The following is a 55,486-nucleotide window of genomic DNA, read 5'->3' as shown; positions in this document are numbered from 1 at the left end:
GGTGAGCGGGCGGGTGATTCGCGCCTGAGGTCAGGGCATCGCCTCGCGGGCGATCGTCGCGGCGAGGCGGGCGATGCGGGGGCGGGCGCCCGGCTCGAGATGGCGGGCGTGGACGAGATCGCCCGAGCGCGGGCGGCGCGCTTCCATGCCCAGGCGCGCGAGGAGGCTCGCCACGAGCCCCGCATCCGCCCGCCGCAGGCGCCCAAGCGCCTCGGGCGCGGCCGGCGCCGAGCCGGCGAAGCGCTCCAGCGGCCGGGCGAAGCCTTCGAGCGGCACGTCCCCCGACTCCAGAAGCAGCAGCCAGTCCCGACGCGCACGCGCGGCGCCGGCGCGCCACGGGTCCTCGCCCGGCGCTAGGGAGACGAGGTCGGCGCCGGCGGCGTCGGCCAGCGCCTCGTGGGCGGCGTCGGGCGTGCCGCGCACGAGCACGATCGCGTCCGCGATCGCGCCGTCCGCGACGCCCGGGACGAGGGACGCGATCGTCGCCGCGAGCGCGCCGGGCGCGCCGTTCGCCAGGATGAGGGCCGTGATCATGGCCGCTTCTATAGCGAAGCCGTGGGCCCGCGTCTCCCCGCGCGGTGGCGCGACATCGGAACATCGAGGGGCTTGCGGCGTTCCGCTTTCGTTCGTATAAGGAGTGACAGAACAGATCCGGAACGATCGTCGCAGGAGGCCCAGGATGAGCCCCATCGCCAACGCAGAACGCGCGGCGCGTCACGTCGTGATCCCAGGACCGCGGGAGAGCGCGCCGCGCGAGCTTTCCGCACGCGATCTCCAGCGCCGGGCGCTCCTGCGGGACGCGGGCCGGCCGGACGCCGTGGCCGAGCGCCTGCGCCGCGGGCGCGGGGCGCAGACGAACGAGACCGGGCGCTTCGAGCGCATCACCCGCGAGGCCTTCGAGGAGGACCGCCTCCACGACGAGGAGGAGCGCGCCCTCGCGCTCGCCACCGAGGTGATCGAGGAGCGCCCGCGCACGATCATCGCGAAGAACCAGTCGCCCGACATCGGCTTCGACTACTCGATCAACCCGTATCGCGGCTGCGAGCACGGCTGCTTCTATTGCTACGCGCGCCCGAGCCACGCCTATCACGGCCTCTCGGCTGGGCTCGACTTCGAGACCAAGCTCTTCGCCAAGCCCGACGCCGCGGCGCTGCTCGAGCGCGAGCTCGCCGCGCGGAGCTACGAGGCGAAGCCCATCGCGCTCGGCGCCAACACCGATCCCTACCAGCCGGTGGAGCGGCGCTACCGCATCACCCGCTCGGTGCTCGAGGTGCTGGCCAAGCGCGCGCATCCGGTGGGCATCGTCACGAAGTCGCATCTCGTGACGCGGGACGTGGACATCCTCGGGCCCATGGCCGAGCGCGGCCTCGCCAAGGTCGCGATCTCGCTCACCACGCTCGATCCGGTGCTGGCGCGACGCATGGAGCCGCGGGCGGCGACGCCGGCGCGGCGTCTCGACGCCATCAAGCGGCTGACCGACGAGGGCATTCCCGTGACGGTGCTCGTCGCGCCCATCGTACCGGCGATCAACGACCACGAGATCGAGCGCATCCTGGAGGCCGCCCACGCCGCGGGCGCGCGGGAGGCGGGCTACGTGCTGCTGCGCCTGCCGAACGAGCTCAAGGACCTCGCCCGGGACTGGCTCGTCGAGCATTACCCGGACCGGCTGGAGCGCGTGCTCTCCCTCGTGCGCCAGACGCGCGGCGGCAAGGAATACGACGCGACCTGGGGCGTGCGCCAGACGGGCACCGGGCCCTATGCCTGGATGATCGGCCGGCGCTTCGAGAACGCGGCGCGGCGGCTGGGCCTCAACCAGCGCCGCACGCGCCTGCGCACCGACCTGTTCGAGCCGCCGGCGATCGCGCGTAAGCGGGCCGCCGAGAACCAGCTCTCGCTGTTCGGGTGATCCCGGGCACGGCCCGGCGGAGGCTTCGCCGTGCGCCCGTCCCGAGCCGGCTTGCGCCGCCGCGCCGCACGACGTCGGCACGCTCCCTGCTAAGCTCGCCAGGAGCGAGCGACGTCACGCGAGAGAGGAGGGCCGAAGGATGCGGATCGGATGCATCGGGCTCGGGGCCATGGGACGGCCGATGGGAGGGCGGCTCGCCGCCGCCGGGCACGCGGTCACGGGCTTCGACCGAGACCCGGGCAGGCGCGCCGAGGGCGTCGCGCCTGCGGGAGGTCTCGCCGAGGCCATCGCCGGGCGCGAGGCGCTCCTCCTCTCGCTGCCGGATTCGCCCGCCGTCGAGGCCGTGATGGAGGCCGTGTACGAACAGGGCGCACCCGGCCTCCTCGTGGTGGACACATCCACAGCCGACCCGCTCTCGACCCGCGCGATCCAGGAGCGGGCGGCCGCGCGCGGCATCGGCTTCGTCGATGCACCCGTCTCGGGCGGAGCTTCGGGCGCGGCGCAGGGGCGGCTCCTCGCCATGATCGGCGGCGCCGAGCCCGATCTCGATCGCACCGAGGCGCTCCTCGCGCCGCTCACCCGCGCGGTCGTGCGATGCGGCGGGCCGGGCGCCGGCAACGTCGCCAAGCTCGTCAACAACCTGATGTGCGCCGCCCACCTGGTGCTCGCCGGCGAAGCCTTGCGGCTCGGCGAAGCGGCCGGGATCGCGCCCGAGACCCTCGCCGCCGTTCTCGCGGCGGGATCGGGCCGTTCGGCCGCCATCGAGGTGAACCTGCCGCAATGGGTCTTCAGCGGCACCTACGACAGCGGCTTCACCATGGGTTTGATGGCCAAGGACGTGCGCCTCGCTCGCGCGCTGGGGGAGGCCGTCGAGGCGCTCGGCCCGCTCGCGGAGGCGGCGGCGGAGCGCGTCGCCGAGGGCGAGGCGCGCTTCGGCGCGGCGGCCGACTTCAACCGGCTGGTCGATCTCGGACGGGGAGGGGCATGATGCGGGCGGACATCCTGGCGCGACATTGGGGCGAGCCCATCGGCAGCCTCGTCGACGGCGCCGTCGTTCCAGGTGCGGGCGAGGCCATCACCCTCGTCTGTCCCGCCACCGAGGAGCCGCTCGCGACCTATGCGGATGCCGGCGCCGAGATCGCCGACCGCGCGCACGCCGCGGCCGAGCGCGGCGGCGCCGCCTGGCGGGCGCTCACGCCCTCCAAGCGCGGCGAGATCCTGATGCGCGCGGCCGACCTCGTCGCCCGCGACGTCGACGCCATCGCCGCTGTCGAGGGGCTGGTCGCCGGCAAGCCGATCCGCGACGCACGCGCCGAGGTCGGGCGGGTGGCCGAGATGTTCCGCTACTACGCGGGCTTCGCCGACAAGATCGAGGGGCGCGTCGTCCCCGTCGCATCCGGGCACCTGACGCTGGTCACGCCCGAGCCGCTCGGCACCATCGTGCAGATCACGCCCTGGAACGCGCCGATCTTCACCGCCGGCTGGCAGCTCGCCCCGGCGCTCGCGGCGGGCAACGCGGCGATCCTCAAGCCGTCGGAATGGACGCCCGTCACCTCGCTCATGCTCGGGCGGCTCCTGATCGAGGCGGGCGTGCCGGCGGGCGCGGTCACGGTGATCACGGGCTTCGGCCGCACGGCGGGCGCGGCGCTCGTGTCCGATCCGCGCTGCGGAAAGGCGGTGTTCGTCGGCTCGGTCCCGAGCGGGCGAAAGGTCGCGTCGCTGGCCGCCGCGGCGGGGCGGCCGTCGCTGCTGGAGCTCGGCGGCAAGTCGGCCATGATCGTCTTCGCCGACGCCGATCTCGCGGCGGCCGCCACCTGCGCCCAGGGCGCGATCTTCGCGGCGGCGGGCCAAAGCTGCACGGCGGGCTCGCGCCTCCTCGTCGAGCGCCCGGTCTACGAGCGCGTGCTCGCCTGGCTCGCCGAGGGCGCGGCGCGGCTGCGCGTGGGCGATCCGCTCGATCCCGCGACCGAGGTCGGCCCGCTGCAGAACGCGCGCCAATACGCGAGCGTCGCGGCGATGATGGAGGCGGCCCGCGCGGCGGGCGCGCGGCTCGTCCTGGGCGGCGGGCGCCCGGAGGCGCTTGCCGAAACGGCGGGCTTCTACGTCGCGCCCACCATCTTCGCGGACGTGACGCCCGAGATGTCGATCGCGCGCGAGGAGATCTTCGGCCCCGTTCTCGCCGTGATCCCCTTCGAGGGGGAGGAGGAGGCGCTCGCCCTCGCGAACGGCACCGAGTTCGACCTCGCCGGCGCGGTCTGGTCCCGCGACGGCGCCAAGGCCCTTCGCGTCGCCCGCCGCCTGCGGGCGGGCTCGGTCTGGGTGAACGGCTACCGCACGCTCTCCGTCCAGGCCCCCTTCGGCGGCATGCGCGGTTCGGGCTTCGGCCGCTCGTCGGGTGCCGAGGTCATGGCGGAATACACCCAGGCGAAGAGCCTCTGGATCGAGACGGCGGAGACGCCGATCTTCCCGTTCGGCTACGCGCCCGGCGCGCCGGGCTGAGGGCACCCTTTGCTAGCGCATTCGGTCGATCGTTGACGCAATTGCATACGTGCAGTACTGCTCGCCATGAAAGAGCAGGTGGCCGTGCGTAGGACGAGACCGTGGAGCCCGAGTTTCCGTTCGAGTTCGTGGTGCTCGGCACCCCGGTGTCGTTCCAGCGCGCCAATCCCGCGGCTCGGCAGGCGTGGCGGGAGCAGGTACGTGCCGCGAGCGCCAGGAGGCTGCCGGAGGGGCACTTCGCCACGGACAAGCCCCTGTCGGTCACGATGTACTACTATCCGACGGACCGAATGACGGGGGACATCGACAACATCATCAAGCTTACGCTCGATGCTCTCGCACGGCACGTCTATCTGGACGACGATCAGGTCGAGCGGATCGTCATCCAGAAGTTCGAGCGAGACCGCGAGTTCGCGTTCACCGATCCGAGCGATGCGCTCCTGTCTTGCATGACCGGGCCGAAGCCTGCACTCTACATTCGGATCTCGACCGATCCGCACGAGGAGCTGAACCGGTGACGATCGGCACGCGCACCCGCGCCGAGCTTCTGGCCGCCGCCGGCCGCCGGCTCTCGGCGGAAGGCTACGACATCATCGTCGCGCCCGACACGAGCTTGCTCCCCGAGGCGTTGCGCGCCAGGCGACCCGACGCCATCGCCATCGGCCGCGATCCCAAGCTCGTCGTGGAGATCGCGAGCGAGGACCCGCAGAGCGCGTCACGCATGGCGGCGCTGCGCGAAGCCTTGCGCGCCGAGCCCGGCTGGAAGCTGCACGTGGTGCTCGATCGGGCATCCCCGACGTCGACAATGCCGGTCGTCGACGACGATGATATCGGCAGCGCGCTCCAGCGTGTCGCAGAGATCGCGCCTGTGGCGCCGTCCGCGGCGCTGATGCTCGCCTGGTCCAGTCTCGAAGCGCTCGTCCGCGTGCGCAGGCCCGAGACCTTCGCTCGATCGCAAGTCGCAGCACGGATCGTCGAGCATCTCGCGGCGGAAGGCATCGTGCTTCCCGAAGACGCCGACTTCCTGCGCACGATGGCGCAGTTGCGCAACGCCGTCGCCCACGGCGACCTGACGGCGGCCGTCGAACCCTCGGCCGTCGATCGGCTGGTGGCTCTCGCGCGAGACCTGGCGTCGTCACCGGATCTGGCCGATCAGCGCAACCGCGGCATCGACGCCGCGAGGCCGCACGCACCGTCACCGAGCTTCGCAGGACGCTGAACTCCCGGGCGCGCCGGGCTGAGCGTCCTCTACTCCGCCGCCACCGCATGCCCCAGATGCCGCCCCGGTGCGGCGGCGAGCAGGGTGCGCGTGTACTCGTGGCGCGGGTTCAGGAACAGCTCTCGCGTCGGGCCCTCTTCCACCACCTCGCCGCGGCGCATCACGGCGATGCGGTCGCAGATCTGCGCGGCGACGCGCAAATCGTGGGTGATGAAGAGCAGCGCGAGATCGAACTCGCGCTTCACCTGGTCGAGGAGCTCGAGCACCTGCTTCTGCACGGAGACGTCGAGGGCGGAGACCGCCTCGTCGGCGATCAGCACGTCCGGCTCCATGGCGAGCGCGCGGGCGATGGCGATGCGCTGGCGCTGGCCGCCGGAGAACTGGTGAGGGTAGCGGTCGAGCGCGTCGGGCGAGAGGCCGACGAGCCCCATCAGGCGCTGCGCGCGCGCGAGCGCATCCTCGTGGGAGAGGCCGAAATTCATCGCGCCCTCCATCACGGACGCGCCGACGGTGCGGCGCGGGTTGAGCGAGCGGTAGGGGTCCTGGAAGACCATCTGCACGCGCCGGCGATAGGGGCGCAGCGCACGCGTCGAGAGCCCGGCGATGTCCGTGCCGGCGATCTCGATCGCCCCGCTCGTGGGGTCGACGAGGCGCACGATGCAGCGCGCCACCGTGGACTTGCCCGAGCCGCTTTCGCCGACGATGCCGAGCGTCTCGCCCCGGCGCACGACGAGGTTCACGTCCTTGGCCGCGAGGAAGGCCGGCTGCGTGGCGCGCCCGAGCCAGCTCTTGCCGCCGTAGCCCTTGACGAGGTCGTGCGTCTCGACCGCGACCGGGCCCATGGCGGGCTCGCGGGACGGCGGCTCGAGGCTCGGCACCGAGGCGATCAGCATGCGCGTGTAGTCGACCTTCGGGTTCGCGAAGATCTCGGCGGCCGGCCCCTGCTCCACGATCGCGCCGTGGCGCATCACGACGACCTTGTCGGCGATCTCGGCGACGACGCCGAAATCGTGGGTGATGAAGAGCACGCCCGTGCGCCGGCGCTCCTGCATCTCCTTGATCAGCTGGAGGATCTGGGCCTGCGTCGTCACGTCGAGCGCGGTCGTCGGCTCGTCGGCGATGAGGATGACGGGGTCGAGCACCATGGCGGCGGCGATCATCACGCGCTGGCGCTGGCCGCCGGAGAGCTGGTGCGGGTAGCGGTCGTAGAGCGCCTGCGGATCGGGCAGGTGCATCGCCTCCATGATCGCGATCACCTTCTCGCGCCGCTCGGCGGGCGAGAGCGTGGTGTGGATCTGGAGCACCTCGTCGATCTGGTCGCCGATGGTCATCACCGGGTTGAGCGCGGTCGCGGGCTCCTGGAAGATCATCGCCATGCGCGTGCCGCGCAGGTCGCGCAGCCGCTCGGGGCTCGCCTTCAGAACGTCCTCGCCTTCGAGCAGGATCTCGCCGCGCTCGGCGGCGAGCTCGCCCTTGGCGAGAAGGCCCATCACGGAGAAGGCGGTGACGGACTTGCCCGAGCCCGATTCGCCGACGACGCAGACGATCTCGCCCGGCCCCACGTCGAAGCTCACGCCCTCCACCGCGTAGCGCCGGTCCGCGCCGGCGGGGAGCGCCACCGCGAGGTCGCGGATGGAGAGGACGGGGCCGTTGCCTTCGCTCGTCGTCATGACGTCTCCCTCACCTCTGGCCCACGCGCTTGGCGAGCTTCGGGTCGAGCCGGTCGCGCAGCGCGTCGCCGAGGATGTTCACGGCGAGGATGGTGATCGCGAGCGCGATGCCGGGATAGAGCAGGTTCATCGGCGCGATCTGGAAGAGCAGGCGCCCCTCCGCCACCATGTTGCCCCAGGAGGGCACGATCGGCGGCGTGCCGGCGCCCAGGAAGGACAGGATCGCCTCCGTCAGCATGGCGGAGGCCGCGACGTAGGTCGCCTGGACGATGAGCGGCGGCACGCAATTGGGCAGCACGTGGCGCCACAGGAGCTTGGGCAGCGGCGTGCCCACGGAGACCGCGGCCTCGACATAGGGCTCCTCGCGCACCGAGAGCACGACGGAGCGCACGAGGCGCACGACGCGCGGCACTTCCGGCACGACGATCGCGGCGATGACCGTGACGAGGCTCGCGCCCGACACCGAGACCAGCGCGATGGCGAGCAGGATGCCGGGGATCGCCATCAGCCCGTCCATGACGCGCATGACGATGGGGTCGAGCCAGCGGATGAAGCCGGTGAACAGGCCGATGACGAGCCCGACCACCACGGCGAGCGCCGCCACCGCCAGGCCGACGACGACGGAGACCCGCGCCCCGTAGACGAGGCGGCTCCAGACGTCGCGCCCGAGATGGTCGGTGCCCAGCCAATGGGCCGCCGAGGCGCCCTGGAGGCGCGCCGCCGGGTTCAGCGCCGTCGGATCCGTGGTACCCACCAGCGGCGCGAAGATCGCCGACAGCCCGATGATCGCGAGGACGAGGGCGGCGATCGCCGCGAGCGGATAGCGCTTGAGCGTTCCGGCGAAGCCCGCAGGGGGCGCGGCCGGGGCGGCGGGGGCCGGCTCGGGTGCGTCGCCTCGCGCGACGGCCGTCTCGGCTCTCTTCTCGACGATGGCGGTCAATAGCGGATCCTCGGGTCGAGCATCGTGTAGGCGAGATCGATCATGAGGTTCAGCACCACGTAGATGAGCGCGAAGAACAGGATCAGCCCCTGGATGATCGGGTAGTCGCGCCGCGTGATGGCGTCGACGACGAGCCGGCCGAGGCCGGGAATGTTGAACACGCTCTCCGTCACCACGACCCCGCCGATGAGGAGCGCGACGCCGAGCCCGATGACGGTCACGATCGGCACGGCGGCGTTGCGCAGCGCGTGGCGGAAGAGGACGGTGCGCTCCACCTGGCCCTTGGCCCGGGCGGTGCGGATGTAGTCCTCGTTCAAGGTCTCGAGCACGCTCGCGCGGGTGATGCGCGCGATGAGCGCGACGTAGATGCACGAGAGCGTCAGCGTCGGCAGGATTATGCCCTGCGCGAAGGCGCCGAAATCCTCGAAGGGGCTGGTGTAGCCCTGCACCGGCAGGAGCCTCAGCTCGATCGAGAAGACGTACATGAAGCCGTAGCCGAGCACGAAGACCGGCACCGAGAAGCCGAGCACCGCGAAGACCATGACGGCGCGGTCGATCCAGGTGCCCGAGCGCCAGGCGGCGAGGACGCCCAGCGGCACGGCGACGAGGACCGAGAAGACGATCGTCGTCAGCGCCAGCATCAGCGTCGGCTCGATGCGCTGGGCGATCAGCGTCGTCACGGGCAGCCCCGTGAACAGGCTCTCGCCGAGGTCGCCCTGGAGCACCTGGCCGATCCAGGCGAGGAACTGCTCCCAGATCGGGCGGTCGAAGCCGAAGGCCTGGCGCACGGCCTCGATCTGCGCGCTCGTCGCGGTGTCGCCCGCGATGATCGCGGCAGGATCGCCGGAGACGCGCAGCATCAGGAACACGACCACCGCCACGACGAGCAGGACGGGGATCGTGGAGACGAGGCGCTGCAGGACGAGCAGGGGCATGGGGGTCCTCATCGGCTGGAGCCGGCCGCGACGCGCCCGTCACCTCCCAGCCAGGGAGGTCGGCGGCCGCGGGCAGACGGGTGGGGGCGAGACGGTCCGAAAGCCCGCCCCCACCGATCCTCGCTGCGCGCGGCCCGTCTCCCTGCGGGGAGGTGTCAGGCCGCGCGCATCGTCGCGGCCTCAGCTCTTCTGGATGTTCCAGAAGAAGGGCGGCGCCTCCAGGATGCCGGAGACGTTGTCGCGGTAGCCGGTGGGCGTGAAGAACTGGCCCAGCACCGCATGGAAGTTCTGCTCGAAGAAGCGCGACTGGATCTGGCGCGCGATCTCCTTCTGGTCGTCGAGGGAGCCGGCTTCCGCGAACTCGGTGCGCAGGCCCTCGATCACCTGGTCCTCGGCCCAGCCGACCCAGGCGGTCTCGCCCGCGGCCGACATGGCGAACTGCACCACGGGGTCGAGCAGGTCCGCGCCCTCCCACCAGGTGACGAACATGTTCCAGCCGCCGTCCTCGATGGGGTTCTTGCTCGCGCGGCGCTGGAGCACGGTAGCCCAGTCCATGGCCTGGGCGTCGACGTTGATGCCCATGCGGCGCATCGTGTCGACGATGACCTGGATGTAGTTGGTCTGGACCGGGATGTCGGTCGTCGCCAGCACGACGAAAGGCTCGCCGTCGTACCCGCTCTCGGCGAGCAGGCGCTTGGCCTCCTCGAGATCGGGCTCCTGGATGAAGGAGGCGTCCGCGTCGTTGGCGAAGGTCGTGTCGCAGGGGAAGACCGAGTAGCACTCCTTGTAATAGTCCGGCGAGCCGACGGCGGCCTGGAGGAGCGCGGTCTGGTCGAGCGCCCGCACGATCGCCTTGCGCACGCCGGGATTGGCGCTGGCACCGACGAGGCTGTTGAAGCGCGCCATGCCCATGTTGCCGAGCGGGTTGAAGTTGGCGATCTGAACGCCCGGCATGCCGGCGACGATGGGCGCGAGGTCGGCGGGGACCTGCTCCCAGTAATCCACCTCGCCCGTCATCAGCGCGTTGAGCTGCGTGTTCGGGTCGGGGAAGTTGATCCACTCGACGCCTTCGAGATGCACCACCTTGCCGCCGGCGGCGTTGGAGGCGGGCTCGTCGCGCGGGACGTAGTCCGGATTGCGCTCGTAGACCACGCGGGCGCCGGGGCGGAACTCGCTCGCGACGAAGCGGAACGGGCCCGAGCCCATCTGCTCCTCCGCCGTCAGGCGCTCGGAGGTCGGCTTCTCGGCCATGCGCTTGGGCATCATGAAGGGCACGTTCGTCGAGAGCTTGCCGATCGACTGCAGCACGAGGCCGTAGGGGTTCTTGAGCTTGAGCACGATCGTGTCCGTGCCGTCGTGGGTGCAGCTCTCCATGTAGGAGAACAGCCGCCGGCCCATGCCGTCCACCTGGCCCCAGCGGATCAGCGAGAGTGCGCAATCCTCGGCGGTGACGGGGCTGCCGTCGTGCCAGGCGAGCCCGTCGCGCAGCGAGATGCGGTAGGTGAGGTTGTCGTCGGAGATCTCGACGCCGCTCGCCATCTGCGGCTTCACCTCGAGGTTCGCGTCCTGCGCGAACAGCGTGTCGTAGATCAGGTAGCCGTGATTGCGCACGATGTAGCCCGTCGTCGCCACGGGATCGAGGATCGTCAGCGAGGCGTGCGGGATGACCCGCAGGATGCCGCTCGGAGCGGCACGTGCGCGCCCCATGCCGAAGGGTAAGGCACTCATGCCCGCAGTCGCGGCGGCGCCGGCGAGAAGATCACGCCTGGTCAGCTTGAAGGTCATCTACGGTTCCCCTCTCGATTTTTCGTGTGCGGCGTCGCCGCAGACGGATCGGAGACCTGCGCGATGTCCTCCCCCCGCGCTGGGCCGCCTATCCGATGACGATGGTCATGCAAGCCGCACGCCATCAGCGCTCCCCCGCGGCGCATCGAGCGCGGGGAAACCGATCGCGGCCTCGATGGCCGCGGCGGCCGCGAGGACGAGGGCGTCCTCGCCGCGGCGCGCGACGATCTGCAGGCCGATGGGCAGGCCCTCGCGCGTGAGCCCCACGGGCACCGTCGCGGCGGGCTGGCCGGAAAGGTTGAACGGGTAGGTGAAGGGCGACCAATCGGTCCAAGGCCCGTCGAAGCCGTCCGCGAAGGCGGGGCCGGTGGGCCGCCCGTCCACGGTGGGCGCGCCCACGGGCATGGTGGGCGTTATCAGGAGATCCACGCCCTCGTGGAAGCGGCGCATGCGCTCGGCGAAGGCCGCACGGGTCGCGAGCGCGTCGACGTAGGCCGAGGCCGGGAGCCGCTCGCCGGCCTCGGCCGAGCGGGCGAAGCCGGGATCGCAGAGGTGGCGGCGGTCTTCCGGCATCTTCGCCCAGATGCTGGCCGATCCCGCGAGCCAGAAGACGTTGCAGACGTCGAGCACGTCCTCGATGCCGGGATCGCCCTCGGAAACGGCGACGCCCGCCCGCTCGAGCGGCGCCAACGCCGCGCGGCAGGTCTCCGCGACGTCCGGGTCGAGCCCCTTGGCGTAGCCGAGATCGGGGCTGAACATCGCCTTCAGCCCCGCGAGCGAGCGCCCGAGCAGCGCGCGCGCCGCCGGCGGTGCCTCGGCGGTGGCGAGCGTGTCGCGGGCGTCCGGGATCGCCATCAGCTCGAAGAGCAGCGCGACGTCGGCCACCGTACGCGCCATCGGACCGAGGATCGCGAGGACGCCCATGGGCGAGGCCGGGAAGGCCGGGATGCGCCCGGAGGTGGGCTTGAGCCCGGCGAGCCCGCAGAAGGCGCAAGGAATGCGCACCGAGCCGAGCCCGTCGGTCCCCACGTGCAGGACGCCGATGCCGAGCGCGCCCGCCGCCGCCGCGCCGGCGGAGGAGCCGCCCGACGTGCGCGAGAGGTCCCACGGATTGCGGGTGATGCCGTGGGCAGGGCTGTCGCCCAGGCCCTTCCAGCCGAGCTCGGGCAGCGTCGTGTAGCCCACGAGGACGGCGCCCGCCTCCTTCAGGCGCCGCGTCGCGGGCGCGTCGAAATCGGGCGTCATCGGCGGGAGCGCCTTCGAGCCGCGATGCATCTCCCAGCCGGCGACGGCGACATTGCCCTTCATCGTGGCGGGAACGCCGTCGGCGGAGCCGAGCGGCATGCCGGCGCGCCAGCGCGCCTCGGAGGCGCGGGCCGCTTCCATGGCGGCCTCGTCGTCGGTGTGGACGAAGGCGTTGATCGCGCCCTCGAACCGGTCGCGCCGGGCGATCACCGCCTCGGCGACCTCCACCGGCGAGCAGCGCCCGGCGGCATAGGCCGCCGTCAGCTCGGCTGCGGTCATCTCGTGGATGTCGGCCATCGCGGCGCCCTCCGCTCGGTCGTTCGAGAAGAGCGTAAGCTAGACCGAGCGTCGCGCGCGGCGAAATACGCGCATGGCCGAATGCGTATTGGCGCACGCGCAGACCCCGCGGCGTCGACGCACCCGTGCGGCGACGCTACGATTCCCCCGCGAAGCACTGCGCCGAGCACGAATGGAGAGCCGCGCCGATGGACGAGACCACGCCCGGACCGAGAGCGAAGCGGGTGGCGATCGGCGGCTTCATGCACGAGACGAACACGTTCGCCGCGACCAAGGCCGGCCTCGACGCCTTCCGCCACGGGGGCGGCTGGCCGCCCCTGACGGAAGGAGCGGAGGCGCTCGCCGCCGTGCGCGGGGTGAATGTCGGCATGGCCGGCGCCCTCGCATACGCCGAGGATGCGGGCTGGGAGCTCGTGCCCACGATCTGGGCGGCCGCGAGCCCCTCCGCCCACGTCACCCGCGAGGCCTTCGAGACCGTGGCGGAGCGCATGCTCGCCCGGATCGCGCAGGCGGGGCCGCTCGACGGGATCGTGCTCGACCTCCACGGCGCCATGGTCACGGAGCATCTCGACGACGGCGAGGTGGAGATCGTGGCGCGGGTGCGCGCCCTCGTCGGGCCCGACGTGCCCATCGTCGCGAGCCTCGACCTCCACGGCAATATCGGCGAGCGGCTCGTGGCGGACGCGGACGCGCTCGTGGCCTACCGCACCTATCCCCACGTCGACATGGCCGATACGGGAACGCGAGCGGCGGCGCTGCTCGGGCGGCTGATGGCGGGGGAGCGCTTCGCCAAGGCGTTTCGCCAGCTCCCCTTCCTGATCCCGGTGCCCTGGCAATGCACGGACCTCGAGCCTGCGCGCACGCTCTATGCGGGCCTCGCCGCGCTGGAGTCGGACGATCGCATCGCCGCGCTCTCGCTGCTCATGGGCTTTCCCGCCGCCGACATCCCCGAATGCGGTCCCTCGATCCTCGCCTATGCGGCGGGCGAGGCGGCGGCGGACGCTGCGGCGCAGGCGCTGGAGACCGCCTTCCTCGCCGCCGAGCCGCTCTTCGCGGGCGAAGCGCTCGCGCCCGACGCGGCGGTGGCGCGCGCACGCGCCATCCTCGCCGAGCGCGGCGGGACCGTGGTCGTTGCGGACACGCAGGACAATCCGGGCGCCGGCGGCGACGCGAACACGACGGGGCTTCTGCGGGCTCTCGTCGAGGCGAACGTCGAGAACGCCGCCATCGGCGTCCTGGTCGATCGCGCCGCGGCGCAGGCGGCGCACGCGGCCGGGGAGGGCGCGCGGATCACGCTCACGCTCCCGGGCTCCGGCCTGCCGGGAGACCCGCCCTTCACCGGCGCGTTCCTGGTCGAGCGCCTCTCCGACGGAATCTTCACCGCGGACGGTCCGTATTACGGCGGCACACGTATGCGGCTCGGCCCGAGCGCGGCTCTGCGCATCGGCGGCGTGCGCCTCGTCCTCGCCAGCGAAAAGGCGCAGGCCGCCGATCGTGCCATGTTCGGCTTCGTCGGCATCGTGCCCGAGGAGACGGGCATCGTGTGCGTGAAGAGCTCCGTGCATTTCCGCGCCGACTTCGCGCCGATCGCCACCGAGATCCTGGTCTGCGCCGCGCCGGGCCCCATGCCCGTCGATCCGCGCGACCTTCCCTTCACCCGCCTGCGCCCGGGCCTGCGGCTCGCGCCGCGCACGGCCGAGACCTGAGAGACGGAGACGCCGCGTGACCTCATCCCCCGCTCTCCTGCCCGACATCGCGGCGCAAGCCGAGACGCTCACCGCCTGGCGGCGCGATTTCCACGCCAATCCCGAGATCGGGTTCGAGGAGACCCGCACCGCGGGCCGAGTCGCCGCGCTGCTGCGCGAATGGGGCGTCGAGGTGCACGAGGGCATCGGCGGCACCGGCGTGGTGGGTGTCGTGCGCGGTGATCGCGAGGGCGTCCGCACCATCGGGCTTCGCGCCGACATGGATGCGCTGCCCATGGAGGAGGCCACGAACCTGCCCTACCGCTCGACGAAGCCGGGCCTCTTCCACGGCTGCGGGCACGACGGGCACACGACGATGCTGCTGGGCGCCGCGCGGCATCTGGCGCAGACGCGCGATTTCGCGGGCAGCGTCGTCCTGATCTTCCAGCCGGCGGAGGAGGGGCTCGGCGGCGCGCGCGCCATGATCGCCGACGGCCTGTTCGAGCGCTTTCCTTGCGACGAGGTCTACGCGCTCCACAACGCGCCCGATCTGCCGATGGGCGCGGTCGGCATCACGCCGGGCGCCGGCATGGCGGGGGCGAGCTTCTTCGACGTCGTCGTGCGCGGGCGCGGCGGCCACGGCGCGCTGCCGCATCTCGCCCGCGATCCCGTCCTCGTCGCCACCGCCTATGCCCAGGCGGCGCAGAGCGTGGTCGCCCGCGACGTCGACCCTCTCGAACCCGCCGTGCTCTCGATCACCAAGATCGTCTCGGGCGCCGCCTACAACGTCATCCCCGACGAGGCGCGGCTCGCCGGCACGCTGCGCTACTTCTCGGACAAGGCGCGCACGACCCTGCGCGAGCGCATGGAGAGCCTCGCGGAGGGGCTCGCCAAGGCCTACGGCGTCGAAATCGAGCTCTCGATCCGCGACGTCTTCCGCGTGCTGGAGAACGACGAGGCGGCGGTCGCCGCCGCGGCCGCGGCCGCCCGCGAGGTGGTGGGCGATGCGCTCGTGAACGCCGCGCATCCGCCGAGCCTCGCCAGCGAGGACTTCGCCGACATGCTGAAGGCGGCGCCGGGCGCCTATCTCTGGCTCGGCCACGGCAGCGGCGTGCCGCTGCACAATCCGGGCTTCCTGCTCGACGACCGCGTTCTGCCCATCGGCGCGAGCATCCTCGCGCGGATCGTGGAGACGCGGCTCGCATGACCGCGCGGCTGGCGGCTCAATAGGGCGTGCCCGCCTCGCTCTTCCTCGCCCGCGCCGCCTCGGCCCAGAAGGCGAGGTCGGCCAGGAACTTGTCCATCGCCTTGGCGAGGAAGGGCGTGCGGTCCTCGCCCTCGGGCGTCACCGCGTCCTGCACCTGGGGCACGGGGAGCAGCGTCGAGATCGTCGGCATGCCGAGCTCGGCGAGCGTCATGCGCAATTGCATGGCCGCGCGCACGCCGCCGTAGCGCCCCGCCGAGTAGCAGGCGATGCCGGCGGGCTTGAAGAACCATTCCTCGAGATAATGGTCGAGCATGTTCTTGAGCGCCGGCGGGATGCCGTGATTGTACTCGCCGGAGACGACGACCACCGCGTCGGCGCTCCGGATCATGCCCGCGAGGCGCTCCATCGGCTCGGGCGCCTCGCCGGGCGCGTATTCCTTGTACATGCGGTCGAGGAGCGGCAGCGGGATCTCCGCCGCGTCCGCCAGCCGCGCGCCGTGGCCCCGCGCCTCGATGGCGCGCACCAGGAGCCGCGCGAGGCCGATGCCCCGGCGCTGGGTGCGCACCGAGCCGTAGAGGACGAGGATCTGGAGGGGATCGGCGGCCATCGCGTGCGGCTCCTGCGAGTTGGCGGGGGAAGCTCGGCCGCGATCCTGCCCCGGCGGGCGAAGGGAGGGAACACACCATCGCGTGAGCCGGCATCGCCCAAGCCGCCGCATCGCTGTGCAAGAGCGCAACCCTTGCGCAGCCGCTTTCCGCGGTCCTGCTCGTTTCGTCGGCGAACCTCGTGAAAACCCGGACCCGAATCCGCTGGCCTCCCTCTTGCACCGCAATTCTCCCGGGGCGTGCCGCGGGGGCGGCGCGCGACCGCAACGAACAAGGGGACGGCTCATATGACGATCACGCGCAGACAGGCTCTCCAGATGGGCGCGGCCTTCGCCGGCGCCTTCGCTCTCGGCTCCCGCTCCGCCTTCGCCCAGGGCGAGCCGATCAAGGTCGGCGTCCTCCATTCGCTGTCGGGCACGATGGCGATCTCGGAGACGACGCTCAAGGACGTGATGCTCATGCTCATCGAGCAGCAGAACGCCAAGGGCGGCCTGCTCGGGCGCCAGCTCGAAGCGGTGGTCGTGGATCCCGCATCCGACTGGCCGCTCTTCGCCGAGAAGGCGCGCGAGCTGATCACCGGCGGCTGCGCCGCGACCTTCGGCTGCTGGACGTCCGTCTCGCGCAAGTCCGTGCTCCCGGTCTTCGAGGAGCTGAACTCGATCCTGTTCTACCCCGTCCAGTACGAGGGCGAGGAGAGCTCGCGCAACGTCTTCTACACGGGTGCGGCGCCCAACCAGCAGGCCATCCCGGCCGTCGACTACCTGATGGAGGTCGAGGGCGTCGAGCGCTGGGTGCTCGAGGGCACCGACTACGTCTACCCGCGCACCACCAACCGCATCCTGGAGGCCTACCTCCTCTCCAAGGGCGTGGCGCCCGAGGACATCCGCGTCAACTACACGCCCTTCAGCCATTCCGACTGGCAGACCATCGTCTCGGACATCAAGCGCTTCGGCTCGGAGGGCAAGCGCACGGCGGTGGTCTCCACCATCAACGGCGACGCCAACGTGCCCTTCTATCGCGAGCTCGCCAACCAGGGCGTGGCCGCGACCGACATCCCCGTCGTCGCCTTCTCGGTGGGCGAGGAGGAGCTCGCCGGCATCGACACCGGCCCGCTCGTCGGCCACCTCGCGGCGTGGAACTACTTCATGTCCGTCGACACGCCGGAGAACCAGGCCTTCATCGACGCCTGGCACGCGTTCACCGGCGACACGAACCGCGTCACCAACGACCCGATGGAGGCGCACTACATCGGCTTCAACATGTGGGTGAAGGCGGTCGAGGCCGCGGGCACCACCGATCCGGACGCCGTCATCGACGCCATGGTGGGCGTCGCCGTGCCCAACCTCACGGGCGGCCTCTCTGCGATGATGCCCAACCACCACATCACGAAGCCCGTCCTCGTCGGCGAGATCCAGGACGACGGCCAGTTCGCCGTCGTGTGGGAGACCGCGGGCCTCGTTCCGGGCGACGCGTGGTCCGACCACCTCGAGGGCTCGAAGGACCTGATGTCGGATTGGCAGGCGCCGATGAATTGCGGCAACTTCAACGTCGCCACCGGCCAGTGCGGCGGCGCCTGATCGGCGCGCGCATCGTCGCGGCGGCGCCCGGCGCCGCCGCGACCTCTCGCTCCCCCGTCTCGCTCTCCGGAAGGGCCGGTTCCATGGCGCATCTCGCCCGGACGTCGATCCGCCTCACGCGGTCCGTCCTCGTCGCGCTCACCCTCGCGCTCGTCCTTCTCGCCGCGCCGCTCGTGTCGACGCCGGTTTCGGCACAGCAAGCCTCGACCCAAGACGTAGAGACCATCCTCGCGGGCTTCACGCGCGGGCAGTTCCCCGCCACCCTGGCGGCCGTGGATGCTCTGGCGGCATCCGGCCATCCCCATGCGGCGCCGATCCTTCAGGCGCTCTCGGATCGCCGGCTCGTCTTCGAGACCGCCTCGCGCCGGGTGCTCTGGCAGGAAGGCGGGCAGACCTTCGACGCGCTCACCGGCGAGCCGGTCGCCGCGCCGGGCCCGACGACGGACGTGCGCGTCTCCAACGCCGTGCGCCGTGCCGTGCAGACGGCGATGGCGAGCCTCACCCTGCGCGCACCGAATCCGGCGACGCGCATCGAGGCGGCGGTCTCCATCCTGCGCGCCCGCGACCTCTCGCAACGCGCGGCGCTCGCCGAGGCCCGCGCCGAGGAGACGGACCCGAACGTCCAGCGCGCCTTCGACGACACGCTCGCCGGCCTCGCCCTCGTCGATCCCGACGCGCCGGAGGCAGAACGCCTCGCCGCTGTCGAGCGGCTGACGGCGCGCGCCGACGCCGGTGCCCGCGCGCTCCTCCTCTCCGTCCCGGCGGACGCCACGGACGCGGTGAAGGCGGCGGCCGCCGAGGGCATCGCCGCCATCGACCGGCGCCTCGAGATCCAGGGGCACGTGCAGAACCTGTTCTTCGGCCTCTCGCTCGGCTCCGTCCTGCTGCTCGCGGCCATCGGGCTCGCCATCACCTTCGGCGTCATGGGGGTGATCAACATGGCGCATGGCGAGATGGTGATGATCGGCGCCTACGCGACCTTCGTCGTCCAGGAACTGATGCGTGCCTTCGCGCCCGGCCTGCTCGACCTCTCGCTCCTCGTCGCGCTGCCGCTCGCCTTCGCCACGGCCGGGCTCGTCGGCATCGCGCTGGAGCGCCTCGTGATCCGCCATCTCTACGGGCGTCCGCTCGAGACGCTGCTCGCCACCTGGGGCGTGTCGCTCATCCTGCAGCAGGCGGTGCGCACCCTCTTCGGCCCGACGAACCGGGAGGTGATGAACCCCTCCTTCATGTCGGGCTCGCTCGAGCTCTTCGGCATCGCGCTGACCTGGAGCCGGGTGTGGATCATCGTCTTCGCGCTCGCGGTCTTCCTCGCGCTCCTCGTGGCCATGAAGGCGACGTCCTTCGGGCTGCGCATGCGCGCCGTCGTGCAGAACCGGCGCATGGCGGCCTCCATGGGCATCCGCACGCCCTGGGTCGACGCGCTCACCTTCGGGCTCGGATCCGGCATCGCCGGCGTCGCGGGCGTGGCGCTCTCGCAGATCGACAACGTCTCGCCCAATCTCGGCCAGAGCTACATCATCGACTCGTTCCTCGTCGTCGTCTTCGGCGGGGTGGGGAGCCTGTGGGGCGCGCTCGTCGCGGCGCTCTCGCTCGGCGTCGCGAACAAGCTCGTCGAGCCGCTCGCCGGCGCCGTCCTCGCCAAGATCGTGATCCTCGTCGCCGTCATCCTCTTCATCCAGAAACGCCCGCGCGGCCTGTTCGCCCTGAAGGGGCGGGCGGTCGAGAGCTGAGGGGAAGGCCGCCGTGACGTCCCGAAAGCCCATCCTCTTTCGCCTGATGGCGCCGCACATCGCGCCGGCGATCCTCGCGCTCGTCGCCGCGGCGGCGCTCGTGCCGATCGCCAATCTCGCCTTCCCCCCCGACCACGCGCTGCACGTGCCGACGGGAACGGTCGTGCTCGTGGGCAAGTGGCTGACCTATGCGCTCCTCGCGGTCGCGCTCGATCTCGTCTGGGGCTATTGCGGCATTCTCTCGCTCGGCCACGGCGCCTTCTTCGCGCTGGGCGGCTACGCCATGGGCATGCACCTCATGCGCGAGATCGGCCCGCGCGGCGTCTACGGCCACCCGGTCCTGCCGGACTTCATGGTCTTCCTCGACTGGGAGGCGCTGCCCGTCGCCTGGTGGGGTTTCGACGTCTTCGCCTATGCCGCCTTCATGGCGCTGTTCGTGCCGGGCGCGCTCGCCTTCGTCTTCGGCTGGCTCGCCTTCCGCTCACGGGTGACGGGGGTCTACCTCTCCATCATCACGCAGGCGGGCACCTACGCGCTGATGCTCGCCTTCTTCCGCAACGAGCTGGGCTTCGGCGGCAACAACGGGCTCACGGACTTCAAGGACGTGCTCGGCTTCTCGCTCCAGGCGGACACGACGCGTGCGGCGCTCTTCGCCCTCTCGGCGCTGGCGCTCGCGGGCGGGCTGCTGCTGGCGCAGGCGATCGTCACCTCGAAATTCGGCCTCGTCCTCGTCGCCATCCGCGACGCGGAGGCACGCACGCGCTTCCTCGGGTGGCGGGTGGAGCGCTTCAAGCTCTTCGTCTTCGTCGTCTCGGCGATGATGGCGGGGCTCGCGGGCGCGCTCTACGTCCCGCAGGTGGGCATCATCAACCCGAGCGAATTCTCGCCGGCGAACTCCATCGAGGCGGTGATCTGGGTCGCCGTCGGCGGACGCGGCACGCTCTCGGGCGCGGCGCTGGGGGCGATCCTGGTGAACTGGCTCGAGAGCTTCCTCACGGGCGCCTATCCGGAGGCGTGGCTCTTCGTGCTCGGCTTCCTGTTCGTCGTCGTCACGCTCTTCCTGCCCAAGGGCATCCTCGGCGCGCTGAGGAGCCTCAGGGGGCGCCGGCGCGCAGCCGATCCCGGCAAAGCTCCGGAAAAGTCGCCCGCGGGCGCCACGCAGGCCGCGGAATGAGGGTGCCGACCATGACATCCGCCGCAACCGCGCCCGCCCCGGTCGCACCCGCCGCGCGCACCACGGACGCGCTCCTCTATCTCGACGCGGTGAGCGTCTCCTTCGACGGCTTCAAGGCGTTGAATTCCCTCTCGCTCGTGCTCGAGCCCGGCGAGATGCGCGCCATCATCGGCCCCAACGGCGCCGGCAAGACGACGATGATGGACGTCATCACCGGCAAGACGCGCCCCGACACGGGCACCGTGCTGCTCGACGGCGTGCACGACCTCACCCGCCTCGACGAGGCGGCGATCGCGGAGCTCGGCATCGGGCGCAAGTTCCAGAAGCCCACCGTGTTCGAGATGGTGAGCGTCGAGGAGAACATCGTGCTCGCGCTGGCGGGCCCCCGCGGCGTGCGCGCGAGCCTCTTCCATCGGCGTACGCCGCAGGAGGCGCGGCGCATCGAGGAGGTGCTCGAGATCGTGCGCCTCGGCGACCGCCGCGACGCGCTCGCCGGCGCGCTTTCGCACGGCCAGAAGCAATGGCTCGAGATCGGCATGCTGCTCGCCCAGGACCCGACGCTGCTGCTCGTCGACGAGCCCGTCGCCGGCATGACGGACGCGGAGACCGAGCTGACGGCCGATCTCCTGCGGCGCATCAACGTCGATCACACCGTCGTCGTCGTGGAGCACGACATGAGCTTCGTGCGCGCGCTCGGCGTGAAGGTCTCGGTCCTGCACGAGGGCTCTGTCCTCGCGGAGGGCTCCCTCGACCAGGTCTCCGCCGAGAAGCGGGTGATCGAAGTCTATCTCGGGCGGTAGGGCATGCTGGACGCGCGCGACATCGATCTGCATTACGGCGCCGCACAGATCCTGCGGGGCGTCGCGCTCGAGGCCGCTCCCGGGCGCGTCACCTGCGTCATGGGCCGCAACGGCGTGGGCAAGACCTCGCTGATGCGCGCCCTCGTGGGCCAGGTGAAGCCGTCGGGCGGCACCATCACCTGGCGCGGCGAGGACGTCACGCGCCTCGAGCCCTTCGCGCGGGCGCGCCGCGGCATCGCCTACGTGCCGCAAGGGCGCGAGATCTTCCCGCTGCTGACCGTGGAGGAGAACCTGCGCACGGGCTTCGCCGCGCTCGACGGGCGCGCCGAGAAGAGCGTGCCCGAGGAGGTGTTCACGCTCTTCCCCGTGCTGAAATCCATGCTGCGCCGGCGCGGCGGCGATCTCTCCGGCGGCCAGCAGCAGCAGCTCGCCATCGGCCGCGCGCTGGTCACGCGGCCCTCGCTGCTCATCCTCGACGAGCCCACCGAGGGTATCCAGCCCTCGATCATCCAGGACATCGGCCGCGCTATCGAGACGCTGCGCGCGCGCGGCGACATGGCGATCGTGCTCGTCGAGCAATATTTCGACTTCGCCTCGGCGCTCGCGGACCGGATCGTCGTCCTCGACCGCGGCGAGGTCGTGCTCGCGGGCGAGGCGGGTAGCCTCGATCGCGAAGCGGTGCGACGCTCCGTCATGGTCTGAGCGCCCCGGCGCGTCCGGCTTGCGCGATCCCGTCAAGGTTGCGGCAAGCTTTCCGCGCTAGCGTCGCCTCGAGAGTCCCTGGATCCGTCGGGGGCTCGCGAGGTGGACGATGACAGAGGCCGACCCGCGCGGCGACCATGCGACCTACGTCGTCGCGGTGCGCTACGAGACGCCGCCCGTCGAGGGCCTGGCGCCCGGCACGTGGTCGCTGATCGAGGCGAACGCCGACGAGCGCCGCGCCCGCGACGGCGCGCGGCTGATCGCGAGCTTCGTCGAGGCCGGCGGCGGCGCCGTCGCAGTCGTTCACGAGAGCGAGGGCGCGCCCCCGCGCCTCGTCGAGATCTACGGGTCGCGCGCGCTCGGGGAGGGCATCGCCTCGGTGGAGCGCACCTCCGCCGAGACCCGCGCCGCCTTCGCCGCCGTCATGAGCGAGTACTGGACGCAGGTGCTCACCACGCGCTCGGCCGAGCGCCGCCAGCCGGCGAAGAGCCGCGAGGCGCGCCGGCCGGTCCCGCACGGGCGCCTCGTCGCCGCGGCGGCCGCCGCCGCCTGCCTCCTCGTCGTCGTCGCCGTCGTGCTCGGCTCCGGTGGTCCCGAGGAGCCGCCCGTTACCGCCGCCATCCCCGACGAGGACCTCGCCTTCCAGCGCGCCGGCGGCTTCGTGATGATGCGCCCGAGCCCCGGCGAGGAGACGAGCTGGGACGGCCAGCTCCTCTACCGCACCTATCGCGTCCATCCCGACGGCACCCGCCAATACGTGGGCCTTCGCCTCGCCGACGGCTCCGAGCCGGGCGCACCGCCCCCTCCGCAAGGCGCGGGCGGCGGCGGAGGAGGAGGCTGGGGCGGCTCCGGCTTCGGCGCCTCCGGCGGCGGCATGAACCACCTGCGCGCGATCTCGGAGAGCTTTCGGTAGAGTTGGGCGATCTTCGGCACGTCTCGATCGTGGAACTAGCGCACCGAGCTTGTTGTTGCTAGATTGAGGGCCTGAGGAGTGAACGGCCGATGATCGCAGCGCGCCACCGTTTCGAGGATGCCGTCTTCGTCGAGGCCTATGAGGCAGGCATCGACGTGCCTCTCGTCAAGCGCGGCAGCGGGCCATGGGAGCCCGAGGCGGTGCCCGCCGCCGACCTTTGGGAAAACTGGGCCGACCTGTCGGGAGACGCCGAGCGGCAGTTTGCCGTGCGAGACGCCTCTCGCGCCTGGCTCGATTACCGCGCGGCGCTCGGCAACCTGGCACTGGACGATCTCACGGTCGCGGACATCCGCACGCTCCTCGTGCGCGCCGGTGCGCTTCCCCGGCCGGGCGAGCGCGTCTATGCGGTCAGCTGACCGAGATCAGCTCTTCGAGGCCTTGGACCACGCTTCGGGCGAAGGCGGACGTCGAGACGGCCACGGCTTGGCGGGCCTCGTCCAGGTTCGCGTGTTCGGATCTGGCCGCCTCAGCGAAGATGGCCTCATTCGTCAGCCGGGAGAGACCGATCTGCTGGGCTTGCCGACGCCGCTCGCCGATCGTGAGCTCATCACCGCGATTGCGCCAGCGCTCGTACACCGCGTGCAGCATGAGATCATTCACGGCAAGGCAGTCTGCGTATGTCATGTAGTGTTCCACCAGCATGCCGCTCTGTGCTAACCGAAAATCGATGGCAATCATCCTCCAGCCATACGGATTCGGCATCATGAATTTTCTCGTATCGATTTTCACGAGCGATAACGCGCCCTGATCAGCTTGGTGAGCGAAAAACATGATCGTCTTTGCGGCGTCATGGATCGTCCGAAGCGGTGTCCTGAAACGCAGGAAATCGCGAAGGTGTGCAGCGGTGTACCATGGCTTGCCCATCAGGATCGAAGGACGGGTTGCCTTTCCTTTTGCCGACTCTACAGATTTCTCGTTGATCTCAGAGTGTCGGCTGTAGATCGCCAGCTCCCGGCACAGCTCGTCCAATTCGGGACGGGCGCGCCGACGAAGATCGACCAACTCCGCTAGGAGCTGGTCCGGGCTCGCTGAGAGATCGGCTACGGGATTGTGGATCGCGTGAGCCGGACGTGTGTGTTCTTCGATGGACGGCATGCAACTTCTCACTGAAGCAGTTCGAAGTTGAAGCTGCCTGCGCGCGCTCGGTCAAGTCGATTTTGCGATCTGCACATTGGATCTCCTCCTCGATCTGCACATAAAGATATCTTTATATCTACCTTTCCGCCGCAAGGCGTGCTATCGTGCTCCGCACGTGCCCGTCGCGCCAGCCGGAGAGGTTCGATGCCCGAGACGACGCTGACCCTGCCGAACGCTCTCGCCGCCTTGCGCGCGGCGGGAGAGGAGACGCGTCTGCGCGTGCTCTCGCTGCTGGCGCAGGGGGAGCTGTCGGTCTCGGATCTCACCGACATTCTCGGCCAGTCGCAGCCGCGGATCTCGCGCCATCTCAAGCTCCTCGTCGAGGCGGGGCTGGTGGAACGCCATCGCGAGGGGGCATGGGCCTTCTTCCGCCTGGCCGAGCGCGATCCGGCGGCGGCGCTGCTGCGGCCCATGCTCGACGCGCTCGATGCGGAGGACGCCACCGCCGCCGGCGATCGTGAGCGGCTCGCCGCCGTGCGCGCCGCGCGGGCGGAGGCGGCGCAATCCTATTTCGCCCGCCTCGCGCCGGACTGGGACCGCCTGCGCTCCCTGCACGCGCCGGCGGACGAGGTCGAGGCCGCGATCGAGGCGGCGCTCGGCGATCGCCCGATCCGCGCGCTCGTCGATCTCGGCACCGGCACGGGCCGGATGCTCTCGCTGCTCGCGGGCCGGGCCGAACGGGTGGTGGGCCTCGACGCCTCCCACGCCATGCTGTCGGTGGCGCGCGCCAACCTCGAGAAGGCGGGGGTACGCGGGGTCGAGCTGCGCCAGGGCGACATCCACGCGCCGCCGGTGGAGGCGAATTCCTTCGACCTCGTGATCATCCACCAGGTCCTGCACTATCTCGACGACCCGGCCCGCGCGCTGCGCGAGGCCGCGCGCCTCGTCGCGCCGGGCGGGCGGCTCCTCGTCGTCGACTTCGCGCCCCACGAGCTCGAGTTCCTGCGCACCGCCCAGGCGCATCGGCGCCTGGGCTTCTCGCGCGAGCAGGTCGAGAGCTGGCTCGCCGAGGCCGGGCTCGACTGCACCCTTCATCGCGATCTCGCCCCGCCGCGTGCGGGCGAGGACGCGCTCACCGTCTCGCTCTGGCTCGGCCGAGACCGCCGCCGGATCAACGACATGCCGTTTCGCACGCAGGACAGAGAGGTCGCCTGATGTCGCCCGCTTCCGCCATCGACGTCTCCTTCGAGTTCTTCCCGCCCAAGACCGAGGAGATGGACCGGACGCTCTGGTCCTCCATCGAGCGGCTCGCCCCGCTCGCGCCGCGCTTCGTCTCCGTGACCTACGGCGCCGGCGGCTCGACGCGCGAGCGCACCCACGCGACCGTGGCGCGCATCGTGCGCGAGACGAGCCTCGAGCCCGCCGCCCACCTCACCTGCGTCGCCGCGACCCGCGAGGAGGTGGACGAGGTCGTGCGCGGCTATTGGGAGGCGGGCGTGCGCCACATCGTGGCGCTGCGCGGCGATCCCATCGGCGGGCCGGGCACCGCCTACGAGGCGCATCCGGGCGGCTACGCCCAGGCCTGCGACCTCGTCGCCGGGATCAGGCGCATCGCCGATTTCGAGGTCTCCGTCTCGGCCTATCCCGAGAAGCACCCGGAGGCGACCTCGTTCGACGCCGACGTCGAGGCGCTCAAGAAGAAGGTCGATGCCGGCGCCACCCGGGCGATCACGCAGTTCTTCTTCGACAACGAGATCTACTATCGCTACGTCGACCGCGTCCGCGCGGCCGGCATCGACATTCCCATCGTGCCGGGCATCGTGCCGGTGCAGAACTTCAAGCAGACGGCGAACTTCGCGCGCCGCACCGGCGCCTCGGTGCCGAATTGGCTCGCCAAGCGTTTCGAGGGGCTCGACGACGACGTGGAGACGAGGAAGCTCGTCGCCGCCGCCGTCGCCTGCGAGCAGGTGACGGACCTGCGCGAGCACGGGGTGAGCGAGTTCCACATCTATACGATGAACCGCGCCGAGCTCGCCTACGCCATCTGCCACATGCTGGGCCTGCGCCCCGCCGAGACCCCCGCCGCCGCGGCCTGACGCCGCGACGCGCACCCGTTCCAGAGACTTCCCGCGATCCGACGAGAGAGCGACAAAACCATGTCCGATATCCGCCCCGCCGACGGCGCCGAGGTCCTCGCCGCCCTGAAGCAAGCCGCGAGCGAGCGCATCCTCGTGCTCGACGGCGCCATGGGTACCGAGATCCAGAGCCGCAAGTTCTCGGAGGCGGATTTCCGCGGGGAGCGCTTCGGCGATCACGCGCACGATCAGAAGGGCAACAACGACCTCCTGATCCTCACCCAGCCCGACGCCATGCGCGACATCCACCTGGACTATTTCCGGGCGGGGTCGGACATCGTCGAGACGAACACCTTCTCGGGCACCCGCATCGCCCAGGCCGATTACGGCATGGAGGACATCGTCTACGAGCTCAATGTCGAGGGCGCGCGCCTCGCCCGCGAGGCGGCGGCGATCGCGGCCGCCGAGGACGGGCGCCGGCGCTTCGTCGCGGGCGCGGTGGGGCCCACGAACCGCACGCTCTCGATCTCGCCGGACGTCAACAATCCCGGTTACCGCGCCGTGACCTTCGACGAGGTGCGCGACGCCTATGCCGAGCAGATCCGCGGCCTCGTGGACGGCGGGGCGGAGCTGATCCTGATCGAGACGATCTTCGACACGCTCAACGCCAAGGCCGCCATCGCGGCGGCGCGCGCGGTCTTCGCCGAGCGCGGGGCGGAGCTGCCGGTGATGATCTCCGGCACGATCACGGACCTCTCCGGGCGCACGCTGTCGGGCCAGACGCCCGAGGCGTTCTGGCACTCCGTGCGGCACGCCGAGCCCTTCACCATCGGCCTCAATTGCGCGCTCGGGGCGCGTGAGATGCGCGCCCATATCGCCGAGATCGCGCGCGTCGCCGACACCTTCGTGTGCGCCTACCCGAATGCGGGGCTGCCCAACGAGTTCGGCCTCTACGACGAGAGCCCGGAGGCGACCGCCGCCATGGTGGGCGAGTTCGCCCAGGCCGGCCTCGTCAACATGGTCGGCGGCTGCTGCGGCACGACGCCCGCCCACATTCGCGCGATCGCCGAGGCCGTGAAGGGCAAGGCGCCGCGCAAGGTCGAGGCGAAGGCGCCGCTGATGCGGCTCTCGGGCCTCGAGCCCTTCACGCTGACGAAGGACATCCCCTTCGTGAACGTGGGCGAGCGCACCAACGTGACCGGCTCGGCCAAGTTCAGGAAGCTGATCACCAACGGCGACTACGCCGCCGCCCTCGACGTCGCCCGCGACCAGGTCGCGGCGGGCGCGCAGGTCATCGACGTCAACATGGACGAGGGCCTGCTCGATTCGAAGAAGGCGATGGTCGAGTTCCTCAACCTCGTCGCCGCCGAGCCGGACATCGCCCGCGTGCCGGTGATGATCGACTCGTCCAAGTTCGAGGTGATCGAGGCCGGGCTCAAGTGCGTCCAGGGCAAGGCCATCGTCAACTCGATCTCGATGAAGGAGGGCGAGGACGCCTTCCGCGAGCAGGCGCGCATCTGCCGCGACTACGGCGCCGCCGTCGTCGTCATGGCCTTCGACGAGGAGGGCCAGGCGGACACCGCCGCGCGCAAGATCGAGATCACCGAGCGCGCCTACCGCATCCTCGTGGACGAGGTCGGCTTCCCGCCCGAGGACATCGTCTTCGATCCCAACGTCTTCGCGGTGGCGACGGGCATCGAGGAGCACGACAATTACGGCGTCGACTTCATCGACGCGACGCGCGCCATCCGCACGAACCTGCCGCACGCCCACGTCTCGGGCGGCGTGTCGAACCTGTCGTTCTCGTTTCGCGGCAACGAGCCGGTGCGCGAGGCGATGCACACGGTCTTCCTCTACCACGCCATCCAGGCGGGGATGGACATGGGCATCGTCAATGCCGGCCAACTCGGCGTCTACGACAAGCTCGATCCCGAGCTCAAGGAGCTGTGCGAGGACGTCGTCCTCAACCGTCGCAAGGACGCCACCGAGCGCCTGCTGGACGCCGCCCCGCGCTTCAAGGGCGACGGCTCCGGGGCGGTGCGCGTCCAGGACCTCGAATGGCGCTCCTGGGAGGTCGAGAAGCGCCTCGAGCATGCGCTCGTCAACGGCATCACGGAGTACATCACCCAGGACGTCGAGGAGGCCCGCGCCCGCGCCGAGCGCCCGCTCCACGTCATCGAGGGCCCGCTCATGGCGGGCATGAACGTGGTGGGCGACCTCTTCGGCGCGGGCAAGATGTTCCTGCCGCAGGTCGTCAAGTCCGCGCGCGTGATGAAGCAAGCGGTCGCCTATCTCACCCCCTTCATGGACAAGGAGAAGGAGGAGATGGGCCTCGTCGACAAGCCGGCGGCGGGCAAGATCCTCATGGCTACCGTCAAGGGCGACGTGCACGACATCGGCAAGAACATCGTCGGCGTCGTCCTGGCCTGCAACAATTACGAGGTCATCGACCTCGGCGTGATGGTGCCCGCCGCCAGGATCCTCGACGAGGCGAGGAAGCACGGCGTCGACATCATCGGGCTCTCGGGGCTGATCACGCCCTCGCTCGACGAGATGGTCCACGTCGCCGCCGAGATGGAGCGCGAGGGCTTCGACATTCCGCTCCTCATCGGCGGGGCGACGACGAGCCGCGTGCACACGGCGGTGAAGATCCACCCCTCCTACGCCCGGGGCCAGGCGGTCTACGTCACGGATGCGAGCCGCGCGGTGGGCGTGGTGTCGAGCCTGCTCTCGAACGAGCAGAAGGGGCCCTATGTCGAGACGCTGCGCAAGGAATACGCCCGCGTCGCCGACGCGCATGCGCGCTCGGAGGCCGACAAGCAGCGCCTGCCCATCGCCAAGGCGCGGGAGAACGCGACGCGGATCGACTGGACGGCGTATCGGCCGACGAAGCCCAGCTTCACGGGTGCGCGCGTCTTCCGCACCTACGACCTCGCCGACCTCGCCGCCTGCATCGACTGGACGCCCTTCTTCCAGACCTGGGAGCTCAAGGGACGCTACCCGGCGATCCTGGAGGACGAGAACCAGGGGCCGGCGGCGCGCCAGCTCTTCGAGGACGCGCAGGCGATGCTGCGCGACGTCGTCGAGAACAGGTGGTTCACGCCCAAGGCCGTGATCGGCTTCTGGCCGGCGAACAGCGTGGGCGACGACATCCGCCTCTATACCGGCGAGAGCCGGCAGGAGACGCTCGCCACCTTCCACGGCCTGCGCCAGCAACTGACGAAGCGCGACGGACGGCCCAACCAGTGCATCTCCGACTTCGTGGCGCCCGCCGACACGGGAATACCGGACTATGTCGGCGCCTTCGTCGTGACGGCGGGCCTCGAGGAGGTGCGCATCGCCGAGCGCTTCGAGCGCGCCAACGACGATTACCGCTCGATCATGGTCAAGGCGCTGGCCGATCGCATCGCGGAGGCGCTGGCCGAGCGCATGCACCAGCGCGTGCGCACCGAATTCTGGGGCTACGCGCCGGACGAGGCGCTCTCCGACGAGGAGCTGATTCGGGAGACCTACCAGGGCATCCGCCCGGCGCCGGGCTATCCCGCCCAGCCCGACCACACCGAGAAGGAGACGCTGTTCTCGCTCCTCGGTGCGGAGCGCTCGATCGGCGTCTCCCTGACGGAGAGCTACGCCATGTGGCCCGGCTCGTCGGTCTCGGGCCTCTACCTCGCCCATCCGGACGCGCATTATTTCGGCGTCGCGAAGGTCGAGCGCGATCAGGTGGAGGACTACGCCCGGCGAAAGGGCATGGACGTGCGCGAGGTCGAGCGCTGGCTCGCGCCGGTGCTCAATTACGACCCGACACGGTACATGGCCGCCGCCGCGGAATGATCCGCGGCGGGCGGCGATCCCGAGGAAGCGCTCACGCCTTCCCGGTCTTCTCGCGCAGCTCGTCGATGCGCTTCGACGCTTCCGCCTTGTCGAGCTTGGGGTCGTAGAGCTCGGGCGCGTGCGCCTGCTCGGAGAGGGTCTTGAGGTAGGAGGCCTGCGCGCCCGTCATCGGCTCGTGGCCGGTGACCCAATCCTCCGGGTCCTTCTCCTGATTGCCGGCGGGCGGGGTCTGCTTGGGGTTCTCCACCTCCGGCGGGTCCTGGTGCGCGCCGCGCGCGCGGGTATCCTCGTGGTGACGATCGTCGGCGGACATGTCGGGGCCTCCATTGGGCTCGATATCGGGGCTCGTTCTCGTTTCGTACGAGCGAGAACGGCGCGCGGCCGATCGCGGTTCCGGGCCTGCGCGGCTTTGCGCCGGGCGCCCGGGCTGCTAGAGGGGAGACGCGCAACCGAAGGCCGCCCGCCATGACGAGCTCCGCCAGCCCGCGATCCGACACGCCCCGGCTTCTCGTGATCGACAATTACGACAGCTTCACCTGGAACCTCGTCCATCTCGTGAGCCGCTTCACCCGCGAGATCGAGGTCGTGCGCAACGATTCCGTGAGCGCGGACGAGGCGCTCGACGGCGGCTTCGACGCGATCGTGCTTTCGCCCGGGCCCTGCACGCCGACGGAAGCGGGTATCTGCCTCGAGACCGTGGAGAAGGGTGCGGGGCGCGTACCGATCTTCGGCGTCTGCTTGGGCCTGCAGACGATCGGGCAGGCCTTCGGCGGCGACATCGTGCGCGCGCCCTTGCCGATGCACGGCAAGACGAGCCGGGTCCACCACACGGGCGAGGGGCTCTTCGCCGGCTGCGCGCAGGACTTCACGGCGACGCGCTACCACTCCCTCGTGATCGACGACGCCACCTGCCCGGACGTGCTCGCGGTGACGGCGCGCACGCAGGACGGCCAGATCATGGCCGCCTCGCACAGGACGCTGCCCGTCCATGGTGTCCAGTTCCACCCGGAGAGCATCCTCTCCGAGCACGGCGAGACGATCCTGCGCAACTTCATCGATCTCGCGAAGGCCTGGCGCAACGCCTGAGGCGCGGGAGGGCGCCGCTCGAACAGCGGCGCGGGAACCCGGATCGGCCTCGAAGCTTGTCATGCCAAGTTCATGTCAAGCGAGGTCCCTCGATGATCACGCGCCGCTCGTTCCTGAGCGCTGCCGCGGCCACGGCCGCCGTCGCATCGTCCGCTCCCGCGCTCGCCCAAGGCGCCCGGGGAGGCGCCTATCCGCAAGCGTCCGGCTGGTATTCCGGCTTCATCCCGGACGAGCCCTACGACATCCCCTTCGTCGACCCGCGGGTCATGCCCGCGCATCTGCGCCTCACCGAGGTGGTGTACGAGGGGGGCGAGCGCCCGGGCACCATCATCGTCGACACCGCCGACAAGCACCTCTATCTCGTGCGGCCCGGCGGGCGTGCCTACCGCTACGGGATCGGGGTGGGTCGCGACGGCTTCTCCTGGTCCGGAACGGCGCGGATCGGCCGCAAGGCCCGCTGGCCGGGCTGGACGCCGCCCGCCGCCATGCGCCGGCGCCAGCCCGAGCTTCCGCGCCACATGGAGGGCGGCCTCGACAACCCGCTCGGCGCCCGCGCGCTCTACCTCTACGAAGGCGGTCGCGACACGCTCTATCGCATCCACGGCACGAACGAGCCCTGGTCCATCGGCCAGGCGGTGTCCTCGGGCTGCATCCGCATGCTGAACCAGGACGTGCTGCACCTCTACGAGCGCGCCGAGGTCGGCGCCACGGTGAAGGTGAAGCAGAACGCCGGCGGCTTCTACGCCGCGGCCCCGGCGGAGACGGCGGCTCTCGAGCCGACCCGCCGCGGCCTGTTCTCTGGACTGTTCTGAGGCACCGCTCACCCGAGGCGCATCAGAACCCGTATTGCACGGTGACCCCGCTGCGCCCCACGCCGTGCTGGCGCACCGCGGCGCGGGCGCCGCGGCCGAACTGGAAGAGGCCGTAGCTGTTGGCGGCCCCGCTCTGCTCGAGCGTGCCCACGTGCCCGCTCCCGTCCTGGTGGACGATGCCGAGGTGGCCGCGCCCGTCCTGCAGGAGCCCGGCGGCGTTGTCGCGGCCCCTTTGCGTGATACGCCCGTTGGCGTCGATGTCCTTGGCGATCCCGTAGATGGCGAGGCCGGCGGCGAGCAGCCGTCCGGCGTCGCCGCTCGGGTTCGCGGTGACGCTGACCGTGCCGCCGGCCTGAGCCGGCGCTGTGGCCAGAGCACCGGCGAGGAGGCCGGCGGCGGCGAGAAGAATGGCTTTGCGGGTCATCGTCGTCTCTCCCGAAACGTAAGGCGTCAGCGCCGCGCGGGTGCGCGGCAGGTGGCGGTGCGATCGCCCGCCTCGATCTCGAGAACCGCGTCGTAGCGCGTGCCGGCCGCGAGGCCGACGCTGCCCAGCCGCGTCTCCTCGCCGGCGGCGAGGCTGAACCCGCCGCCCTGCTCCACGTCGCTCCTGCTGCCGCCGCTGCCGCGGCTCTCGACGCTCAGCGTGTAGCTGCCCGACGCGGCGCGGCTCGCGCGCACGATCGGCTCCAGCATCACGAGCCCGCCGCGCTCGATCGCGCGGATCTCGCACGCGAGCCTCTCGGTCGCTCCGCCGCCGCCTGCGGCGGAGGCGCCGAGCGAGGCGGCGAGGGGGCCGAGCGCGCTCATCGCGACGGCGGCGGCGGCGGCGATCTTGCCCAATCCGGTCATGGCTCTTCCTCCTCCCCTCGCGCGGATCAATTGCAGGTCTGGACGAAGGCGGAGACGTTGCCGCGGCCGTTCTGGACGACCTCCCCCGTGCAGCCGCGTCCCACCTGAACGCCCGCGGCGATGTTGCCGTTGCCGTCCTGGGTCACGACCACGGAATGGTCGTCGCCGAACTGGCCGATGCCGACCGCGTTGTCGCGCCCGCGCTGCCACGTGTCGGCGTGGTTGCGAAAGCCGCTCTGGCCGATGGCGCCGATGTTGCGCCGGCCGTGCTGGCGCACGATCGCGTCGTTGGCGCGGCCCTCCTGGAAGGTGCCGACGCGATTGCGCCAGCCGGTCTGCTCGCCGCCGACCGTGTGGTCGGTGCCGTACTGGCGGATCGAGATCTCGTTGGCGGCGGCGGGGAGGGCGGTGGCGGTGGCGAGCGCCACGAGGGCCGTGGCGAGCGTCCTGCGGGGGGTGATGAGCATCGAGAGCATGGGTCCGGTCTCCTCCGTTTCGGCGACGCCGTCCGTTCGGCGTGTCTCCGGTGTAGGGGAGCCCGGCGGAACCCAGCTTGAACCGCGCGTTCAGAAAATATTCACCGACCCGAAACGCGAGAGGGGCGCGCGGGGATCTCCCGCGCGCCCCTCGGCACGATGTCGGTGATGCGTGGCGGCGCGTGCCTCAGGCGGCGCGCACCTTGTTCACGAAGGCGTCCATGGCGGCGCGCAGGGCGGAGGAGCGCTCCTGCAGCGTGCCCGAGGCGCTCTTGACGAGGTCGGAGAGCTCGCCGGTGCGGGTCGCCTGGCCCGAGACCTCGCCGATGGTGCGGCTGACGTCCTGCGTACCCGAGGCGGCCTCGGCGACGTTGCGGGCGATCTCGCCCGTCGTCGCGTTCTGCTGCTCGGCGGCGGCGGCGACGGTGTTCATCCGCTCGGTGATGGCGCGGACCTTCTCGGCCACGGCGGCTGCGGCCTGCATGGAGGCGTGGGCGGCGCCGCGCATCTCCGCGATCTGGCTCGCGATCTCCTCGGTGGCCTTGCCGGTCTGGTCGGCGAGGGACTTCACCTCGGCCGCGACGACCGCGAAGCCCTTGCCCGCCTCGCCCGCGCGGGCCGCCTCGATGGTGGCGTTGAGCGCGAGCAGGTTCGTCTGCGCGGCGATCTCCGAGATCAGCTTCGTCACGTCGCCGATGCGCTCGACGACGCCGTTGAGGTTCGCCACCGCCTTGTTCGAGCGCTCGACGTCGCCGGCGGCTTCCACTGCCATCTGCGAGGAGGCGTGCACCTGGCTCGTGATCTCGTTGATGGAGGCGGACATCTCCTCGGCCGCCGACGCGACGCCGCGGACGTTGGCCGCGGTCTCCTCGGACGCGCTCGACGCGCCGACCGCCTGCTCCGTGGTGACCGACGCGATACCCGTGAGCGTGCCCGCTGCCTCCGAGAGGCGCGCGGTCTCCGCCTGCATCTCGTCGGAGAGCTGGAGCACGGAGGCCTCGAACTCGCGGGCGAGGCGCGCCATCTCCTCGCGGCGGCGCCGCTCGCCGCTCTCGCGGGCCTCGGCGGTCTCCGCCTCGAGGGCGCGGGTGCGGATCAGGTTCTCGCGGAAGACGCCGAGCGCGGCACCCATCCGACCGATCTCGTCGCCGCGGGCGGAGGTCCCGACCTCGGCGTCGATATCGCCCTCGGCGAGGCGCTGGGTCGCGTCGGCGAGCCGCGAGAGCGGGCCCGAGATGGTGGCGAAGTTGAGATAGGCGAAAGCGAGCGCCACCGCGGCGATGACGAAGGACGCGCCGAGACCCACGGCCTTCACCGTCGCGAGGGCGGCCTGCTGGCCGGCGACGAGCGTCTCCTGGAGACCGCCGAGCCCCTGCTCGACCTGGTTCATGGCGCCGATGACCGCCTCGAAGGTACGGTCGGCCTCCTCGGTGCTGGCGACGGCGCGGGCGAGATCGATCGACATCGGGTCACGCATGCGCTCGATCTGCGGATCGACGTAGGAGGAGCGCCACGTGCTCCAGCTCGTCTGGGCCGCGGTGAGGTTGTCGGCGACGACGGGATCGAAGCCGCGCGCCTCGCGGGTCACCTCGTCGAACAGCGCCTGGGTGGATTCGATCGTGGCTTCGTACTCGGCGAGGTGCCCGCGCTCGCCCGACAGGATGAAGCTCTGGATCGCGAACGCCTGGGCGAAGATCTTCGCGTCGAGCTCGCGGGCGTCGCCGATGAGCTCCTGCGCCTGGTTCGCGCTGTCGATCGCGGTGTCGGTCGCCGTGGCGCGATCGAAGGAGACGAGCCCGGCCGCGACGCCGACGAGCGCGAGCCCGACGAAGGCGGCGAGGCCCTTCTTGGTGACGGAGAGATTGTTCAGCATGGGTCTGTCCGGATCCTGGGCGTGGGCCTGCGCGGGTTCAGCCGCCGACGAAGCCGTCGCGGCGCATCAGCTCGGTGAGGTTGATCTCGACGGTGGCGGCACCGATGGGCGTGCGACCGCTCTCGTCGGCGATGGTGAGGTTGAGCTGGGCGCGCCAGACGCGCATCTCGTCGTCCCATTCGGGCTCGTCGATGAAGACGGCGTCCGGGCCCTTGGGGAAGGTCTCCTGGAACTTGGCTTCGTCGCCCTGCCAGAAGTCGGAGGTGATGGAGCTCTGGCCGACGTTGAGGCCGTGCGCGTCCGTCACGAACAGCTCGGCGTAGAGCCCGAGCGAGCGCGCCTGGATGCGCGTGAGATAGACGGAGAGCGGCGAGGAGAGGGTCGCGGCGATGAGCGGCTTGTCCGCCGCCTCGCGCTCGGCGACCCATTGCGCGTCGAGCGCGGAGATGCCGTTGGCGTCGAGGTCCGCGTAGCGCTCGTTCTGGTTCGTGACGGAGAGGCGCACGATCTCGGTCGAGAGCCAGGACCGCACCTCCGCGACGACGGCATCGTCGATGAGCGCCTCCGCGCGCGGCGGGACGCCCTGCGCGGACGCGGGAGCGATCGCCGCCGTCGCGGCGAGGAAGAGTAGGCCGAAACCGGTGGCTCGCATGGGTAGATCTCCGCTGGCGTTTGTAGAAATCCTACGGAGATCTTCTGAATAGGGATTTAATGCGAATGTATTTTGGAATGCGTATCTTCGGAGACTGTGCTACTTTGGATGCTTCCGATGGGTTGTCGAGCCATTAAGTTTTATTTTGCTGGTGATTGTCGTGGGATGATCGATCCCACGTCTCGGATGGTCCCGATCCGGCACGACCGAGCGGAGGTTCTTACCGTTTCGGAGTGGTGTTCTTCCATACGTCGACGAAACGAGCACGAAAAAACCCGCACCGGCGGCCGGTGCGGGTTTCTCGTATCGGCGTCTCGCCCGATCGTCGTGGGCTCGACGCGAGCGTGCGCGCTCACGCGGCGTCGGCGTGCTCCTGCTTGATGAAGGCGATACGCACCATGTTGGTCGCGCCCGGCGTGCCGAAGGGGACGCCGGCGACCACGATCACCCGCTCGCCCACCTTGGCGAGGCCCGTGCGGACCGCGAACTTGCAGGCGCGGAAGGTCATGTCGTCCACGTCGTGCGCGTCGCGGGTCATCACCGGGTGGACGCCCCAGCCGAGCTGGGCGCGCCGCGCCGCGTCGCGGCTGGGCGTGAGCGCGATGATCGTCGAGTTGGGCCGCTCACGGGCGATGCGCATCGCGGTGGCCCCCGACGAGGTCCAGGCGCAGATCACGTTGATGCCCAGCGTGTCCGCGATCCGGTGCGCGGCGGCGGCGATGGCGTCCGACCCTGTCGCCTCGGGCTCGGCCTGCTGGGAGGCGATGATCGTCCAGTAGAGCTCTTCCTGCTCCACCTGCTGGGCGATGCGGTCCATGGTGGAGACCGCCTCGATGGGGAACTGGCCCGCCGCGCTCTCGGCGGACAGCATGACCGCGTCCGCGCCCTCGTAGACGGCGGTGGCGACGTCCGACACCTCCGCGCGGGTGGGGACGGGCGCCGTGATCATGCTCTCGAGCATCTGCGTCGCGACGATCACCGGCTTGCCCAGGCGCCGTGCGCCGCGGGTGATGCGCTTCTGGATGCCGGGCACGCGCTCGAGCGGCAGCTCGACGCCCAGATCGCCGCGCGCGACCATGAGCGCGTCCGAGATCTCCATGATCTCGTCGAGGCGCGTCAGCGCCTGCGGCTTCTCGATCTTGGCCAGAACGAGAGCGCGCCCGCGGGTGACCTTCTTGACCTCGGCGATGTCCTCGGGGCGCTGCACGAAGGACAGCGCCACCCAGTCGACGCCCACGTCCATCGCCGCCTCCAGATCCGAGCGATCCTTGGGCGTCATGGCCGAGACGGGGATCTGCGTGTCGGGCAGGGAGACGCCCTTGCGGTTGGAGATCGTCCCGCCGACGACGACGCGGGTCGTCGCCTTCTTGCCGGGCACCACGTCCTCGACGACGAGGCGCAGCTTGCCGTCGTCGATGATGACGACGTGCTCGGGCTCGAGCGCCGAGAGGATCTCGGGATGGGGCAGGTGCACGCGCTTGGCGTCGCCCGGCGACGGATCGTCGTCGAGGACGAAGGTGTCGCCGACGTTGATCTCGGCCTTGTCCCCGGAGAACGTCCCCACACGCAGCTTCGGCCCCTGCAGGTCGACGAGGACCGGCACGGGCGTGCGCACGCGCTCCTCCACGGCCCGCACCATGGCCACGCGCTCGCGCAGATCGTCGCGCGAGAGATGGCTCATGTTGATTCGGAACATGTCCGCACCGGCCTCGTGCAGCCGGCAGGCCATCTCGACGGTGCTGGAGGCGGGTCCCAGGGTGGCGACGATCTTCGTCCGTCTCGATCGCGTCATCTCAGAGCGGCTCCGGGTCTGTCTGGATCTGTGAGCTGGATGGTCCAGCTGCGCTGCTGGCCCGTGTCGACTTCGAAGAAGCCGTTTCGGTCGAAGCCGCGGGCGAGGCAATCCTCGACGCCGCGGATCGTGAACTCGCGTTCGCGGGTGCACATCTCGGTGCGCCCGCCCCATTCCCCGCCGCGATCGTAGTCGATGGCGTGGACGTAGTAGAAGCGCGAGCCGAGCGCGCCTTCCAGCAGCGTCTCGCACGCGCGGGGATCGAGGTTCCACCAGCCCTCGGTGAGCCAGCCCTCCGCGTCGCGATGGCCGATGGCGACGCCGACGCGGCTGTCCGTCATGTTGCACAGGCGCAGGTCCGCCGCCGCCGGGCTCGCCGCCGCGGCGAGGCCGAGGCAGGCGAGCGCGGCCGCGGCGAGCCCGCGGCGTCGCGCGCGAGCCGAGCCGCGCCGCTCAGTCGACCAGGATGATGCGGCAATCATTGACGTTCGTGCGGGTGGGACCGGGGGAGTGCAGATCGGAGAGGGCCTCGAAGAAGCCCGTTGAATCGTTTTGCTCCAAATAGAGCGCGGCGTCGAGTCCTATCGTGGCCGCACGCGCCGGTGTCGTTTCGTCCACGAACGCGCCCGCCGGATCGGTAGCCGCGCCACGACCGCCGTCGGTGCCGTCGGTGTCGGCGGAGAGCGCGGCGATGCCGGGCGTGCCCTCGAGCGCCAGCGCGAGGGCGAGCGCGTATTCCTGGTTCGGCCCGCCGCGGCCCTGGCCGCGGATCGTCACCGTGAGCTCGCCGCCCGAGAGGATGGCGACCCGCCGGCCGGCGCGCTTCGCCTCGAGCGCGAGGCGGGCGTGCGCACGCGCGACGTCGCGGGCCTCGCCCTCGACGTCGGCGCCGAGCACCATGGGCTCGTAGCCCTCGGCGCGGGCCGCCTCGGCCGCGGCCGCGATGGCCTCCGCCGGACGGGCGATCACGGTGAACCGCGTGCGCGCGAAGCACGGATCGCCGGGCTTCGGCGTCTCGTTCGCGGGATCGTCGAGGAGGCGGCGCGCCGCGTCGGGCAGCGTGAGGGCGTACTTGGCGATAACGGCGCGGGCGTCCGCGCTCGTCGTCGGATCGGGCACGGTGGGGCCGGACGCGATGGTCGCGGGATCGTCGCCCGGCACGTCCGAGATGGCGAAGGCTTCGAGCCGCGCCGGCGCGGCGAGCGCCGCGAGCCGCCCGCCCTTGATTCGCGACAGCCGCTTTCGCACGCAATTGATCTCGCCGATGGTCGCGCCCGAGCGCAGGAGCGCCTTCGTGATCGCCTGCTTCTCGGCGAGCGTGAGGTCGCCCGCCGGCGCGATCCAGTTGGCCGAGCCGCCCCCCGAGATCAGCGCGAGGACGAGATCGTCCGCGCCCGCGCTCTCGGCCAGCCGCAGCGTCTCGCGTGTGGCGGCGACGCCCGCTTCGTCGGGCACCGGATGGCCGGCCTCGACGACGCGGATCGGCCCCGCCTCTGCGCCGTAACCGTGGCGGCAGACGGCGAGGCCGACGATCCGCTCGGGCGACACGCCGGCCTGCGCGTAATGCGCGGCGGCGGCCGCGGCCATGCTCGCGCCGGCCTTGCCGGTGGCGAGGACGACGATGCGCCCGTCGGCCGGCGGCGCGGGCAGCCGGGGCGGCAGGCAGATCGCGGGATGGGCGCGGGCGATCGCAGCGGCGAGGATCCGCTCGGCGGCGGCGCGGCGCTCGGCGACGGCGCGCGGCGTCGCGGTGGCGGCGTCTCTGGACGCGGTCACGGGCTGTCTCCCTCCCTCTCGTGCGCTTCGCGCGCATCTCGACGGTTCGCGCCCTGTCTATGCCTTTTCACGCGCGCGGTCATCCGCCATATCGAAGGAAAGCGAACCCGCCGGCCAATGCCGCGACGACATGGAGCCTTCCCGATGCGCTTCTCCGACCTCGACGACAAGACCCGCACCGACCTTGAGGCCGCCGCCTTCCGGCGTCTCCTCGCGCACCTCGCCTCGCGCCCCGACGCGCAGAACATCGACATGATGAACCTCGCGGGCTTCTGCCGGAACTGCCTCTCCAACTGGCTCGTCGACGCCGCCGGCGAGCGCGGCGTGCCCCTCGACAAGGAGGAGAGCCGCGAGGCCGTCTACGGCATGCCCTATTCCGAGTGGAAGGCGAAGCACCAGGCCGAGGCCACGCCCGAGCAGAAGGCCGCTTTCGAGAAGAGCCAGAGCGGGCACTGAGCGCGCCCGCGCCGACGCGCGCGGTGTGGCCATCCCGCTCTTGCCAGCGCCCGCGCGCTTCTCTATCGCAACCGCCTCGTCTCGCGTGCCGGCGTCGCCGGCCGCCTCGCTTGCCGTCATCACGAGAGGACATCGCCATGGTCGCCGACGTCGCCGATTCCGGGGTAGCCGCCGACGAGCTGCGCCAGTTCATCGAGCGCATCGAGCGGCTCGAGGAGGAGAAGGCCGGCATCCAGTCCGACATCAAGGACGTCTTCGCCGAGCTGAAAGGCCGCGGCTTCGACGCCAAGGCCGTGCGCCAGATCCTCAAGATCCGCAAGAAGGACGCCTCCGAGCGCCAGGAGGAGGAGGCGATCCTCGAGCTCTACATGCAGGCGCTCGGCATGGCGTGAGCGGGGCGTGAGGGCGTTCACCCCGCCGCCTTCTCCACCGGCAGGATGACGAGCTCGGAGACGTCGACGCCCGGGGGCTGGGAGAGGGCGTAGACGACGGCCCGCGCGATGTCGTCGGGGCGCAGCGCGTCGGGCTTGGCTTCGTCGAAGAAGGGCGTGTCGACCATGCCCGGCTCGATCAGCGTGACGCGCACGCCGGTGCCCGCGAGCTCCTCGCGCAGGTTGTAGCCGATGGCGGTGACGGCCCACTTGCTCGCCGCGTACATGGAGCCGGGAAGCGTCTTGCGGCCGGCGATGGAGCCGGTGATCAGCACGTGCCCGCGCGCGGCCTTCACGTGGTGGAGCGTCGCGCGCAGCGTGTGGGCGACGCCCAGGATGTTCACCTCGACGATCCGCCGCCAGCTCTCCGGCGGCGCCCCCGAGAAGCCGCCGGGCTCGCCGCCGACGCCCGCATTGGCGAAGGCCGCATCTATTCGTCCGAACCGCTCCACGACGGCGGCGGCGAGCCGCTCCTGATCCTCGTAATCGGTGACGTCGCAGCGGAACGCGGCGGCGCGCTCGGGCCCGATCTCGCGCACGAGCGCCTCCAGCTTGTCGGCCGAGCGCGCGGCGAGCGCCACGCGCCACCCGGCCTGCGCCGCAGCGCGCGCCGTTGCGGCGCCGATGCCGGTGGACGCGCCGGTGATGAGGAGGACGCGGTCGGTGGGGTTGGTGTCGGGCATGGAGGGCTCCTGTCGAAGGTCGAGCATCGCTCGGTGCGCTCTGGGCTGTCGTGAGCGCAGCTAACGCGCGAGCCGGCCTGATCGAACCCGCCCCTCCTTCACGATCCCTCGACCGCCCGCGTCTCCCCCCGCGTCTCCCTCGGCGCCTCCTCCCAGCCGAACACGCTGCGTCCGCCGTATCCGTGCGAGCGCGCCTTCTCTCCGGCCATGAACGCGTCCACCGAGGGCCCGGTCGCGTGCGCTTCCAGCCGGCGGGCCTGGGCGTCGAGGCGGCGGATCGCGTCCATCTCCTCGCGGGCGCCGAGCTTGGCGCGGCGCACGGCGGACTTCATCACGGCGATGGTGCGGTCGTAGACGGCGGTCGGGACGGGGAAGGGGTTCCTGTCCTTGCCGCCGTGGGCGAGCGAGAAGCGCGCGGGATCGGTGAAGCGGCAGGGCGCGCCGTGCACCACCTCCGCCACCATGGCGAGCGAGAGGACCGTGCGCGCGCCGACGCCCGGCGTCAGCAGGAGGTCGGGGAAGTCCACGGGGCTGCGCTCCGCCGCAGCCGCGAGCGCGCCGTGGAGGCGGCGGGCCACCACGTTCTCGGCGCGCACCTCCTCGTGCGCGGGCATGACCAGATGCGGCAGGAGGGGCTGGGCCTCCTCGCGCGGCCGTGGCGCCGGCGCGCCCTCGCGCACGGCGTCGAGCTTCGCGTATTCCGCGACGATCCCGTCCGGTCCGAGCGCCGTGAGGAGGTCGAGCTGGCCCGCACGGGATGCGTCGGCGCGGCGGTCGGCGAGGTTCACGATCGTGCCGGCTCCCGGCCCGTCCACCGCCGCGTGCGGGCTGTCGACGAAGCTGGAGAGCCCCTCGGAGAGCCAGTGATACCGCCGCGCCTGCCGGCGCTCGCCGTTCATGCCCTGCTGGATCACGGCCCATTTGCCGTCGTCGGTGACGACGAAGCCGTGCAGGTAGAGCTCGAAACCGTCCTGGACCGCGGCGGAATCGACCTTCGCCACGAGCCGGCTCGCCGTCGCCAGCGCGCCCCCGTCGATCCCGACGCGCTCCCCCACCGCCAGGAGCTCGCCCGGCGTCGCCCGCGAATGCCGCCCGCGCCCGCCGCAGACATGGATGCCGAGCTCCGCCGCCTTCGGCCCGAGCCCGCGCTTCAGCGCCCCGAGCACGCTCGTCGTGATGCCCGAGGAGTGCCAGTCCATCCCCATCACGGCGCCGAAGCTCTGGAACCAGAACGGGTGCGCGAGGCGGCGCAGGAACTCGTCGCGGCCGTATTCGAGGACGATCGCCTCCGTCATCACGGCGCCGAGCGCGGTCATGCGCTCCCCGAGCCAGCGGGGGACGCGGCCGCCGTGGAGCGGGAGATCGGCGCTGCCGGAGCGTTTCGTCATGAGAACATTTCGTGCACGAAACGCGCGGGCGCGCAAGCGCTTTCCGCGGCCCCGTGCGCTAACGCGAAGCGGCGCGTGACGCGGCACGCGTACCCCGAGACTGGCCTCGTGGGCCGCCCGCCGGTAGCAATCGCGGCGACGTGACAGGGACATCGGGGGATGGGGATGATTTCACGGAGGACCCGCCGGAGCGCGCTCGCGCTCGCCTCTCTGCTGGCATTCTGCCTGCCGGCCGCCGCGCAGCCCGTGATCGATCCCGCCGAGGTCGGGATCGTGCGCGTGCCCTGCACGGTCTTCTCGCCGCCTGACGATCCGGCCCTGTGCCTCCTCGCCTGGCTGCCGATGTCCTGGGACGCCGTCGACGCGAACGGGCGCGTGCCGGAGGGCACGCCGCGCATCGCCGTGCATCTGACCGTGCTCTCGAACCCGACCGGCAACGGCGAGCCGAACCCCGTCGTCGTCCTCTCCGGCGGCCCGGGGCAGGCGGCGTCGGACGCCATCGAGACCTGGGGGCCCGCCCTCGCGTTCCGCCGCACGCGCAGCGTCATCCTCGTCGATCAGCGCGGCACCGGCCGCTCGCTGCCGCGCCTGGGCTGTTCCGAGATCCCGGTCGCCGCGATCGACGGCAACCGCTTCAACGATCCCGGCCTCGCGGAGCCCGACGACATCGGCGCGCGCCTCGCCGGCTGCCGCGAGGCGATGGTGCGCGAGGGCATCGACGTCGCCGCCTTCGACACGCGCGCCGCCGCCCTCGATCTCGCCGCGATCCGCTCGGCGCTCGACCTGCCGCGCTGGAACCTGGTGGGCACCTCCTACGGCGCGCGCCTCGCGCTCGAGGCCATGCGCGTCGATCCGCAAGGCATCCGCTCCGTCGTCCTGAACTCGCCTTTGTCGGTGAGCCCCGATCATAATTCCGACCTCGCCACCGAGCGGGTGCGGCTCGTCGAGGCGCTCGTGTCGGCTTGCGCCGCCGATCCCGCCTGCGCCGAGACCTACGGCGATCTCGGCGAGCGCCTCGCGCGCATCCGCGCGCGGCTCGACGAGGCGCCGCTGCAGGCGAGCTTCCGCGACCCCGGCACGGGCGCGCCGGTCACGACCGAGATCGTCTGGGCGGACGTCGTCGCCATGGTCGCCGGCAAGCTCGCGACGATCCCTTCGGCCCGCACCCTGCCGCGGGCGATCGCCGCGCTCGACGCTGCTCTGCGCGGGCGCGTGTCGCTCTCCGATCGCGAGCTCGCGGAGATCTTCGACGCCGGGGACGAGTCGCTCTTCGACGGTCTCGCGGTCGGTCTCCATCTCTCGGTGCGTTGCCGCGAGGATACGCCCTTCGCCGACGCCGAGGCGCTCGCGCGCGCCGTCGGGGACGGCACCTGGTTCGTGGGCGGCACGCCGGGCGACGTCTACGATGAGGCCTGCTCCGCCTGGGACGTCCCCGCGGCTACCGCGCCGGCGGAGCCGGTGGAGAGCACGATCCCGACGCTGATCCTCACCGGCGACGCCGACCCGCTGACGCCGACGGCGTGGGCGCACGGCATCGCCGCGGGGCTCGAGAACGCGCAGCTCCTGACGTTCCGCGGCCAGGCGCACGATCTCCTCGGCGCGCTCGGCTGCGCGCGGGTGATGGCGGCGAACTTCATCGACGCGCCGGAGGAGACGCTCGACGCCGCCTGCGTCGGCGAGATCCGGCCGATCTTCGAGTGAGCGCGAGCGGCGCGCGCACGCCGCCTCAGCTGCCCGGGGCGGCGCATTCGTGGTAGCCGCGATAGCCGGCATGCAGCGTTTCGCCGACCGCGAAGGTCATCTCGGCCAGTGCGTCCTCGCCGGCGAGCGGGGAGACGACCACCGTGACGTCCCCCGCCGCGAGCCGGTACGCGGCCGCGGTCTCGCCGGCTTGCGCGTCGAGGAGGACGAGATCGCCCGCGAGCTTGACGACGGCCCGCATCGGCCGATCGTCCGCGCCGAAGCCGGTTGCAACGACGGGGCGGCTCGTGCTCGTGTAGCGGAAGACGCAGATCGTCGGCGCGTCGATTGCGACGTCGATCTCGGCCCAGGTCATCGTCGAGGGGTCGAGCGGCGGCAGGTGCACGCCGTCGAGGGCTTCCTCGGCGGGAACGATCCGCGCCGCCGCGTCTCCGCGAGCCGGGTCGAGGAGATCGTCGGGCGCCTGCGCATCGGAGCAGGCGGCGAGCAGGCCCGTCGAGACGGCGAGGGCGGTGGCGAAAGTGAGACGGCGCATCAGTCACGCTCCTCCAGGTCCTCGATCAGGTAGCGCATCTCGGAGATCTCCTTCTCCTGCGCCGCGATGATCTCGTCGGCGAGCTTGCGCACCCGCGGGTCGGTGATCTGCGCGCGCTCGGATGTGAGGATCGCGATGGAATGGTGGGGGATCATCGCGCGCATGTAGTCCTGGTCGTCCACCGTCGTCTGGCTGCGTACGAGCCACAGCGAGAGCGCGAACATCGCGATCGATCCGGCGAAGATGCCGAGGTTGATCGCGCGGCTCTTGTACATGCTCGTCATGTAGCCGAGCATGATGATCGCCATGGTCGCGCCCATGAGCAGCGCCATCCAGAACCGGGTCTCCGACCAGAAGATCTGCTCCCACGCGTAGGTGTTCAGGTACATCAGGCCGTACATCACGACCGTGGAGGTCGCGATCATCGCGGCGAAGCGCCAATAGGACATCGTGGTCTCACTCCCTGGTCTGGCCGGCGACGGGACCGGTCGCCTCGCCCGCGCCGGCGCGTGCGTAATTTTCGGCCGTCAGCCGGGGGAGCGCGCCCAGCGCCATGTGCTTCGAGTTCTCGTGCATGGGGCGGCACCTCCTGTCGCAGGGGCAATGACTCCCGCCGCAGAACCGTTCCGGGCGCGATCGCCAGCCCGGGACGAGCGAGGGCGCGCGATCGCCCGCGGCGCCTCGCCGCTCGCGGCTTGTAGGGCTCCGGGGCGGCGCCTACTCTTCGCAGACGACGCCACGCACGCAGACGAGACGAGATCATGCACACCCGCCGCGCCTTCCTCGCCGCCCTCGCCCTCACGAGCGCGCTCTCGGGCGCATTCCTCGGCACGCCCGCCTCGGCCGCCGAGGGCACGCACGGCACCATGATCGTCCACAAGGACCCCTTCTGCGGCTGCTGCACCGCCTGGGCGGAGCACATGGAGGCGGCGGGCTTTCGCGTGGAGGTGCGCGAGACCTCGTTGATGGACGAGGTGAAGGCGCGCCTCGGCGTGCCGCGCGACCTCGCCTCCTGCCACACGGCCGAGATCGACGGCTACGTCATCGAGGGCCACGTCCCGGCGGCGGCGGTCGAGGAGCTGCTCGCCCAGCGCCCGGACGTCGCCGGCCTGTCCGTCCCGGGCATGCCGATCGGCTCGCCGGGCATGGAGGTGCCGGGCGTCGCGGCCGAGCGCTACGAGGTCGTCGGCTTCGGCGAGGACGGGGCGCGGGTGGTCGGACGCTTCGTCGGGGTCGAGCGCGTGCGCTGAGCCGGCACGCCGATGCCGCGCGGCGGCGCCCGCATCGGGGCTCGTCCCGATAGGCGACGCGGGAGGCTCTGCTAGGCTCGTGGCTGCTGTCGCCGCTCGCCCCCGGAGCCCCGCCATGCTCGCTTTCGTCGTCGCCCTCGTCCTGCCTTGCGTCGCTCTCGCCATGATGGAGCGCTGGGGCGCCGCGGTCGGGGCGCTCCTGCTGCAGGCGACGATCCTCGGCTGGCCGGTCGCCACGATCTGGGCGCTCCTCGCCCAGCGCGCCGCCGACGAGACCCTGCGCGCGCCGGACGACGGGATCTCCTGACATCGCCCGACCCCGAACGCGAAGAAGCCCGCCGGACATGCGTCCGGCAGGCTCCCTCGTCATCGCGGCCCAGGGGGAAAAGCCGCGATCCGGTGAAATATGCGGGTCGCGCGACGCGCTCGGCCGTCGTCTTCAGCCGTCGTCGTCAGCCGTTGTCTTCGGCCATGACGCGAACGCGCTCGTGGGCGGCCCAGAACGGCATCTCGCTCGACTCGGCGCCGCCGACGGTCGGGGTCGCGAGGGAGCCCGTGACGTCGACGTCGACGGGAGCGCCACGCTGGGTCTGGAAGAACGCGTCCTTCTGCTGGGGCGCGTCGTAGAGCGTCACCTCGGAGGCGGCGGCGAAGGCGGGGCCGGCCAGCGCGACGGCGAGGGCGGCGATCGAGAGGGTGCGAAGGGTCTTCATGATGGGTGTCTCCTGTGGGGGCGTGTCGTCGAGGGGGAGGTCGGTCTCGGGGGCGGGTTCAGGGTCGGGAGGTCTGCCGGATCGGCGAGGAGAGGCGCGTGGCCTCTCCTCGCGGGGACCCGCTCAGTTCGTGTTCTGGGCGTTGAGGCGGATCGCCTCGTGGGCGGCCCAGAAGGGCGTGCCCGAGGAGACGGGGGCCTCGTAGGCCGGCGCGCTAGTCGAGGCGCCGATGGAGCCCGTCGCCGAGACGTCCGGGAGGACGCCGCGCTGCTGCTGGAAGAAGCCGTCCTGCTGCTGGGGCTGATCGTAGACCGTGATCGCGTCGGAGACGGCGGCGGTGGCCGGCCCGGCGGCGACGAGCGCGAGGGCGGCGGCGGCGAGGGTGCGGTTGAAGGTCTTCATCTGAATTCTCCGATGTCTTCGTGTGTTCGTCGGGGGGCCGTTGGAGTGGAGGTTCGCGGGCCCGGGCGATTTGGTTTCAGGAACGTGCGAGGGGCGGCGCGCCCGCTCGGCGATCGTCGGCTCAGTTGTGATCCTGGGCGTTCAGGCGAACCGCCTCGTGAGCGGCCCAGAAGGGCGTCTCGCCCGAGGCGGTGACGCCCGGGGCGGCGAGCGAGCCGGTGACGTTCACGTCGGCCGGCGCGCCGCGCTGCGCCTGGAAGAAGCCGTCCTGCTGCTGGGGCGCGTCGTAGAGCGTCACCTCGGAGGCGGCGGCGAAGGCGGGGCCGGCCAGCACGACGGCGAGGGCGGCGACCGAGAGCGTGCGAAGGGTCTTCATGATGGGTGTCTCCTGTCTGAGGGGGCGGGCTGCTCGGCCCGTCCGATGACCTGGATTTCGGTACGAGACGCCGAATTGCTACGGCTCGGATCGCACTCACCAACTTGCGTTCATGCAAGTAACGAAGGCGAGTCGTGAGCCGCGCCCGGAATCCACACGGGAAGCGCGACAGGCAGGAATGCTTTGAGAATAGCGGTTTAGGCGGACGATAAGAGCTCGTTCCCGAATCGGCGCTCTGCGCGCGATCCTCACAGGTCGATCACAAATCCGTGTTCACGCAAGAAACGCAGAACGCCCCCGAGACGTGTGCGAGGGCCGGGAAAGCAGCGGTTCATGCACCCGAGACGACGCGAGCGGCGGGCCGGGGGCCGCCGCTCGCGAGGTCGCTCCGAATGGGTGACGGCGCCCGGCCGAGCGGCCGGGGGCGCCTCAGGCGGCGCGCAGGCGCGCCACGAAATCGGCGACGTGGCCGGCGAGGCCGTCCGCCTGCTCCCGCACCGCACCCGTCGCCTCGCGCGAGGTGCGCGCCGCGCCGCCGGCCTCCTCGGCGACGCGAGAGAGGTCGTCGACGTCGCGGGCGACGCCGTCCGTGCGCGCCGCCGCGGCCGCGATGCGCTCGGCGATCTCGGCGGTGGCGCCGCCCTGCTGCTCGACGGCGCCGGCGATGGCGATGGAAATCGCGTCGATCTCCCGGATGACGCCGCCGATCTCGTCGACCGCCGCCACGGCGCGCCCCGCCATCTCCTGCATGGCGGCGATGCGCGCGGAGATCTCCTCCGTCGCCTTGGCGGTCTGGCCGGCGAGCGACTTCACCTCGGCGGCGACCACCGCGAACCCGCGTCCGGCCTCGCCGGCGCGGGCGGCCTCGATCGTGGCGTTGAGCGCGAGCAGGTTCGTCTGCTCGGCGATCTCGGCGATGAGCTGGAGCACGCCCTCGATTCGCCCGGCGGCGTCGGCGAGCTCGGCGACGGTGGCGCCGGTGCGCTCGGCGCTCCTGGACGCTTCCGCCGACACGCTCGCGGCGCGCCGCACGCGGCTCGTGACCTCCGACAGCGAGGCGGTGAGCTCCTCCGTCGCCGCCGCGACGCCGGTCATGACGCTTCGGCTCTCGCCGGTCTGGCGCGCCGCCGAGGCGGAGCGCTCCGCCGTGATGCCGACCGAGCTCGCCAGCGCGCCGGACGCGGTCTCCGCCTGCCCGGCCGCGGCGACGAGGCGCGCGGCGGCGGCGTCGATCGTCTCCTCGAGCGTCGCGGCGATCTCCTCGAGCGTGCGCCGGCGAGTGGCCTCGGCCTCGGCGCGATCGGCGTCCTGCGCCGCGCGCAGGCGCTCCATCTCCTCGGCATTGGCTCGGAAGATCTCGAGCGCGTCCGCGAGGCGCCCGATCTCGTCGCGCCCGGCGTAGCGCCGTGCGTCGACCCCGAGGTCGCCGGCGGCGAGGCGCTGCAGGAGGCCGGCGATGGCGTCGAGCCGACGCGAGACCCGCAGCAGTATGAACCACAGGAGGACGCCGAGCGCCACGAGGCCGACGCCGAGCCCCACGCCCGCGAGGAGCGCGTTGCGGCTCGCCTGCGCGGCCAACGCTCGCGCCGCGTCGAGCGCACCGGCGGCGCCCGCTTCCGAGAGCGCGGCGGCGGTGTCGATGAGGGCGTCCGAGCGGGCGAGGAAGGCGTCCGCCTCGAGCGGGAAGGTGCCGCTCCCGGCTTCGGCGAGCATCTCGGTGCGCAAAGCCGCGTAATCCGTGAAGAGCGCCGTCGCCACCGCCTCGGCGGCGGCCGCCTGGGCCGCGCTGGTCTCGGGATGGGCGGCGAGGCGGGCGATGGCGATGCCGGTCTCGGCGGCGCGGTCGTACTGCGCCTGCGTCGCCTGCACGGTCACCGCGTCGAGCGGCCACTTGGCGATGGCGCCGATCAGGAGCACGGTGCGGTCCCGGCTCGCGTATTCGCGCGCCTCCCAGCCGAGCCGCTGGAGCGCGAGGCCGTGCGCCACGACGGAGGGGATCGTCGCCCCCGACGGCTCGGCGAGGGCGCCGAGATCGAAGAGCGAGCGCGTGAGGGCGTCGTAGGCCGGCACGATGGTGGGCGCCGCATCCGAGCGGCGGAAGGCGCTGAGCGGCGCGTCCGCGTCGACGCCGGCGCGCAACGCCGCGAGCCGCGCGCGCACCGTCTCGATCTCCGCGGCCAGCGCGGCGCGCCCCGGGAGCGCGTCGGCCGCGGCGATGGACGCGCCGAGCGTGTCGAGGGCGGCGTCGACACCCGGGCGCTGCTCCGCGATGGCGGCGGCGCCGGGCTCGTCGATGGGGTTGCGAAGCGTCAGCGCCACCTGCGCCAGGGCGCGCTCGGCGGACAGCGCGGTGCTCGCCGCGCCGAGGTCGACGCGAATGGCGGCCACCGCCTCGATCTGGCGCGCGTCCTCGATGGCGCGCAGGTTCGTGTGCAGGACGAGGCCGAGGGCCAGCGCGAGCAGGACGGAAACGGCGAGGCAGACGGCCAGGCCGAGAGAGCGTACGGACATTCCGGTCCTCCAAGGGATATGTCCCAGGGGAACATGAATATCCTAAGGTTCTGCCAACACAGTTGCACAATCGTCGGGCAACGACTTGCACATCGTTGCGGCAGGGTGCGTGTCGGTCGGAGCCGCCGCGCTCAGGGCGCGGTGGCGATCCGGCGGACGGCGGGGCCGAGCGCGAAGCCGGACGTCGGCAGGCTCCCGTCGCGGGCGCGCGAGAAGCCCTGCGCCACGCCGGCGGCGGGGATGGCGACGAGGCCGCTCGGGCCGCTCTGCGCCACCCGTGCCGAGGCGACGTGCACCGGCGCCGCGGCGGGACGCGCGTCCGCCGGCGCGAGGCTGCGATCGGCGAAGAGGGCGCGCAGCGCGGTGCGCTCGCGCTCCGGCAGGGCCGCGACGGCCGCGGGCGGCGCGGGAGCGCGGGGCGTGCTCGCGGTGGCGACGGGGGCGGTCTGCGGAGCGGCGGTTTGGGGAGCGGTTTGCGGCACGGTGCCACGGAGCGCGGCGAAGGCCGCGTCCGCGGCGCGCGCCGGCGGGACCGGCGCGAAGGCGCTCGCCGTCGCCGGCGGCTGGATCGCGGCGGGCTCCGCCGCGGCGACGAGGGTCGGCGCGCGATCGAAGCGCGGCGGCGGCAGCGGAGCGAGCGCGACCTCGACGGTCGGCGCCTCCGGCGCGGCGGTCTCGTCGGCGCCGGACGTCCCGACGGGACCCGCGTTCCAGACGAGGCGCGGGCCATCGCTCGCGGTATCCGCGGAGGGCGTCGCGGCGACCGTGCCGGCGCCGCCGAAGGCGGCCGGCCGCGGCGTCGGAAGCGCGGCGAGGACGGTCGGCGCGGCGGCGCTCTCCGCGGCCGCGGTGTCCGTGGCCGGTGATGCCGGGTCCGCGGACGCGGCTTCGGCGAGAGCCGCGATCTGCGTGCGATCGGCCGGGGACGCGCTCGCAACAGTGGCGGGGCGCGACGGCGGCAGGATGGAGGGGATCGGCAAGGTCGGCGCCACGGCAGCGATCGCGACCGGCGCCGGCGGGACAGGGGCCGCGACAGGAGCGGGAGGCGCCGCCACCGGAGCAACGACGGGAGCGGGCGCCGGCGCGGGTGCCGCCGCGCGCACCGGCTGGGGTGCCGGCTCGGGCGCGGGCGCCGGCTGCGCGGCGGGCGCGCTCCGGAACAGGGCGTAGCGCTGATCGATCTCGGAGACCTCGGCGGGAAGCGCGGCATAGGCCTCGTCGCCCGCGGCCTCCCCCTCGTCGCCGCCGCCGAAGAGCGCCGCCCACAGGCTGCGCCGCTCGCCGCCGCCGCGTGCGACCGCGGTGCCCTGCTCGCCGCCGACGATGCCGCCGGCCGCGAGGATCTGGCGGCGCGCCTCGTCGTAGCCCGACAGCGGGCGCCCGTCCGAAGGGAGGTGGACCGTGCGGCCGTCGGGGAAGAGCGAGGCCAGCTGCCCGCGGGTCATGCGCGGCCAGTGCCGCACCGAGCCGACGTCGATATGGACGAAGGGCGTGTTCGCCCGCGGGTAGAAGCCGACGCCGCCGCGCTGCAGGCGCATGCCGATGGTGCGCAGCCGTGAGGACGGGACGTCGGGCAGGTAGAAGTCGGTCGCCCGCCCCTGGATGTGCTGGCTCGATTGCGCCACCGCGCTCGAGCGCGAGCGCAGCATCTCGTTGGTGCGCGGCGAGCGGTAGCCGGAGACGACGTGGAGCGGCTGCTGCGAGCCGGATTGGCGATGTACCTCCCACAGCGCGTCGTAGAGGCGCGGGTCCATGTCGCGCTTCTCGTCGCGACGCCAGTCTCGCAGGATCCAGTCGAGCTGGTCGAGCGCCTGGCGGTCGTAGCGGCCGTTGCGCTTGAAGGTGACGCTGAGGCGCTCGCCGGTGTGCATCTGGCGGATGGAGAGCGTGCGCGTGTCGCCGTTGGCGATGGCGTCCTGCGTGCCCGACGTGCCGGCGACGGTCAGGCCGGTGGCGAGGAGGAGGCAGGCCAGCCCGCGGGTGAAGCCACGGGACAGGCTGGTCGCGAAAAGACCCTTCGACAGGCCTCGACGGATCCGGGAGGGGCGCTGAACGGTCAAGAGCGTCTCGTCTCTCTCATTCGGCGGTTCGGGGGACCGCGGCGTGTCGGGGCGGATCATGGAAAGTGCCAGATCCGCAGCATTCGAACGAAACCGTTAAGAGCCCGTGAACCACGTCGCACGAGGAGGCGCGACGCCCGCTCCCGGCCCTGCCGGTCGAGGGGCCGGCTTGAGTTCGGAATGAGGCGCCGATGCGGCCTCGGAGGCGCGCCGACGCGGTTCTCGTCACGATTTCGCCGCGTGCGTGTCTTTCGCGCCACGGTTCCGGCGGCCACCGGATCCCTCACGGGTCGAGCCCCAGCGCCTCCCGCGTCAGCCGGTCGAAGCCGTAGATGTCCTCGTGGGGCACGATGCGCCCGTCGTCCTCGACCTCCAGCGTGAAGTAGGCGAGGTGGACCGGCACGTGCTCGTCGAGATGGACGTAGCGTTCCCGCGGGCCGACGAGGGCGCGCAGCCGCGCCTCCGGCCAGCCCTGCTCGGCCAGCAGCAGGTCCGCCAGGGCGAAGGGGTTCTCCACGCGCACGCAGCCGTGGGAATAGGCGCGGCGGATCGTGTCGAACAGGCCCCGGCTCGGCGTGTCGTGCAGGTAGACGTGGTGGCCGTTGGGGAACATGAACTTGATGTGCCCCAGCGCATTGCGCGGCCCCGGCGGCTGGCGCACCGTGATCGTCGAGCCGTTCCGGATCACCTCGTAGCCCCGCGCGGCGGCGTAATTCGGATCGGCGCGCAGGCCGGGCAGGATCTCGTTGCGCATGATCGAGGGCGGGATCGTCCAGGTCGGCGAGACGACGACGTATTCCATCTCGTCGGAGAAGATCGGCGTCTCCTGCCCCGGCTTGCCGACGACGACGCGGGTCTCGTGGACGATCGCGCCGCCGTCGAGGACCTCGAGGCGATAGCCCGGCACGTTGACGAAGATCGCCTTCTCGCCGAGGTCGCGCGGCAGCCAGCGCCAGCGCTCCATGTTGGCGAGGAGGTCGCCCTCGCGCCGCGCCGGGTCGACGGAGGCGAGCGCCGCGATGGTCTGGTTGCCCACGATGCCGTCGACGACGAGGCCGTGCTCGCGCTGGAAGTCCTCCACCGCGCCGGCGAGGGCCACGTCGTAGACGCGCGCCTCCGCCTCCGCCTGCGGCGCCTCCATGCCGAAGCGCGCGCGCAGCAGCGGCACGCGAGCGTCCCGCGCACCGGGGCGCAGGACCGGGCCCGGCGGGACGGCGACCATGGGCTCGGGCGCGGTCTCGGCCGCGCGCAGCTCGGCGAGCGCCGTGCGCAGGCGCCGATAGCCCTCGTGGGGCGGGTTGTGATCGGCGAGCGCGACGGCCGGGTCCGCGGCATCGGCGAGGCCGGACAGGATCGCCTCCGCCCCGGGAATGTCGAGGGTCGGCGTGATCAGCTCGTGCAGCCGCGTCGGCTCGAGCCGCCCGCCGCGCGCGTCCTGCGCGTAGCGCACGAGGACGGCGGAGAAGGCGATGTCCGCCTGCGCGGCCGCCGCCGGGTCGAAGGCGGGGCCGGCGGGCAGCGGCGGGAGCGGATAGGCGGCGGGGTCGAGCCCCTCGTCTCCCGCGGCGGCGAGGACGTGCGCGAGCGCGAGCGCCGCCTCGCTCCAGCCGAGGCCGTCGGCGGCAGGCGCGATCCAGGCGGGGGCGTGCGCCCGCGCCGCGTAGAAGGCGCGAAGCCCGGCGACGTCGTCCGCCCCGTACTCGAGGCCGAGATCGCCCTCGATGGCGCCGAGCCGCCCGATCAGCATGGGGCCGACGAGCGCCTCCGCGCCGATGGTCGGCGGCAGGGCGATGGGCCCGAGCGAGCCCGTGCGCGGCGGCGAGGCCTGCGGCGCGTCGGCGGGGACCGGGTAGGTCGGCATCGCGTCGAGCGGTGAGGGGACGCGCTCCTCCGCCGGCGCGCTCGCAGCCGGGAGCGGACCCGCGTCGAGCCCGGCGCGCCCGTCGAGGGCGGCGAGCCGGGTCTCGTCCGGCGCGGCCAGAGCCGGCGCCGACAGGCCGGGCGCCGCCGCGAGGAGGGCGGCGAGGGCGACCGCGTGAGCGGTGCGGCGAGCGAAGGGAATCGGGGCGTGCGCGACCATGGCGGAACTCTGCCGACCTCTCGTGGGGTGCTCAATCGCGGCGTGCGGGGCGGGGACTATTTTCCCGCCCGCTGTTGCAGGCGCGCCGCAGGCGGACGTCCGGGCGCGGCCTCAGGCCGCCGCCTCGTCCTCCAGCCCGTATTCCTTCAGCTTGCGATAGAGCGTCGAGCGCCCGATCCCGAGCCGGCGCGAGACCTCCGACATGTGCCCGCGATAGTGGCGCAGCGCGAAGCGGATGATCTCGACCTCGAGCGCTTCGAGCGTGCGCGACTGCCCGTCCTCGTCCAGCAGCGCCAGCGCGTTGGGGTCCTTCACCTCGACGTGCACCACCTCGCGCACCGGCGCCTGCGCCGTGCCGGTCTCGGCGAAGACGGGGGCGGGCGGGATGCGTACGTCGTAGCCCGCGACCTGGGAGGCGATCTGCGGGAACTCGTCGACGGAGAGCTCGTCCCCGTCGCAGAGCACGACGGCGCGGAAGAGCGCGTTCTCGAGCTGGCGCACGTTGCCCGGCCAATCGTAGCGCGAGAGGAGCTCCATCGCCGCCGGCGCGACGCCGCGCACGCGCTTGCCCTCCTCCGCCGCGATCCGCGCCACGAAGGAGCGCACGAGATCGGGGATGTCCTCGCGCCGCGCCCGCAGGGGCGGGAGCGTCATGGGGAAGACGTTGAGACGATAGAAGAGGTCCTCGCGGAACTTGCCCTGCTTGACGAGGTCGAGCAGGCTCTTGTTCGTCGCCGAGACGAGGCGGATGTCGACCTTCACCGAGCGCTTGGCGCCCACCGGATCGACCTCCCCCTCCTGGATGGCGCGCAAGAGCTTCACCTGCGCGTCCAGCGGCAATTCGCCGATCTCGTCGAGGAAGAGCGTGCCCCCGTTCGCCTCCACGAACTTGCCGAGATGGCGCTCGGTGGCGCCGGTGAACGAGCCCTTCTCGTGGCCGAACAGCGTCGATTCCACCAGGCTCTCGGGGATGGCTCCGCAATTGACCGTGACGAACGGCTTGCCGCGGCGATCGCCCGAGCCCTGGATGGCGCGGGCGAGCACCTCCTTGCCGACGCCCGATTCGCCCTCGATCAGGACGGGGATCGTCGACTTGGCCGCGCGCTCGGCCAGCCGGATGACGCGCTGCATGTCGGGCGAGCGCGACGCGAGGTCCTTGAAGGAGAGCGTGCCCTCGGCGCGGCGCTTCATGCGCCGGATCTCGTCCTCGAGCTGGTCGACGCGCATGGCGTTCGAGAGCGACACCTGCAACCGCTCGGCGCCCACGGGCTTGACCACGAAGTCGAGCGCGCCCGCGCGCATGGCCTGGACCACGGTCTCGATGGAGCCGTGGGCGGTCTGGACGATGACCGGCGTGTCGATCCCGGCCTCGCGCATGGCGCCCAGGAGCCCGATGCCGTCGAGATCGGGCATGACGAGATCGAGCACGACGACGCCGATGGCGGGCTCGGACCGCAGCGCCTCGAGCGCCTGCGCCCCGCTCTCGGCGGTGAGCGGGGTGTAGCCGAACCGCCGCACCATCGCCTCGAGCAGGCGCCTCTGTACGGGGTCGTCGTCCACGATCAGGATCGTCGAGGTCATTCTGGCATCCGGCCTGCGCGGTGGGGGAGGGAGCTGTTTCGTTTCGGGGCAGACTGGGGCCAAGGGGT

At 71.8% G+C, this 55,486-nt stretch carries 52 protein-coding genes; 24 read left to right on the top strand and 28 right to left on the bottom strand.

Annotated elements, in window-relative coordinates; translation table 11 throughout:
• Positions 1-30: 30 nt before the first annotated feature.
• Entirely contained in the window at positions 31-534 is a 504-nt protein-coding gene (locus tag IEX89_RS05365) for a hypothetical protein (RefSeq protein ID WP_188910408.1), read from the bottom strand.
• A 145-nt stretch (positions 535-679) separates the two neighbouring features.
• Here IEX89_RS05365 and IEX89_RS05360 point away from each other — a divergent pair, with 145 nt between their 5' ends.
• The 5 genes from IEX89_RS05360 to IEX89_RS05340 all read left to right on the top strand — a co-directional run bounded on the left by IEX89_RS05360 (position 680) and on the right by IEX89_RS05340 (position 5,624).
• A complete protein-coding gene (locus IEX89_RS05360; RefSeq protein WP_188910406.1) occupies positions 680-1,906 on the top strand; it encodes a PA0069 family radical SAM protein in 1,227 nt (408 codons plus the stop codon).
• Between the two features lie 139 nt (positions 1,907-2,045).
• Complete coding sequence (locus IEX89_RS05355) at positions 2,046-2,894, top strand: NAD(P)-dependent oxidoreductase (protein ID WP_188910404.1); 849 nt, start codon at positions 2,046-2,048, stop codon at positions 2,892-2,894.
• Complete coding sequence (locus IEX89_RS05350) at positions 2,894-4,405, top strand: aldehyde dehydrogenase family protein (protein WP_244645102.1); 1,512 nt, start codon at positions 2,894-2,896, stop codon at positions 4,403-4,405. The genes IEX89_RS05355 and IEX89_RS05350 overlap by 1 nt, the downstream gene beginning before the upstream one ends.
• Positions 4,406-4,506: 101 nt before the next feature.
• On the top strand, positions 4,507-4,923 hold the full coding sequence (locus tag IEX89_RS05345) for a RusA family crossover junction endodeoxyribonuclease (protein ID WP_188910400.1): 417 nt from the start codon (positions 4,507-4,509) through the stop codon (positions 4,921-4,923).
• Positions 4,920-5,624, top strand: a complete 705-nt coding sequence (locus IEX89_RS05340; protein ID WP_188910398.1) for a hypothetical protein — start codon at positions 4,920-4,922, stop codon at positions 5,622-5,624. The genes IEX89_RS05345 and IEX89_RS05340 overlap by 4 nt, the downstream gene beginning before the upstream one ends.
• Positions 5,625-5,653: 29 nt before the next feature.
• Here IEX89_RS05340 and IEX89_RS05335 read toward each other — a convergent pair whose 3' ends face one another.
• The 5 genes from IEX89_RS05335 to IEX89_RS05315 all read right to left on the bottom strand — a co-directional run bounded on the left by IEX89_RS05335 (position 5,654) and on the right by IEX89_RS05315 (position 12,496).
• A complete protein-coding gene (locus IEX89_RS05335; protein ID WP_188910396.1) occupies positions 5,654-7,294 on the bottom strand; it encodes an ABC transporter ATP-binding protein in 1,641 nt (546 codons plus the stop codon).
• A gap of 10 nt (positions 7,295-7,304) precedes the next feature.
• Positions 7,305-8,234 carry an ABC transporter permease gene (locus IEX89_RS05330; protein WP_244645101.1) on the bottom strand — a complete coding sequence of 310 codons (930 nt, stop codon included), beginning with the start codon at positions 8,232-8,234 and terminating at the stop codon, positions 7,305-7,307.
• Complete coding sequence (locus tag IEX89_RS05325; RefSeq protein ID WP_188910394.1) at positions 8,231-9,169, bottom strand: ABC transporter permease; 939 nt, start codon at positions 9,167-9,169, stop codon at positions 8,231-8,233. The genes IEX89_RS05330 and IEX89_RS05325 overlap by 4 nt, the downstream gene beginning before the upstream one ends.
• A 180-nt stretch (positions 9,170-9,349) precedes the next feature.
• Complete coding sequence (locus IEX89_RS05320) at positions 9,350-10,897, bottom strand: ABC transporter substrate-binding protein (protein WP_188910392.1); 1,548 nt, start codon at positions 10,895-10,897, stop codon at positions 9,350-9,352.
• Between the two features lie 162 nt (positions 10,898-11,059).
• Positions 11,060-12,496, bottom strand: coding sequence for an amidase (locus IEX89_RS05315; protein WP_188910390.1), 1,437 nt, complete (start codon positions 12,494-12,496; stop codon positions 11,060-11,062).
• Between the two features lie 188 nt (positions 12,497-12,684).
• Here IEX89_RS05315 and IEX89_RS05310 point away from each other — a divergent pair, with 188 nt between their 5' ends.
• The gene (locus IEX89_RS05310; protein WP_188910388.1) at positions 12,685-14,202 is read left to right on the top strand and encodes a M81 family metallopeptidase; all 1,518 of its coding nucleotides are present in this window, start codon (positions 12,685-12,687) and stop codon (positions 14,200-14,202) included.
• Positions 14,203-14,218: 16 nt separating this feature from the next.
• Positions 14,219-15,388: a M20 aminoacylase family protein gene (locus tag IEX89_RS05305; RefSeq protein ID WP_244645100.1), complete on the top strand. Its 1,170-nt coding sequence runs from the start codon at positions 14,219-14,221 to the stop codon at positions 15,386-15,388.
• A gap of 16 nt (positions 15,389-15,404) precedes the next feature.
• Here IEX89_RS05305 and IEX89_RS05300 read toward each other — a convergent pair whose 3' ends face one another.
• Positions 15,405-15,995 (bottom strand): NADPH-dependent FMN reductase, encoded by a 591-nt coding sequence (locus tag IEX89_RS05300; protein ID WP_188910386.1) that lies wholly within the window; start codon positions 15,993-15,995, stop codon positions 15,405-15,407.
• 285 nt (positions 15,996-16,280) lie between these two features.
• Here IEX89_RS05300 and urtA point away from each other — a divergent pair, with 285 nt between their 5' ends.
• The 7 genes from urtA to IEX89_RS05265 all read left to right on the top strand — a co-directional run bounded on the left by urtA (position 16,281) and on the right by IEX89_RS05265 (position 23,308).
• Positions 16,281-17,570, top strand: coding sequence for an urea ABC transporter substrate-binding protein (urtA, locus tag IEX89_RS05295; protein ID WP_373290552.1), 1,290 nt, complete (start codon positions 16,281-16,283; stop codon positions 17,568-17,570).
• Positions 17,571-17,653: 83 nt separating this feature from the next.
• The gene (urtB, locus tag IEX89_RS05290; RefSeq protein WP_188910384.1) at positions 17,654-19,303 is read left to right on the top strand and encodes an urea ABC transporter permease subunit UrtB; all 1,650 of its coding nucleotides are present in this window, start codon (positions 17,654-17,656) and stop codon (positions 19,301-19,303) included.
• 46 nt (positions 19,304-19,349) lie between these two features.
• A complete protein-coding gene (gene urtC / locus IEX89_RS05285; protein ID WP_188910976.1) occupies positions 19,350-20,477 on the top strand; it encodes an urea ABC transporter permease subunit UrtC in 1,128 nt (375 codons plus the stop codon).
• A gap of 11 nt (positions 20,478-20,488) precedes the next feature.
• Entirely contained in the window at positions 20,489-21,277 is a 789-nt protein-coding gene (urtD, locus tag IEX89_RS05280) for an urea ABC transporter ATP-binding protein UrtD (RefSeq protein ID WP_188910382.1), read from the top strand.
• A gap of 3 nt (positions 21,278-21,280) precedes the next feature.
• The gene (urtE, locus tag IEX89_RS05275; RefSeq protein WP_188910380.1) at positions 21,281-21,979 is read left to right on the top strand and encodes an urea ABC transporter ATP-binding subunit UrtE; all 699 of its coding nucleotides are present in this window, start codon (positions 21,281-21,283) and stop codon (positions 21,977-21,979) included.
• A gap of 109 nt (positions 21,980-22,088) precedes the next feature.
• Entirely contained in the window at positions 22,089-22,892 is an 804-nt protein-coding gene (locus IEX89_RS05270) for a hypothetical protein (protein WP_188910377.1), read from the top strand.
• A gap of 89 nt (positions 22,893-22,981) precedes the next feature.
• On the top strand, positions 22,982-23,308 hold the full coding sequence (locus IEX89_RS05265) for a hypothetical protein (protein ID WP_188910374.1): 327 nt from the start codon (positions 22,982-22,984) through the stop codon (positions 23,306-23,308).
• Here IEX89_RS05265 and IEX89_RS05260 read toward each other — a convergent pair.
• Entirely contained in the window at positions 23,301-24,047 is a 747-nt protein-coding gene (locus IEX89_RS05260; RefSeq protein ID WP_188910373.1) for a hypothetical protein, read from the bottom strand. The two genes, IEX89_RS05265 and IEX89_RS05260, sit on opposite strands and share 8 nt — an antisense overlap.
• A 186-nt stretch (positions 24,048-24,233) precedes the next feature.
• On the opposite strand from IEX89_RS05260, the gene IEX89_RS05255 reads away from it, so the two are divergent.
• From IEX89_RS05255 to metH, 3 genes are read left to right on the top strand one after another with little or no spacing between them, the layout of a single operon-like run.
• Positions 24,234-25,244: an ArsR/SmtB family transcription factor gene (locus IEX89_RS05255; protein ID WP_188910371.1), complete on the top strand. Its 1,011-nt coding sequence runs from the start codon at positions 24,234-24,236 to the stop codon at positions 25,242-25,244.
• Positions 25,244-26,125 carry a methylenetetrahydrofolate reductase [NAD(P)H] gene (metF, locus tag IEX89_RS05250; RefSeq protein WP_188910369.1) on the top strand — a complete coding sequence of 294 codons (882 nt, stop codon included), beginning with the start codon at positions 25,244-25,246 and terminating at the stop codon, positions 26,123-26,125. Before IEX89_RS05255 ends, metF begins: the two co-directional genes overlap by 1 nt.
• 60 nt (positions 26,126-26,185) lie before the next feature.
• On the top strand, positions 26,186-29,935 hold the full coding sequence (gene metH, locus IEX89_RS05245) for a methionine synthase (protein WP_188910367.1): 3,750 nt from the start codon (positions 26,186-26,188) through the stop codon (positions 29,933-29,935).
• Between the two features lie 31 nt (positions 29,936-29,966).
• Here metH and IEX89_RS05240 read toward each other — a convergent pair whose 3' ends face one another.
• Positions 29,967-30,248 carry a DUF3072 domain-containing protein gene (locus IEX89_RS05240; protein WP_188910365.1) on the bottom strand — a complete coding sequence of 94 codons (282 nt, stop codon included), beginning with the start codon at positions 30,246-30,248 and terminating at the stop codon, positions 29,967-29,969.
• Positions 30,249-30,400: 152 nt separating this feature from the next.
• On the opposite strand from IEX89_RS05240, the gene IEX89_RS05235 reads away from it, so the two are divergent.
• A complete protein-coding gene (locus tag IEX89_RS05235; protein WP_188910363.1) occupies positions 30,401-31,021 on the top strand; it encodes an anthranilate synthase component II in 621 nt (206 codons plus the stop codon).
• Between the two features lie 92 nt (positions 31,022-31,113).
• Complete coding sequence (locus IEX89_RS05230) at positions 31,114-31,833, top strand: L,D-transpeptidase (protein ID WP_188910361.1); 720 nt, start codon at positions 31,114-31,116, stop codon at positions 31,831-31,833.
• Positions 31,834-31,855: 22 nt separating this feature from the next.
• On the opposite strand, the gene IEX89_RS05225 is transcribed toward IEX89_RS05230, so the two are convergent.
• The 8 genes from IEX89_RS05225 to IEX89_RS05190 all read right to left on the bottom strand — a co-directional run bounded on the left by IEX89_RS05225 (position 31,856) and on the right by IEX89_RS05190 (position 39,251).
• Positions 31,856-32,257, bottom strand: a complete 402-nt coding sequence (locus IEX89_RS05225) for a curlin (protein ID WP_188910359.1) — start codon at positions 32,255-32,257, stop codon at positions 31,856-31,858.
• Between the two features lie 26 nt (positions 32,258-32,283).
• Positions 32,284-32,682 carry a curli-like amyloid fiber formation chaperone CsgH gene (gene csgH / locus IEX89_RS05220; RefSeq protein ID WP_188910357.1) on the bottom strand — a complete coding sequence of 133 codons (399 nt, stop codon included), beginning with the start codon at positions 32,680-32,682 and terminating at the stop codon, positions 32,284-32,286.
• A 26-nt stretch (positions 32,683-32,708) separates the two neighbouring features.
• Entirely contained in the window at positions 32,709-33,158 is a 450-nt protein-coding gene (locus IEX89_RS05215; protein WP_373290551.1) for a curlin, read from the bottom strand.
• A 187-nt stretch (positions 33,159-33,345) separates the two neighbouring features.
• Positions 33,346-35,031 (bottom strand): methyl-accepting chemotaxis protein, encoded by a 1,686-nt coding sequence (locus IEX89_RS05210; RefSeq protein WP_188910355.1) that lies wholly within the window; start codon positions 35,029-35,031, stop codon positions 33,346-33,348.
• Positions 35,032-35,068: 37 nt separating this feature from the next.
• Positions 35,069-35,683 (bottom strand): hypothetical protein, encoded by a 615-nt coding sequence (locus IEX89_RS05205; RefSeq protein WP_188910353.1) that lies wholly within the window; start codon positions 35,681-35,683, stop codon positions 35,069-35,071.
• A 352-nt stretch (positions 35,684-36,035) separates the two neighbouring features.
• Positions 36,036-37,475, bottom strand: a complete 1,440-nt coding sequence (gene pyk, locus IEX89_RS05200; protein WP_188910351.1) for a pyruvate kinase — start codon at positions 37,473-37,475, stop codon at positions 36,036-36,038.
• Positions 37,472-37,957 (bottom strand): DUF1036 domain-containing protein, encoded by a 486-nt coding sequence (locus IEX89_RS05195; protein WP_188910349.1) that lies wholly within the window; start codon positions 37,955-37,957, stop codon positions 37,472-37,474. Before IEX89_RS05195 ends, pyk begins: the two co-directional genes overlap by 4 nt.
• The gene (locus IEX89_RS05190; RefSeq protein WP_188910347.1) at positions 37,929-39,251 is read right to left on the bottom strand and encodes a glycerate kinase type-2 family protein; all 1,323 of its coding nucleotides are present in this window, start codon (positions 39,249-39,251) and stop codon (positions 37,929-37,931) included. Before IEX89_RS05190 ends, IEX89_RS05195 begins: the two co-directional genes overlap by 29 nt.
• A gap of 144 nt (positions 39,252-39,395) precedes the next feature.
• Between IEX89_RS05190 and IEX89_RS05185 the strand changes: the two genes are divergently transcribed.
• A complete protein-coding gene (locus IEX89_RS05185) occupies positions 39,396-39,707 on the top strand; it encodes a DUF1244 domain-containing protein (protein ID WP_188910344.1) in 312 nt (103 codons plus the stop codon).
• A 137-nt stretch (positions 39,708-39,844) separates the two neighbouring features.
• A complete protein-coding gene (locus IEX89_RS05180; RefSeq protein WP_188910342.1) occupies positions 39,845-40,099 on the top strand; it encodes a DUF2312 domain-containing protein in 255 nt (84 codons plus the stop codon).
• Positions 40,100-40,116: 17 nt separating this feature from the next.
• Here IEX89_RS05180 and IEX89_RS05175 read toward each other — a convergent pair whose 3' ends face one another.
• Both IEX89_RS05175 and IEX89_RS05170 read right to left on the bottom strand, forming a co-directional pair.
• Positions 40,117-40,821 (bottom strand): SDR family oxidoreductase, encoded by a 705-nt coding sequence (locus IEX89_RS05175; protein WP_188910340.1) that lies wholly within the window; start codon positions 40,819-40,821, stop codon positions 40,117-40,119.
• Positions 40,822-40,919: 98 nt separating this feature from the next.
• Positions 40,920-42,209, bottom strand: a complete 1,290-nt coding sequence (locus tag IEX89_RS05170) for a DUF763 domain-containing protein (RefSeq protein ID WP_188910338.1) — start codon at positions 42,207-42,209, stop codon at positions 40,920-40,922.
• 165 nt (positions 42,210-42,374) lie between these two features.
• Between IEX89_RS05170 and IEX89_RS05165 the strand changes: the two genes are divergently transcribed.
• The gene (locus IEX89_RS05165) at positions 42,375-43,910 is read left to right on the top strand and encodes an alpha/beta fold hydrolase (RefSeq protein WP_188910336.1); all 1,536 of its coding nucleotides are present in this window, start codon (positions 42,375-42,377) and stop codon (positions 43,908-43,910) included.
• A gap of 25 nt (positions 43,911-43,935) precedes the next feature.
• Here IEX89_RS05165 and IEX89_RS05160 read toward each other — a convergent pair whose 3' ends face one another.
• Positions 43,936-44,445, bottom strand: coding sequence for a DUF6692 family protein (locus IEX89_RS05160; RefSeq protein ID WP_188910334.1), 510 nt, complete (start codon positions 44,443-44,445; stop codon positions 43,936-43,938).
• Positions 44,445-44,894, bottom strand: a complete 450-nt coding sequence (locus IEX89_RS05155) for a DUF305 domain-containing protein (protein ID WP_188910332.1) — start codon at positions 44,892-44,894, stop codon at positions 44,445-44,447. Before IEX89_RS05155 ends, IEX89_RS05160 begins: the two co-directional genes overlap by 1 nt.
• 312 nt (positions 44,895-45,206) lie before the next feature.
• Between IEX89_RS05155 and IEX89_RS05150 the strand changes: the two genes are divergently transcribed.
• The gene (locus IEX89_RS05150; protein WP_188910330.1) at positions 45,207-45,695 is read left to right on the top strand and encodes a DUF411 domain-containing protein; all 489 of its coding nucleotides are present in this window, start codon (positions 45,207-45,209) and stop codon (positions 45,693-45,695) included.
• A 115-nt stretch (positions 45,696-45,810) separates the two neighbouring features.
• Positions 45,811-46,002: a YqaE/Pmp3 family membrane protein gene (locus tag IEX89_RS05145; RefSeq protein ID WP_188910328.1), complete on the top strand. Its 192-nt coding sequence runs from the start codon at positions 45,811-45,813 to the stop codon at positions 46,000-46,002.
• A 145-nt stretch (positions 46,003-46,147) separates the two neighbouring features.
• On the opposite strand, the gene IEX89_RS05140 is transcribed toward IEX89_RS05145, so the two are convergent.
• The 7 genes from IEX89_RS05140 to IEX89_RS05110 all read right to left on the bottom strand — a co-directional run bounded on the left by IEX89_RS05140 (position 46,148) and on the right by IEX89_RS05110 (position 55,418).
• Positions 46,148-46,408 carry a hypothetical protein gene (locus IEX89_RS05140; protein WP_188910326.1) on the bottom strand — a complete coding sequence of 87 codons (261 nt, stop codon included), beginning with the start codon at positions 46,406-46,408 and terminating at the stop codon, positions 46,148-46,150.
• 123 nt (positions 46,409-46,531) lie between these two features.
• Positions 46,532-46,810: a hypothetical protein gene (locus tag IEX89_RS05135; protein ID WP_188910325.1), complete on the bottom strand. Its 279-nt coding sequence runs from the start codon at positions 46,808-46,810 to the stop codon at positions 46,532-46,534.
• 121 nt (positions 46,811-46,931) lie between these two features.
• Complete coding sequence (locus IEX89_RS05130; protein ID WP_188910323.1) at positions 46,932-47,186, bottom strand: hypothetical protein; 255 nt, start codon at positions 47,184-47,186, stop codon at positions 46,932-46,934.
• A 429-nt stretch (positions 47,187-47,615) separates the two neighbouring features.
• On the bottom strand, positions 47,616-49,697 hold the full coding sequence (locus IEX89_RS05125; RefSeq protein ID WP_188910321.1) for a methyl-accepting chemotaxis protein: 2,082 nt from the start codon (positions 49,695-49,697) through the stop codon (positions 47,616-47,618).
• 131 nt (positions 49,698-49,828) lie between these two features.
• Positions 49,829-51,757 (bottom strand): peptidoglycan L,D-endopeptidase MepK, encoded by a 1,929-nt coding sequence (locus tag IEX89_RS05120; RefSeq protein WP_188910318.1) that lies wholly within the window; start codon positions 51,755-51,757, stop codon positions 49,829-49,831.
• A gap of 283 nt (positions 51,758-52,040) precedes the next feature.
• On the bottom strand, positions 52,041-53,837 hold the full coding sequence (locus IEX89_RS05115; protein ID WP_188910316.1) for a L,D-transpeptidase family protein: 1,797 nt from the start codon (positions 53,835-53,837) through the stop codon (positions 52,041-52,043).
• Positions 53,838-53,948: 111 nt separating this feature from the next.
• Positions 53,949-55,418: a sigma-54-dependent transcriptional regulator gene (locus tag IEX89_RS05110; RefSeq protein ID WP_188910314.1), complete on the bottom strand. Its 1,470-nt coding sequence runs from the start codon at positions 55,416-55,418 to the stop codon at positions 53,949-53,951.
• Positions 55,419-55,486: the final 68 nt, after the last annotated feature.

Origin of the sequence: Salinarimonas ramus, from assembly GCF_014645695.1 — a bacterium.
GTDB classification, from domain to species: Bacteria; Pseudomonadota; Alphaproteobacteria; order Rhizobiales; family Beijerinckiaceae; genus Salinarimonas; species Salinarimonas ramus.
This window is presented reverse-complemented; position numbering and strand designations above follow the sequence as displayed.

Bases quoted from the DNA above. Each gene is read 5' to 3' on its own strand.
- metF (WP_188910369.1), top strand. From the start codon at position 25,244: ATGTCGCCCGCTTCCGCCATCGACGTCTCCTTCGAGTTCTTCCCGCCC.
- urtD (WP_188910382.1), top strand. From the start codon at position 20,489: ATGACATCCGCCGCAACCGCGCCCGCCCCGGTCGCACCCGCCGCGCGC.
- IEX89_RS05360 (WP_188910406.1), top strand. From the start codon at position 680: ATGAGCCCCATCGCCAACGCAGAACGCGCGGCGCGTCACGTCGTGATC.
- IEX89_RS05215 (WP_373290551.1), bottom strand. From the start codon at position 33,158: ATGCTCTCGATGCTCATCACCCCCCGCAGGACGCTCGCCACGGCCCTC.
- IEX89_RS05315 (WP_188910390.1), bottom strand. From the start codon at position 12,496: ATGGCCGACATCCACGAGATGACCGCAGCCGAGCTGACGGCGGCCTAT.
- IEX89_RS05110 (WP_188910314.1), bottom strand. From the start codon at position 55,418: ATGACCTCGACGATCCTGATCGTGGACGACGACCCCGTACAGAGGCGC.
- IEX89_RS05255 (WP_188910371.1), top strand. From the start codon at position 24,234: ATGCCCGAGACGACGCTGACCCTGCCGAACGCTCTCGCCGCCTTGCGC.
- metH (WP_188910367.1), top strand. From the start codon at position 26,186: ATGTCCGATATCCGCCCCGCCGACGGCGCCGAGGTCCTCGCCGCCCTG.
- IEX89_RS05260 (WP_188910373.1), bottom strand. From the start codon at position 24,047: ATGCCGTCCATCGAAGAACACACACGTCCGGCTCACGCGATCCACAAT.
- IEX89_RS05365 (WP_188910408.1), bottom strand. From the start codon at position 534: ATGATCACGGCCCTCATCCTGGCGAACGGCGCGCCCGGCGCGCTCGCG.
- IEX89_RS05235 (WP_188910363.1), top strand. From the start codon at position 30,401: ATGACGAGCTCCGCCAGCCCGCGATCCGACACGCCCCGGCTTCTCGTG.
- IEX89_RS05195 (WP_188910349.1), bottom strand. From the start codon at position 37,957: ATGATTGCCGCATCATCCTGGTCGACTGAGCGGCGCGGCTCGGCTCGC.
- IEX89_RS05350 (WP_244645102.1), top strand. From the start codon at position 2,894: ATGCGGGCGGACATCCTGGCGCGACATTGGGGCGAGCCCATCGGCAGC.
- IEX89_RS05185 (WP_188910344.1), top strand. From the start codon at position 39,396: ATGCGCTTCTCCGACCTCGACGACAAGACCCGCACCGACCTTGAGGCC.
- IEX89_RS05355 (WP_188910404.1), top strand. From the start codon at position 2,046: ATGCGGATCGGATGCATCGGGCTCGGGGCCATGGGACGGCCGATGGGA.
- IEX89_RS05335 (WP_188910396.1), bottom strand. From the start codon at position 7,294: ATGACGACGAGCGAAGGCAACGGCCCCGTCCTCTCCATCCGCGACCTC.
- IEX89_RS05130 (WP_188910323.1), bottom strand. From the start codon at position 47,186: ATGAAGACCCTTCGCACGCTCTCGGTCGCCGCCCTCGCCGTCGTGCTG.
- urtC (WP_188910976.1), top strand. From the start codon at position 19,350: ATGGCGCCGCACATCGCGCCGGCGATCCTCGCGCTCGTCGCCGCGGCG.
- IEX89_RS05230 (WP_188910361.1), top strand. From the start codon at position 31,114: ATGATCACGCGCCGCTCGTTCCTGAGCGCTGCCGCGGCCACGGCCGCC.
- IEX89_RS05140 (WP_188910326.1), bottom strand. From the start codon at position 46,408: ATGAAGACCCTTCGCACCCTCTCGATCGCCGCCCTCGCCGTCGCGCTG.
- csgH (WP_188910357.1), bottom strand. From the start codon at position 32,682: ATGACCGGATTGGGCAAGATCGCCGCCGCCGCCGCCGTCGCGATGAGC.
- IEX89_RS05270 (WP_188910377.1), top strand. From the start codon at position 22,089: ATGACAGAGGCCGACCCGCGCGGCGACCATGCGACCTACGTCGTCGCG.
- IEX89_RS05210 (WP_188910355.1), bottom strand. From the start codon at position 35,031: ATGCTGAACAATCTCTCCGTCACCAAGAAGGGCCTCGCCGCCTTCGTC.
- pyk (WP_188910351.1), bottom strand. From the start codon at position 37,475: ATGACGCGATCGAGACGGACGAAGATCGTCGCCACCCTGGGACCCGCC.
- IEX89_RS05150 (WP_188910330.1), top strand. From the start codon at position 45,207: ATGCACACCCGCCGCGCCTTCCTCGCCGCCCTCGCCCTCACGAGCGCG.
- IEX89_RS05145 (WP_188910328.1), top strand. From the start codon at position 45,811: ATGCTCGCTTTCGTCGTCGCCCTCGTCCTGCCTTGCGTCGCTCTCGCC.
- IEX89_RS05160 (WP_188910334.1), bottom strand. From the start codon at position 44,445: ATGCGCCGTCTCACTTTCGCCACCGCCCTCGCCGTCTCGACGGGCCTG.
- IEX89_RS05325 (WP_188910394.1), bottom strand. From the start codon at position 9,169: ATGCCCCTGCTCGTCCTGCAGCGCCTCGTCTCCACGATCCCCGTCCTG.
- IEX89_RS05155 (WP_188910332.1), bottom strand. From the start codon at position 44,894: ATGTCCTATTGGCGCTTCGCCGCGATGATCGCGACCTCCACGGTCGTG.
- IEX89_RS05115 (WP_188910316.1), bottom strand. From the start codon at position 53,837: ATGGTCGCGCACGCCCCGATTCCCTTCGCTCGCCGCACCGCTCACGCG.
- IEX89_RS05170 (WP_188910338.1), bottom strand. From the start codon at position 42,209: ATGACGAAACGCTCCGGCAGCGCCGATCTCCCGCTCCACGGCGGCCGC.
- IEX89_RS05125 (WP_188910321.1), bottom strand. From the start codon at position 49,697: ATGTCCGTACGCTCTCTCGGCCTGGCCGTCTGCCTCGCCGTTTCCGTC.
- IEX89_RS05320 (WP_188910392.1), bottom strand. From the start codon at position 10,897: ATGAGTGCCTTACCCTTCGGCATGGGGCGCGCACGTGCCGCTCCGAGC.
- IEX89_RS05310 (WP_188910388.1), top strand. From the start codon at position 12,685: ATGGACGAGACCACGCCCGGACCGAGAGCGAAGCGGGTGGCGATCGGC.
- IEX89_RS05300 (WP_188910386.1), bottom strand. From the start codon at position 15,995: ATGGCCGCCGATCCCCTCCAGATCCTCGTCCTCTACGGCTCGGTGCGC.
- IEX89_RS05180 (WP_188910342.1), top strand. From the start codon at position 39,845: ATGGTCGCCGACGTCGCCGATTCCGGGGTAGCCGCCGACGAGCTGCGC.
- IEX89_RS05205 (WP_188910353.1), bottom strand. From the start codon at position 35,683: ATGCGAGCCACCGGTTTCGGCCTACTCTTCCTCGCCGCGACGGCGGCG.
- IEX89_RS05240 (WP_188910365.1), bottom strand. From the start codon at position 30,248: ATGTCCGCCGACGATCGTCACCACGAGGATACCCGCGCGCGCGGCGCG.
- urtA (WP_373290552.1), top strand. From the start codon at position 16,281: ATGACGATCACGCGCAGACAGGCTCTCCAGATGGGCGCGGCCTTCGCC.
- IEX89_RS05265 (WP_188910374.1), top strand. From the start codon at position 22,982: ATGATCGCAGCGCGCCACCGTTTCGAGGATGCCGTCTTCGTCGAGGCC.
- urtB (WP_188910384.1), top strand. From the start codon at position 17,654: ATGGCGCATCTCGCCCGGACGTCGATCCGCCTCACGCGGTCCGTCCTC.
- urtE (WP_188910380.1), top strand. From the start codon at position 21,281: ATGCTGGACGCGCGCGACATCGATCTGCATTACGGCGCCGCACAGATC.
- IEX89_RS05175 (WP_188910340.1), bottom strand. From the start codon at position 40,821: ATGCCCGACACCAACCCCACCGACCGCGTCCTCCTCATCACCGGCGCG.
- IEX89_RS05165 (WP_188910336.1), top strand. From the start codon at position 42,375: ATGATTTCACGGAGGACCCGCCGGAGCGCGCTCGCGCTCGCCTCTCTG.
- IEX89_RS05135 (WP_188910325.1), bottom strand. From the start codon at position 46,810: ATGAAGACCTTCAACCGCACCCTCGCCGCCGCCGCCCTCGCGCTCGTC.
- IEX89_RS05225 (WP_188910359.1), bottom strand. From the start codon at position 32,257: ATGACCCGCAAAGCCATTCTTCTCGCCGCCGCCGGCCTCCTCGCCGGT.